The sequence below is a fragment of the Nitrospirota bacterium genome, from assembly GCA_035873375.1.
Taxonomy (GTDB): domain Bacteria; phylum Nitrospirota; class Thermodesulfovibrionia; order Thermodesulfovibrionales; family JdFR-85; genus BMS3Bbin07.
Genome location: JAYWMQ010000037.1, coordinates 1 through 45,456 on the forward strand (window position 1 = coordinate 1; position 45,456 = coordinate 45,456).

At 46.5% G+C, this 45,456-nt stretch carries 44 protein-coding genes; 13 read left to right on the forward strand and 31 right to left on the reverse strand.

All coding sequences use genetic code 11. From position 1 onward, the window contains the following. Positions 1-267 precede the first annotated feature (267 nt). From VST71_07850 to VST71_07875, 6 genes are all read right to left on the reverse strand, one after another. Positions 268-549 carry a DUF2442 domain-containing protein gene (locus tag VST71_07850; protein ID MEC4685628.1) on the reverse strand — a complete coding sequence of 94 codons (282 nt, stop codon included), beginning with the start codon at positions 547-549 and terminating at the stop codon, positions 268-270. Beyond that, positions 533-769: a DUF4160 domain-containing protein gene (locus tag VST71_07855; GenBank protein ID MEC4685629.1), complete on the reverse strand. Its 237-nt coding sequence runs from the start codon at positions 767-769 to the stop codon at positions 533-535. The genes VST71_07850 and VST71_07855 overlap by 17 nt, the downstream gene beginning before the upstream one ends. A gap of 337 nt (positions 770-1,106) precedes the next feature. Further along, a complete protein-coding gene (locus VST71_07860; protein ID MEC4685630.1) occupies positions 1,107-1,358 on the reverse strand; it encodes a DUF2442 domain-containing protein in 252 nt (83 codons plus the stop codon). Between the two features lie 11 nt (positions 1,359-1,369). Beyond that, positions 1,370-1,636, reverse strand: a complete 267-nt coding sequence (locus VST71_07865; GenBank protein ID MEC4685631.1) for a DUF4160 domain-containing protein — start codon at positions 1,634-1,636, stop codon at positions 1,370-1,372. 528 nt (positions 1,637-2,164) lie between these two features. Further along, entirely contained in the window at positions 2,165-2,872 is a 708-nt protein-coding gene (locus VST71_07870) for a gamma-glutamyl-gamma-aminobutyrate hydrolase family protein (protein MEC4685632.1), read from the reverse strand. Between the two features lie 14 nt (positions 2,873-2,886). Continuing rightward, a complete protein-coding gene (locus VST71_07875) occupies positions 2,887-4,449 on the reverse strand; it encodes a D-aminoacylase (GenBank protein ID MEC4685633.1) in 1,563 nt (520 codons plus the stop codon). Positions 4,450-4,669: 220 nt separating this feature from the next. On the opposite strand from VST71_07875, the gene VST71_07880 reads away from it, so the two are divergent. Together VST71_07880 and VST71_07885 are read left to right on the forward strand one after the other, a co-directional pair. Further along, a complete protein-coding gene (locus tag VST71_07880) occupies positions 4,670-5,470 on the forward strand; it encodes an N-acetylmuramoyl-L-alanine amidase-like domain-containing protein (GenBank protein ID MEC4685634.1) in 801 nt (266 codons plus the stop codon). A gap of 59 nt (positions 5,471-5,529) precedes the next feature. Continuing rightward, on the forward strand, positions 5,530-6,408 hold the full coding sequence (locus tag VST71_07885) for a deoxyribonuclease IV (protein MEC4685635.1): 879 nt from the start codon (positions 5,530-5,532) through the stop codon (positions 6,406-6,408). On the opposite strand, the gene VST71_07890 is transcribed toward VST71_07885, so the two are convergent. The 15 genes from VST71_07890 to VST71_07960 form a co-directional block, all read right to left on the reverse strand. Further along, on the reverse strand, positions 6,372-6,854 hold the full coding sequence (locus VST71_07890; protein ID MEC4685636.1) for a hypothetical protein: 483 nt from the start codon (positions 6,852-6,854) through the stop codon (positions 6,372-6,374). The genes VST71_07885 and VST71_07890 overlap by 37 nt on opposite strands. A 358-nt stretch (positions 6,855-7,212) precedes the next feature. Next, a complete protein-coding gene (locus VST71_07895; protein ID MEC4685637.1) occupies positions 7,213-9,246 on the reverse strand; it encodes a sodium-translocating pyrophosphatase in 2,034 nt (677 codons plus the stop codon). Between the two features lie 183 nt (positions 9,247-9,429). Continuing rightward, positions 9,430-9,870 (reverse strand): CBS domain-containing protein, encoded by a 441-nt coding sequence (locus VST71_07900; protein ID MEC4685638.1) that lies wholly within the window; start codon positions 9,868-9,870, stop codon positions 9,430-9,432. Beyond that, positions 9,867-10,985, reverse strand: a complete 1,119-nt coding sequence (qmoC, locus tag VST71_07905; GenBank protein ID MEC4685639.1) for a quinone-interacting membrane-bound oxidoreductase complex subunit QmoC — start codon at positions 10,983-10,985, stop codon at positions 9,867-9,869. Before qmoC ends, VST71_07900 begins: the two co-directional genes overlap by 4 nt. A gap of 47 nt (positions 10,986-11,032) precedes the next feature. Then, positions 11,033-13,261: an FAD-dependent oxidoreductase gene (locus VST71_07910; protein ID MEC4685640.1), complete on the reverse strand. Its 2,229-nt coding sequence runs from the start codon at positions 13,259-13,261 to the stop codon at positions 11,033-11,035. Between the two features lie 6 nt (positions 13,262-13,267). Beyond that, on the reverse strand, positions 13,268-14,521 hold the full coding sequence (locus tag VST71_07915; GenBank protein MEC4685641.1) for a CoB--CoM heterodisulfide reductase iron-sulfur subunit A family protein: 1,254 nt from the start codon (positions 14,519-14,521) through the stop codon (positions 13,268-13,270). A gap of 129 nt (positions 14,522-14,650) precedes the next feature. Then, positions 14,651-16,654, reverse strand: coding sequence for an adenylyl-sulfate reductase subunit alpha (aprA, locus tag VST71_07920; GenBank protein ID MEC4685642.1), 2,004 nt, complete (start codon positions 16,652-16,654; stop codon positions 14,651-14,653). Positions 16,655-16,671: 17 nt separating this feature from the next. Next, entirely contained in the window at positions 16,672-17,109 is a 438-nt protein-coding gene (gene aprB, locus VST71_07925; GenBank protein MEC4685643.1) for an adenylyl-sulfate reductase subunit beta, read from the reverse strand. Between the two features lie 136 nt (positions 17,110-17,245). Beyond that, positions 17,246-18,460 (reverse strand): sulfate adenylyltransferase, encoded by a 1,215-nt coding sequence (gene sat / locus VST71_07930; GenBank protein MEC4685644.1) that lies wholly within the window; start codon positions 18,458-18,460, stop codon positions 17,246-17,248. A gap of 78 nt (positions 18,461-18,538) precedes the next feature. Then, entirely contained in the window at positions 18,539-19,183 is a 645-nt protein-coding gene (locus VST71_07935) for an adenylate kinase (GenBank protein ID MEC4685645.1), read from the reverse strand. Positions 19,184-19,441: 258 nt separating this feature from the next. Further along, on the reverse strand, positions 19,442-21,718 hold the full coding sequence (locus VST71_07940; GenBank protein MEC4685646.1) for a CFI-box-CTERM domain-containing protein: 2,277 nt from the start codon (positions 21,716-21,718) through the stop codon (positions 19,442-19,444). A 56-nt stretch (positions 21,719-21,774) separates the two neighbouring features. Then, positions 21,775-23,784 carry a sigma 54-interacting transcriptional regulator gene (locus tag VST71_07945; protein MEC4685647.1) on the reverse strand — a complete coding sequence of 670 codons (2,010 nt, stop codon included), beginning with the start codon at positions 23,782-23,784 and terminating at the stop codon, positions 21,775-21,777. Between the two features lie 11 nt (positions 23,785-23,795). Then, positions 23,796-26,111: an extracellular solute-binding protein gene (locus VST71_07950; GenBank protein ID MEC4685648.1), complete on the reverse strand. Its 2,316-nt coding sequence runs from the start codon at positions 26,109-26,111 to the stop codon at positions 23,796-23,798. A 146-nt stretch (positions 26,112-26,257) separates the two neighbouring features. After that, entirely contained in the window at positions 26,258-26,647 is a 390-nt protein-coding gene (locus VST71_07955; GenBank protein ID MEC4685649.1) for a hypothetical protein, read from the reverse strand. Between the two features lie 230 nt (positions 26,648-26,877). Continuing rightward, positions 26,878-30,213, reverse strand: a complete 3,336-nt coding sequence (locus VST71_07960) for an Ig-like domain-containing protein (protein ID MEC4685650.1) — start codon at positions 30,211-30,213, stop codon at positions 26,878-26,880. Positions 30,214-30,682: 469 nt separating this feature from the next. Here VST71_07960 and VST71_07965 point away from each other — a divergent pair, with 469 nt between their 5' ends. Next, entirely contained in the window at positions 30,683-31,777 is a 1,095-nt protein-coding gene (locus VST71_07965) for a sodium:calcium antiporter (protein ID MEC4685651.1), read from the forward strand. 31 nt (positions 31,778-31,808) lie between these two features. Here the strand turns inward: VST71_07965 and pheS are convergent, their stop codons facing one another. The 5 genes from pheS to thrS form a co-directional block, all read right to left on the reverse strand. Beyond that, on the reverse strand, positions 31,809-32,873 hold the full coding sequence (gene pheS, locus VST71_07970) for a phenylalanine--tRNA ligase subunit alpha (GenBank protein MEC4685652.1): 1,065 nt from the start codon (positions 32,871-32,873) through the stop codon (positions 31,809-31,811). A 9-nt stretch (positions 32,874-32,882) separates the two neighbouring features. Then, entirely contained in the window at positions 32,883-33,242 is a 360-nt protein-coding gene (rplT, locus tag VST71_07975; protein ID MEC4685653.1) for a 50S ribosomal protein L20, read from the reverse strand. 75 nt (positions 33,243-33,317) lie between these two features. Further along, positions 33,318-33,515, reverse strand: coding sequence for a 50S ribosomal protein L35 (rpmI, locus tag VST71_07980; protein ID MEC4685654.1), 198 nt, complete (start codon positions 33,513-33,515; stop codon positions 33,318-33,320). 64 nt (positions 33,516-33,579) lie between these two features. Next, entirely contained in the window at positions 33,580-34,074 is a 495-nt protein-coding gene (gene infC, locus VST71_07985) for a translation initiation factor IF-3 (protein ID MEC4685655.1), read from the reverse strand. Between the two features lie 105 nt (positions 34,075-34,179). Continuing rightward, a complete protein-coding gene (gene thrS / locus VST71_07990; protein ID MEC4685656.1) occupies positions 34,180-35,928 on the reverse strand; it encodes a threonine--tRNA ligase in 1,749 nt (582 codons plus the stop codon). A gap of 587 nt (positions 35,929-36,515) precedes the next feature. Between thrS and VST71_07995 the strand changes: the two genes are divergently transcribed. From VST71_07995 to VST71_08030, 8 genes are all read left to right on the forward strand, one after another. Further along, positions 36,516-37,034: a transcriptional repressor gene (locus VST71_07995; GenBank protein MEC4685657.1), complete on the forward strand. Its 519-nt coding sequence runs from the start codon at positions 36,516-36,518 to the stop codon at positions 37,032-37,034. A gap of 102 nt (positions 37,035-37,136) precedes the next feature. Beyond that, on the forward strand, positions 37,137-38,138 hold the full coding sequence (locus VST71_08000) for a cytochrome-c peroxidase (GenBank protein MEC4685658.1): 1,002 nt from the start codon (positions 37,137-37,139) through the stop codon (positions 38,136-38,138). Between the two features lie 133 nt (positions 38,139-38,271). Continuing rightward, complete coding sequence (locus VST71_08005; GenBank protein MEC4685659.1) at positions 38,272-39,489, forward strand: FprA family A-type flavoprotein; 1,218 nt, start codon at positions 38,272-38,274, stop codon at positions 39,487-39,489. A 15-nt stretch (positions 39,490-39,504) separates the two neighbouring features. Next, positions 39,505-39,633, forward strand: coding sequence for a rubredoxin (locus tag VST71_08010; protein MEC4685660.1), 129 nt, complete (start codon positions 39,505-39,507; stop codon positions 39,631-39,633). A gap of 31 nt (positions 39,634-39,664) precedes the next feature. Next, positions 39,665-40,039, forward strand: a complete 375-nt coding sequence (locus VST71_08015) for a class II SORL domain-containing protein (GenBank protein MEC4685661.1) — start codon at positions 39,665-39,667, stop codon at positions 40,037-40,039. A gap of 22 nt (positions 40,040-40,061) precedes the next feature. Next, a complete protein-coding gene (locus tag VST71_08020; GenBank protein MEC4685662.1) occupies positions 40,062-40,673 on the forward strand; it encodes a peroxiredoxin in 612 nt (203 codons plus the stop codon). 35 nt (positions 40,674-40,708) lie between these two features. After that, positions 40,709-40,837: a desulfoferrodoxin FeS4 iron-binding domain-containing protein gene (locus VST71_08025; GenBank protein MEC4685663.1), complete on the forward strand. Its 129-nt coding sequence runs from the start codon at positions 40,709-40,711 to the stop codon at positions 40,835-40,837. Between the two features lie 11 nt (positions 40,838-40,848). Beyond that, on the forward strand, positions 40,849-41,418 hold the full coding sequence (locus tag VST71_08030) for a flavodoxin family protein (protein ID MEC4685664.1): 570 nt from the start codon (positions 40,849-40,851) through the stop codon (positions 41,416-41,418). A gap of 21 nt (positions 41,419-41,439) precedes the next feature. Here VST71_08030 and VST71_08035 read toward each other — a convergent pair whose 3' ends face one another. Next, complete coding sequence (locus VST71_08035; protein MEC4685665.1) at positions 41,440-42,222, reverse strand: methyltransferase; 783 nt, start codon at positions 42,220-42,222, stop codon at positions 41,440-41,442. A gap of 164 nt (positions 42,223-42,386) precedes the next feature. Further along, positions 42,387-43,370, reverse strand: a complete 984-nt coding sequence (locus tag VST71_08040; GenBank protein ID MEC4685666.1) for a transposase — start codon at positions 43,368-43,370, stop codon at positions 42,387-42,389. Positions 43,371-43,618: 248 nt separating this feature from the next. Between VST71_08040 and VST71_08045 the strand changes: the two genes are divergently transcribed. Then, positions 43,619-44,029, forward strand: coding sequence for a hypothetical protein (locus tag VST71_08045; protein ID MEC4685667.1), 411 nt, complete (start codon positions 43,619-43,621; stop codon positions 44,027-44,029). Next, the gene (locus tag VST71_08050; GenBank protein ID MEC4685668.1) at positions 44,026-44,613 is read left to right on the forward strand and encodes a zeta toxin family protein; all 588 of its coding nucleotides are present in this window, start codon (positions 44,026-44,028) and stop codon (positions 44,611-44,613) included. Before VST71_08045 ends, VST71_08050 begins: the two co-directional genes overlap by 4 nt. Positions 44,614-44,676: 63 nt before the next feature. Here VST71_08050 and VST71_08055 read toward each other — a convergent pair whose 3' ends face one another. The 3 genes from VST71_08055 to VST71_08065 all read right to left on the reverse strand — a co-directional run. Beyond that, positions 44,677-45,000 carry a type II toxin-antitoxin system PemK/MazF family toxin gene (locus tag VST71_08055; protein MEC4685669.1) on the reverse strand — a complete coding sequence of 108 codons (324 nt, stop codon included), beginning with the start codon at positions 44,998-45,000 and terminating at the stop codon, positions 44,677-44,679. Beyond that, positions 44,987-45,217, reverse strand: coding sequence for an addiction module antitoxin (locus VST71_08060; GenBank protein ID MEC4685670.1), 231 nt, complete (start codon positions 45,215-45,217; stop codon positions 44,987-44,989). The genes VST71_08055 and VST71_08060 overlap by 14 nt, the downstream gene beginning before the upstream one ends. A gap of 136 nt (positions 45,218-45,353) precedes the next feature. Then, on the reverse strand, positions 45,354-45,456 hold a 103-nt coding region (locus tag VST71_08065), incomplete at its 5' end, for a PEP-CTERM sorting domain-containing protein (GenBank protein ID MEC4685671.1).

Consider the following 45,456-nt stretch of genomic DNA (forward strand, 5'->3'; position numbering starts at 1 on the left):
CCTCCTGTTTAAGATTTTGTTTGGGTTAGCGCCTATATCTTAACAGGAGGTTTCTTTTTCTTAATAGCTATTAATTTCCTATCTCCTATACTAAAATGGGAGAGTCTAACCTGTCCCATTTTTAGTATATAACGTTGTTACTTACTATGCATAACTTATATGCATTATTAAATCCCCCTTCGATATAGAAGTCAGGGACATCCTTGCACACTATGCATAATTTATACATTAGTAAGTTCCGCCTCATTCATCACCGCTGGTTCGATTTCACTGCACTGACTTGTTAGACTTTTTTGGTCTTGGGGCAGGTGTACCGTACAACATTCCCTCAGCACTTATATCCTCATCAATATCAGGCCAACGTATCCCCTCACCATCTCCGATAATTTCATAATGTGCCCGCTGCTCAGGTGTAGCCTCTGATAATCTCCATGACCATGCAAGAGGAACGCTAATTGTTCGTCCATCAACAAGATATGCTGTAATTGAGTCGTCAGTAACGTCCACATCTTTAATTTTAATTTCCTGGAGCTTAACCACAGTGTTCATACCATGCCTCCGTTATTATGTCTCTCTTGTTATAAATAATCTCTCGAATAGCATTCAACTCCTTCGGTGAAAATCCGCTATTCTTAGATAAAGCAATCGGCTCTAACCAAAACTTACAAGTCATATTTTCTCTTTGAATATGTATATGTTTCGGTTCATTGCAATCAAAACTATAAAAGTAAAATCTATATGGGCCCTCAATATTTTTTATTGTTGGCATATAGCTAATTATCGGGGAATTGTATGAGTTTTGTCAAAATAAATCTTCTTTTTAATCAGCATACCAAAGCTGCAATCAGGCAAGTGAACCACTATCTGCTCGTATTATTCTTTAAAGCATAACCGTTATTATACTTATTATACACTTTTCCGTATAATACCAAACTCACCACAAAAAATATCAAACCATAAAAGTCAACGGGCGGTAGGGGCAACGGATTTGTCATGCTTTCTAAGCACTTACCATATTTTAGTAGTTGCATATCACCCGTTTTGTAATGATAATCAGAAAACTGGATTCTCAGCAGCGGCTATTATCCGTCCGCAGGAATGAGTTGTTATGGAGAAACTTTTTCTATCTCTTTGCTGTGTTCATATAAAAATTCAGGATCTAAATCTACATGATTGTCCCATTCTATTGCGTCAAAATTAACCCTTACCGTTTTAAATTTATTGGGGTCTTTTAACTCTGAAAACTTTCCCAAAGACAAATATGGCTTTAAATCAAATATCCTCTCTTCTTCATTTTCAAATTCTAATAGAACTTCATATCCATCTAAAGCCTTTACTGATTTAATTCCAATATACATAATTACCTCCCTTATTTAAGGGGTTCAATTTTAAAAGGTAACTCGCCTTTTGATGCCAGTTTCCAGTTTGCAATAAGCTCATCTTTATGAAGCTCTGACCATGCCAATACTAACCGCGTCTGTTTCTTTGGTAAATTGCCATCAATTAATTCACATTTTTGAATATCAAAAATAGCTTTATACTCCTGATAGTACGCGTGAAAATGTGGAGGATTATGTTCCCCTGGAGCACAATAGATTCTAATTATGATGCCGTAAAACATTGATATCGTTGGCATATATTCATTTTACCATAACAAGTTAGTAAGTAGTTTAACGTATAATACCAAAATCACTATTTAAACTTCCCCCTCCCCACTTAAGAGCTTGTTTTGCGTAAACCCTTGTTTGTCACACCAGAACTAAATTCAGGGCATTGTTTCAGGTTTGCCAAGGCAAATAGACTGCGTCTCGTAACTTATTGGTTTTAAGAGATTCTGAAATAAATTCAGAATGACATACTAATTAGAGTTTGTGTATAAATGTCTTTTTGTCGTCATGCCGGACTTGATCCGGTATCCGGAAAGCATTGAAAACACTGGATTCCGGCTTAAGAACTACCGGAATGACAGATAGAGAGACTGACTTTATACACAGACTCTAATTACATATGCAGGGATGAAATATTACAAAATATGTGATATAATATTTATGGTGAGCGGTGACTACTGGTCCAAGTAACCGGTTCGAGGTCTAAGGCCGGGGCGTCAGGACATGATCCTGATTATCAGGAGCGCCGACCTCAGTGTAGCACCGTCTCACCACCCTTATCCCCCTGCCCTTTTTATAAATGCCTCAAAAATCATCCGTGAGAGTTCACTGTCTCTATCCCGGCCACTGGTTTCATGCTTTAAAACCCTCTCCGGGTGCCATTGAACACCGACGAGGAAGGGATAGTCTTCCTTGTAAATACCCTCGATTATGCCATCCTCTGCCTCTGCAAAGGATTTCAGTCCATCCCCGAGGTTTGAGACTGCCTGGTGATGGAATGAATTGATGGTGAACTCTGAAGACCGAAGGTTTAAGACAGGGGCAAAGGAATCGATAATCTCAATAGTATGCAGACCGCTTCTGTGGTCGATGGCATTGTTAACCTGTAGTTCAATATCCTGATAAATCGTCCCTCCAAGGGCAACATTTACGAGCTGCATACCGTAGCAGATTGCAAGGACAGGCTTCCGTCTCTTTAAAATCTCCGTTAAAAGGCCAAGTTCAAAGTCCGTCCTTTCTTTTTTAACAAAATTAAACCTTTCAAGGGGCACTGATATCTCCTCTCTGAGATACTCAGGCAGCAGGTCATCTCCCCCTGACAGCAGAAGGCCGTCTATCATATTGGCAATCCGGCTGATATCATCCCTCACAGGTGCGATAATCAGGGGCAGACCTCCGGATGACGCAACGGCAGAGACATAATCCTGCCTGAGCTTAAAGGTCTCATTATCCATATCAGCAGTTATACCGATAACAGGCTTCATTTAAATAAAACACCTCATTTCAAAACCCTTCCGGAGACGGTTCCCGTCAGCTCACAATCCCTCAAAGCCAACGCACCATTGACAAATACATGGACAACGCCTTCCGGTCTTTTGTAAGGCTCTTTAAACGTGGCCCTGTCAATAATTCTATCATAATCGAATACGGCTATATCCGCATAATACCCCTCTTTTATGAGTCCCCTGTTCTTGAGTCCAAAAGTCTCGGCAGGAAGGGATGTTATCTTTTTTATTGCATCCGGCAGGCCCATAAGCCCTTCGTCCCTCACATACCTGCCGATGAACCTCGGAAATGTGCCAAAACCCCTGGGGTGTGGTTTTCCAATGCGGGTTGGCCCTGACAAAGACCTGACAGAGCTGTCTGACCCTATCATTGTATATGGAAGACAGAGGAATTGCCTGAGGTTGTCCTCATTCATGGAAAAGAATATCGCCCCTACCCTCGCCTCTTCCTCTATAACAAGATCGATCAGGACATCCACAGGCTTTTCCCCCAGCTTTAAAGAGATATCAAGGATATTTTCGCCCTCCATCCACCTGTTTTCATCTCTTGTAACTGATGAGATATAAACACCACCCCAGTAGTCATCTCCCTTTTGCCCAATCTCCGACTTTATCCTTGCCACCATTTCAGGGTCCCTCAGACACCTCAGCTCATCATCCACTCCGCCCTCATAGACCCATGAAGGCAATATTGTATCAAGGTCAGTGCCGGCTGCAACGTAGGGATAACGGTCACAGGTCAGACTGATCCCCTTACCCCTGACACTATCCATTAACTCAACAACCTGCTCTATCTTCCACCAGTTATGCCTGCCTGCTGTCTTTATGTGTGATATATGGACTTTAACCTGAGCCTCTCTTGCAATCCTGATAACCTCTTCAATGGACTCCAAAAGGGCGTCACCTTCACTCCTCATGTGGGATGTATAGATTCCGCAAGGGTTTTCAGATGATAAAACCCTTGAAAGCTCCGCAGTATCGGAATAAACGCCGGGCGGATATATAAGCCCTGTTGATAGCCCGATTGCACCGTCTCTTATGGCATCCGACAGCAGTCTTTTCATTGCGGACAGGGCGTTTTCGTCAGGGGGATTGCTCTTATAACCCATTACTGATGCCCGGATGTTTCCGTGGCCGCAGAGTGTTGCAAAGTTTATTGCAATGCCCCTGCTTTTGAGGATAGCGAAATATTCGCTGAACGAGGACCACCTCTCCTCAATGCCCAGCTCCATTAAATCCTGCTCCCTCCGCTCAGCTGCCTCACCATATAGCGGAGCTGCAGACAGGCCGCAGTTGCCGTTTATCTCAGTGGTTACCCCCTGGAAAAGCTTACCCTCCGCCCTTCCGTCAGCCAGAATTGTAAATTCCGAGTGTGCATGGCTGTCGATAAATCCCGGAGTTACTGTAAGCCCCGCTGCATCAAGCACTACCCTTGCATCAACCGCATCCCTGCCGATATAGACTATCCTGTCTCCCTCTATCCCGACATTTGTCTCTATCGGCTCCATTCCGCTGCCGTCAATAACAACGCCGTTTTTTATGAGACAATCAATCATGTTTTTATCCTTTCACAAAGAGGCATGTTATAAACCCTATTTTACACCACAGCAACAGGATTTTTGGGTTCTTTCTCGTTTTAAGGGATAAAAAAACGTGCAGGATAGGTTAAAATATTAAAATAAAGGCTTCAAAAAAATAGATTCCGGCTTAAGAACTGCCGGAATGACAGATTTGGGAACCGGAATGACAGATTTGAAAGTGGAGCATTAAAACATATTGAAGACCGTCCTGGTAATAATAATACTTCTGACATCATTGACAAGCATCCATACAACTGCTGCTGCCGGGGAGGATGAGCGTATACTCCTGGGCAGGTGGACGCAGGATGAACTGGGCCGCATTATAAGTGAAGCATCTGAAATCAGGGATGTTGGCAAACGCATAGACTTCCTTTCCGGACGGTTTCTGGGCGTGAAATATCAAGCGTCAACATTAATTGGAGATATGAACACACCGGAGGTCTTTGTTATAGATCTGCAGGGGGTCGATTGCTTTACATATCTTGATTACATTGAGGCGATGAGGCTGTCAAGGTCCTTTTCTGAATTTAAGGAAAACTTAAAAAGAGTGAGATACCGGTCGGGAAAAGTTGCATTTGAAAACAGGAACCATTTTTTTACTGACTGGAGCGTCTTTAATTCAGCCTATGTTGATGATATCACCGGAAAGATCGGTGGTCTCAGGACAAAAAGCATCCGGAAAGTGCTGAATCTCAGGAAAGACGGGACTTATTTTCTGCCCGGAATTACACCCAGAGAGCGGGAGATTCAATATATCCCCTCAGACGCTATTGATGAAACCGTTATAAAGAGGCTCAGAACAGGGGATTACGTCGGGATTTATACCAAAATACAGGGGCTGGATGTCACGCATACGGGAATTATTATAAAAAAGCAGGGCAGGGTTTATCTGAGGCATGCCTCTTCAGCAAAGACCAAAAGGAAGGTGATTGAGCAGGATTTGATTGCATATATCTCAAAAACACCGGGCCTGATCGTGCTCAGACCTAAAGAGTGAAAACCCCTGTAAATAACAATAGGGGCCTGATTCAAAAGCGCGGGATGCGCAGGCTGGGAGTGCACACGTCCATTGCCAACGGCATTCACCTGTCTTTAAAGAGGGCCAAAGCCCTGTGTTGCAGCACTGTTCAGATATTTTCACATAATCCAAGAATCTGGGCCACAAAAAAGATAAATAATGAAGAGATTGAAAATTTCAGGGAACTAAAGACAGTCCTTGATATCAGACCTGTCTTTATCCATTCATCCTACCTTATAAACCTTGCCTCTCCGGACAGGGAGGTCAGAAAAAAGTCCATAAATCTGCTATCCCATGAAATACAGACTGCGCATCTGCTGAGGGCTGACTATATTGTGCTGCATCCGGGAAAGGCAGTGGGCCGGGATATTAAGGAGGCAATAGGCAGGGCATCAGAGGCCCTCTCCTTATCATATAAAAACACCGATGGAGGGGTGGGTATTTTACTTGAAAATACAGCAGGACAAAAGGGAGATATCTCATCTACCATACCCATGATCTCTGAAATTATTGAAAACACCCCTCCGGGATGTGTGCAGGGTTTATGTTTCGATACCTGCCACGCCTATGCTGCCAGATATGATATCACTAAAATGGAAGGGCTTGAGAGGCTGAAAGGGGAAATCATAAAGTATATATCTCCACTGAAGGTTGAACTCATACACCTTAATGACTCAAAAAAGGGATTTGCCTCAGGGGTGGACAGACATGAGCATATTGGTGAGGGAACCATCGGACTCTCGGGTCTTGAGCGGTTTCTCTCCTTCCCGTTCTTCAATGCAGTGCCCCTGATACTTGAGACCCCTAAAAAGTCTGATGACGACGACTGGAAAAACCTTGAAAAAGTGAGAGAGTTGCTCGGATGGGATGAAGCCGGGTGTCAGCCAAAGGTTGATGAAATCCATATCCCCACATAATGGGTCAGAACTATAACGATTGCAGCTATAGAGAGGTGCTCGGCAATTACCTTCACGGGATTAGTCTTCTGTGTCCTGGCCATGGCGTAACTGAGAAGACACAACGCCGATAACCCCCATGCCATGCTTACAAACACTGCCACCAGGAGATCGAAGAGCAAAACAGGAATAATAAATGTCAATGAGAAGAGAAACTTGGAAAAAAAAGTGGCCACTGTTGCCAGCCATATCTCTTTCACTGTATGTCTGTTTTCAGATTCCTCGGAGATATGAATACCCAGGGCGTCTGAAAAGGCGTCCGCTATGGCAATCGTTAAAATACCCCCGATAACAACAGGCTTTGAATGTGTACCTGAATACAATCCAACCATTAAGCCAAGTGTTGTAATAATGCTGGAGGTTAATCCAAAACTGAAACCTATGTTCAATGAGTGATTTTTAATCATATCTATATTGATGTTTGGAGATTCTGAATCAAGTTCAGAATGACAGATAATCAAGTTCAGAATGACAGATAACGACATACATTGTTTTTTTCTGTTTGTGTAACAAATGTTTAATCAGCTAAAACTCTGTATTTATTTGCCGGTTTACTAATATGGCTGTTTTTCAGTTAGAGATTGCTTCGCTCCGCTCGCAACGACAAAAATGGCCATTTTCAGACTTTTTATGGCTTCATCAAAGATACCTGCTTATTTAATTGTAACAGGTTACAGCACTGGATTGAAAATGGTTTGAACCTGAATTAAAAAAAGGGAGAAGCACGGGGCTTCTCCCTTTTTAGAATTACGATTCAAAACAGGACTATACAAGAAGTGGAGCAATAACAAGAGACACTATGGACATCAACTTGATAAGTATGTTCATTGAAGGACCTGAGGTATCCTTAAACGGATCACCCACTGTATCACCTACAACAGCGGCCATATGAACATCCGATCCCTTACCACCATAGTGGCCCTGCTCAATGTACTTCTTTGCATTATCCCATGCACCGCCGGCATTTGCCATCATCAGTGCAAGTAATACCCCTGTTACTGTTGCACCTGCCAGCATACCGCCAAGGGCCTTGGGTCCAAGAAGGAAACCAACAAGGACGGGAGCGAATATGGCAACCACCCCCGGCAGCACCATCTCCTTGAGGGCAGCTGAGGTACTTATATCAACACACCTCTTTGTATCTCCCTTAACTCCCTCTTTTCCTTCAAGAAGTCCGGGGATTTCCCTGAACTGACGCCTTATCTCTTCAACCATCTTCATGGCTGCCTTTCCCACAGAGGTCATTGTAAGGGCACCTATGAAGAAGGGGATAACGCCTCCGATGAGGAGACCTATGACCACAATAGGGTCGGTTAATACTATAATAAATTCCTTGCCGGTCTTTGCAGTTATAGACTGTGTGTATGCCGAGAAGAGGGCAAGTGCAGTGAGTGCTGCAGAACCTATCGCAAAACCCTTGCCGATTGCAGCTGTTGTGTTTCCGAGCGCATCAAGACTATCGGTAATCTTCCTTGTATCCTCACCGAGGCCTGCCATCTCCGAGATACCACCTGCATTGTCTGCAATGGGGCCGTAGGCATCAACACTCATGGTCACTCCAATCGTTCCAAGCATACCGACTGCAGCTATACCTATTCCATAGAGTCCTGCAATCTTGGAGGCTATAAAGATGATAACACATATAGCAAGAACCGGAAGTGCCGTACTCTCAAGACCTACAGCAAGACCTGTGATAATATTTGTTCCTGCACCTGTCTTGCTTGATTCAGCTATCTTTCTTATCGGAGATGCTGATGTGTAGTACTCTGTCAATAGTCCAATCGATATCCCTCCGAGTGAACCAACGAATATTGTCCAGAAGACCGCATTGCTCACTTCCATTGCCGAACAGGCAAAATAGGAGAAGACAAGGAAGAGGGCTGCAGCGATAAAGGTGGAATACCTCAGTGCCGCCGCCGGATTAAACTTCTCAAGCACCCTCATTGAGAATATGCCGATTAAGGATGCAATAAAACCCATAACAGCTATGGTGATCGGCAGGATCATCAGGGTAGAGCTGCTGCCAAGCTGTGCTATCTGGGAACCTGCCACTGCTGTAGCGCCAAGGGCTATTGTAGCAATGATTGAACCAACATAGGACTCAAAAAGGTCGGCGCCAAGGCCTGCAACGTCCCCGACATTATCACCTACATTGTCTGCAATAACACCAGGGTTGCGGGGATCATCCTCCGGAATTCCTGCCTCAATCTTTCCAACAAGGTCTGCACCAACATCAGCAGTCTTTGTATAAATACCCCCTCCAACACGCATAAAGAGGGCAATGGATGAGGCACCCATGGCAAATCCATTAATCTCATAAGCGTTTGCAGGTGTACCGTAGTTCAGATAAAAGAAGAACACACCTATGCCGATAAGGCCGATACTTGTTATGGAAAGACCCATCACGGCTCCACCGTTAAAGGCAACGGAAAGGGCCCTTGCTGCATCCGGCTTGTACCTGTTTGCTGCCTCGGCAGTCCTCACATTTGCCTTTGTTGCAGACATCATACCGAAATATCCTGCAACAACGGAACAGAGGGCCCCGCTGACATAGGCAATAGCAGTACCCGGCCCAAGGCTGGGAACAAACCAGACAAGTACGGCAATGGCTGCTACAACAAAAAAGAGGATTGAGTACTGCCTCTTCAGATAAACCATTGCCCCGGCATGTATCTCGTCGGCTATTTCAACCATCAGCCCGGAACCGGCCGGTTGACTCGCCACTCTCAGGTAAATAATCAAAGCGATTATTAAACCACCTGCGCCCAATATGGGCGCATAACTTGTAAATGCTTCCATTAAATATACCTCCTGTAAGATTTTTAATATATTCCGGCAAAATGCCTGTATTCAAAAATAATGCGTCACCCCCGCAAAAGCATGAGTCCGGAAATATGTGATATTACCGGATAGCTGCATTTGCGGAAATAACGGTTATAAAGTTATTTATGTCTTCCATTCCAGCTTAAAAACCGGTGATCACTAAACGTACTTATCTGAAATATATTCCTTGAGGAAATGTATCTCGGCATTGAGTTTCTTGACATGGGTCTTCACCACGTCCCTGATAGAGATGATTCCGGAAAGCTCACCCCTCTCCACGATCGGCATATGGCGTATGCCATTCTGTATCATTACAACCATCACATACTCCACTTCATCCTCAGGCTCTGCAACCAGAAGGTTCTCACTGTGCACCATTATATCCCTGACCTTCAGGTCTTTCATCTGGCATTCGGTACTGGCCACAATCTTGAGCACATCTCTTTCAGTAATCAGACCAACAAGTTTTGTGTCGTGCTCAACTATAAGGGCCCCGATATTTCTCTGCATCATCTTGGATGCAGCGTCGGTAATCGAAGACTCGGCTCCTACAGTAATTAATTCTCTACCCTTGTCATTTAAGATATCCTTGACTTTCATAATGTTATATCCCTCCCCGTCATCTTGGAATATGTTATTGCCAGGGTTCTATATCCCATATGAGCGAGTTTTGAATAAGGGAAATAGACAATCGTGTAAAAAACAAACAAAAGGTGAATGAAATACATGGGATATGCAAGGGAAGCAATCCCTGCCAGCCTGATAACTTCCGTCAGTATGCCGGTGATGGCAAGCAGGAGTATCATGACTACAAAGGTCCAGTCAAAGGACGAGCTCCTTGTATCAAAGCCCTTATCCTTTGTCCTGTTGAATATCAAGATCAGGACTCCGACAATAAGTGCAAGCGCACTCAGGTTGGCAAGCCATTTCATTGGATCCGTCAGTGGAATGGGAGAATGTATTTTGGGCACATAATAGTAGTAGGTTATCCATATTGTGGTTATCAGGAGGCCCAGGAATGCATAGAAGACAAGCATATGGCCGTTTTTGCGGTCTGCATTGACCTCGCACTTCTCAAATCTCTTGTGGGTCAGAATCTCTACTACTGTCTCTACAAGGGCCGGAACAAATCCCTTTGAATATGACAGGCCGTTCTGTTTGCTCATTTTTGTCCAGAAACCGTTCAGACTTATAAGGTAGCTGATACCGGTAAGGGCAACTGCAGACATAAAGATAATCTCAATGTAGCTGATCGGAAAGAATTTGGAATAGACTATCTTGTCGCCTTCCGGAATCCCGAGATGACCTGTTAATCCAAGCACGGCTAAAAAGAGTGCAAACGGAATCGCGAGTGCCACAAGTGTCTTCTTGGGATCGGTCACGACATTTCCCATGAAAGCCGGAACCGCGTTCTCCTTTATAACCTTCTGTCTCATTACACTGAGCACGTCCCCGGGCCTTGCACCCCTTGGACAGTATTTTGTACAGTCGTTACAGTTATGGCAAAGCCAGATATCGGGATCAGCTGCAAGTTCATCTTTCATTCCCCACTGGGCCATAACCATCTCCTTCCTGGGAAACGGTTTATTATCAGGAGACATGGGGCATACAACAGAACATGTTGCGCACTGATAACACTTTTTTAATGTATCACCACCGGCTTCCTTCAACTCCCTTACAAACTGAATATCCGGTGTTATTATATTGTCCGGCATATACAACCTCCCTTATTTAGTCATGGTCATTTACATATAACCTTTATTTAAAATCCTTTATATGGATTTGGTCCGAGTTCCTTCAGTCTCTCTGAGAATTTATCAAGTATCTCCGGAAGCTTATCCCATTCATTGATAGCAAGCTGCACCTGCTGAACCCGCTCTGCCTCAAGCATCAGCCTGTCAAGTGTCTCCTGGACCTTTCCCAACCTCTCATTCGCCACCTGACTTCCCTTGATAAAGTGACACTGGTAATCATCGCCATACTTGCATCCAATCAGCATAATACCGTCAATACCTTTTGAAAGAGCGTCTGCAATCCAGACAAGGTTTGTTCCGCCAAGACACCTGAGAGAAATAAACCTGAAATTAGGACTGTACTGTATCCTGTTCTGACCGGCAAGGTCGAGTGCAGGATAGGCATCATTCTCACAGATAAGCCCCAAAATGAACGGCTCCTCACTCTCGTCAGGCACATCAACCGATCTTATCATTGAAGATATCATGTCAATGCTGTAGTTCTTGAAATTAATGATCCTCTGCGGACAGGCCCCCATACAGGTACCACAGCGGCGACAGCGGTATGGATGTTCCTGAGGTGTGCCCTTTTCATCTTCGTCAAGGACACCGAATGGACATTCAACAGTACATCTGCGGCACTGAGTACACGACTCAAGCCTGAATTCAGGAAATGTCTGATCCCCCGACCTCGGATGCACGGCCTTGCCCTGAGAGGTAAGCTCGAGGCACTGTATCGCCTTAAGAGCAGCCCCGGCTGCATCAGCCGATGCCTGGAGTGCATCCATGGGATGCCTTACAGCCCCGGCAGCGTATATGCCCGTCCTCCTCGTCTCATATGGAAAACAGATAAAGTGGGAATCCGGAAAGCCGTACTTGAGATGCGGCATCTCAGGGCCCTGCCTGTAGGAAAGATTCAGCGAAATAGGAACGGGCTCAAGCTCCTCGGTCACACCGTCCGTTGTCTCCTTTTTCGTAATAGTTCCTATGTATTCAGGGGTCAGATTGTTGACCTCGTAATCCTCGGGGATCATGTTTGTCAGCATGCCGGTGGCAAGAACAACTATGTCAGCCTTTATCCTGACTGTCTTGCCAAGCAGGAGATTGTTTACCTCAACAAGCAGACTGCCGTCCGCTTCCTCTTCGATACCAAGTATCTCTCCCTTTGCAAGGAATATCCCTTCATCATCCTGGGCTGCCTTGTAGAAGTTTTCATATAATCCGGGTGTCCTCATATCCTTGTAGATAATGTAGGCACCGGCATCCGGATTAGACTCCCGTACGTACATGGCCTGCTTTAGAGAGACATTACAGCAGACACTTGAACAATAAGGCACATGGGCCTCATCCCTCTGCCCTGCACACTGCACAAAGACAACACTCTGAGCCGGCTTGCCGTCTGATGGTCTTGCTATCTTGCCATTCAGGGCTATCTCTTCCATCTCAACATTGGTAACAACATTCTTGAATTTTCCATAACCAAGATTGTCAAGCTTCGATGCATCATAAGGCTTCCAACCTATTGCATAAACAATTGCACCAATGGTGAACGTCTCTTCAGAGCCGCCCTTATCTACGGTAACATCGTACATCCCCGGCTCTCCGGCTATATTTTTAATAGTTGTAGATGTATATATCTTTATATTTTCGTTATCATTCGCTGCCGCTATCTTTGAATCAATACCGGGTTTCTCGAGTTCTGTAAAAGGTGCTTTTGTCGGAAGGACCTTGTACATCTTTTTTGACCAGCCGCCAAGTTCAGCCTCTTTTTCAACAAGCACTACCTGACTGCCTGCCTTTGCAGCCTCAATGGCAGCAGTCAAACCTGTCACACCGCCACCCACAACGAGAATGGTCCTGTTAAGGTCGGTAATCTTCGGCTCAGGCGGCGCAGACTTACTGGCCCTTGTTATCCCGAGGCTGAGATAATCCTCTGCCATTGCCTGGGTCTCCTCTGTATTCGGAGGATGAGACCATACAACGTGTTCTCTCAGATTAACCCTCTCCGTTACATATTTTAAGGGATCATAGTCAAACACATCATAATTGACCCTCTGGGAACAGGCCGCAACAACAATCTTGTTAACCCCTTCATTGTTAATGTCATCCCTGATAATCTGGGCACCTTCCTGACTGCAGAGAAATGGATGTGTCCTGCATATCTGGGCCTTTGCAATCTTCTGAAGATTCTCTATATTCAGCGATTCACCAATACCACAATCTGTACAGATATATATTCCCAACTTGCTTTCACTCATAAATCTCTACCTCCTCACCAGACTTTGTATACTCTTTAAAGCAGCCCCGGTGGCACTCTGCACCGAAGTAGTGACATCATTAGGCCTACCGGCAACTCCCGCAACATAAATACCTGCTGCCTGGCCTTCCGATATTGCAAAACTGCTCTCTTCCGTCTTTATCGTTGATACAAGGCCATTGTTTTTCAGAGCTGATTCCATCCCGGCAGCCAGCACCACCATATCCACCTTCTGGTGTACCTTGCCACCACCAACTATATCCTCTGCCGTAACGATCGCCCCTCCGTCACCATCCTCTTCAATCTTGGCAACCTTGCCCTTTATCATCTCTATATTCTCATCCGACTGTATCTTTCTCAGGAAATCCTCATACTTGCCGGGAGTCCTGAGGTCTATATAAAAGATGTATACTTTTGATTCAGGATTCTTCTCCCTGATATATGTAGCCTGTTTCATGGATGCCATGCAACATACTGCGGAACAGTAGGGGAGGTGATTTTCATCCCTTGATCCGGCACACTGTACAAAGGCGATACTCTGCACATCCTTTCCATCGGAAGGCCTCTGGATCTTGCCCTTTGTCGGCCCGTTCGGTGCAGACAGCCTTTCCATCATCATATTCGTAATGACATTCTTTATCTTGCCGAATCCAAGGTTCTCCATCTTTGTTGCATCATAGGGATTCCAGCCGGTGGCCGTGACTATACTGCCTACATTGAGCTCAACTGTCGAGGGCTTCATGTCAAGGTCTATGGCGCCGTACTTGCAAACCTTAACGCACTCGGAGCATGCCGACCCCTTACAGGCCTGTTCGTCAATCACATGCCTCATCGGAAATGCCATGTCATGCGGACGGTATATAGCCTTTGTTTTATCCATGCCGAAGTTATAGTCATTCGACCTCTCTGCAGGGCAGGCCTCAACACACTTGTCGCAAGCAGTGCACTTCTCGTTGACATACCTCGAATTGACCTTTATACTGACATTAAAATCTCCTTCGCTGCCGCTTATGCTCTCAACCTCGGAGAGGGTATAAAACTTTACTTTCGGATTCTGCTTGATACGCCTGAAGTTTATCTCCAGACCGCAATAGGGTGGACACAGTTTCGGAAAATACTTGAATAACTGGGCAACCCTTCCGCCAAGATAAGGATTCTTCTCGACAATCGTTGCGTCATATCCGGCCTCAGCAGCTTCAATAGCAGTGGTTATACCGCTTATTCCGCCACCGATTATAAGAATACTCTTTTGATCTCCCATATTTATCCTCCGTTTACTTTGAAAATTCAAGCTTTCAGACTGTTAGAGAAACAATCTGAAAACTTGAACTCTCAAAGCAGGAATTATTTGGATGGACAGGGATAAACACCCTGCCCATCCAAATATGAATTAGTCTACCAGCTGAACGTATGGGACCTTTTTGACTTCCCACTCGCCTGTATCAACATCGTACCTGGAATTCACAAAACACTTCCAGTTGTCATCGTCAATAAAATCGTGATCTCCCCTGTAATAATAACCAGGATACCTCGACTCCTCCCTGAAGAGAATATGACGTGCATGGGCTTCAACTGAAAGGATCCTGTGGTAATTCTCCCAGCATCTCATCAGCTCATGGAGGTCGGCAGCGGCCATCTTGGCAGCGTCCTCTTTAAGCACCTGGAGCTTCCTGAGACCTTCTTCAAGCATGGCCTTGGAAGTCATATACCAGGTGGAGCAACCACCAAAGTACTCGTCGGCAATCTTCTGGAGCCTTGCCTGGAGCATCTTTGGTTTGATGTAGTTGGGGTTCATTGCAGGATCGGTTGTGGCATTCTTGTACTTCTCGAATACCTCGTAAGGGAGATAGATATCAGAAGCAATCTCGTCAACGTTCTGTTTCAGAGTTGGAACGTAATCCTTGTTGTCAAGGATGAATGCAGTGGCATTCTTTGCCGCAATCCTTCCCTCTGCATGGGAGCCTGAGGAGAACTTGTGACCTGATGCGCCACAGATGTCACCCATCATAAAGAGTCCGTCAACGGTTGACATCCTGTTGTATCCCCAGTTCCACTCGGCAGGTGCGCCCAAATCATCCGGGCCGCTTACCCAGAAACCTGCACAACCGGCATGAGAGCCGAGGAGATATGGCTCAGTAGGCATAATCTCGGAAGGGGTCTTGTCCGGCTCGACATTCTCACAAGCCCAGAGTCCGGCCTGACCGATACACATGTCAAGGAAGTCCTCCCATGCCTCAGCCTCAAGATGTTTGATCTTCTTCTTGGCCTCTTTTTCACCAAGTTTCTCAACAAATTCCTTGTTGATGGCCTGCATTGCTTCATGGGTCCTCATGATGATCGGCCCTTTGCCCAGTTTCATATCTCTCATCATCAGATGGTTCCTGATGGCGGTACCCATCTTGTCGACATAGCTACCGTACTTGGTCCTTGCCTCTGCAAGGGCCTCTTCATTTGCACAGTAGTCTTCACCAAGGCTATTGGTTGCCTTTGCCTTGAAGAAGAGGAACCATGCGCCGACAGGACCATAGCCGTCCTTGAATCGTGCAGGGACAAACCTGTTCTCCATCATCGTCAGCTCAGCGCCAACCTGCATGCCGAGGGCATAACCTGAACCGGCGTTCCATACAGGATACCATGCCCTGCCCTTACCTTCTTCAGATGACCTTGGCTTGAAGACGTTAACCGCTCCACCGGCACCAAGGCACATTGCTTTAGCCTTAAAGAGATAGATCTTGTTTTCTCTCACGCTGAAACCGGCTGCTGCTGCAACCCTGTTCTCAACATTGGCATCCTTAAAGAGCTTGACTATAAATACCCTTTCAAAATGGTTCTCTTCCATTCCGGTTGCCTTCCTGTTAATCTCAAGGGCCTTCTTTGCAGCCTCTGCAACGATAACCTTGTAGGACTCACCGTTGATCATGATCTGCCATCTTCCGGACCTGACAGGTGTTCCACCGTCCTTCAGCATCGCCTTGCCGGCATCCTTTGCCTGAAAACCGTCAAGAGAAAAACCGTCATCACCCTTCTTCCAGATTGGGAGTCCCCACTCCTCAAAAAGGTGGACTGAATCGTCAACATGCCTTCCAAGGTCATAAACCAGGTCTTCCCTGATTATGCCCATAAGGTCGCTCCTGACATACCTGACATAGTCTGCAGGGTCATTCTCGCCCATATAGGTGTTGATAGCTGAGAGACCCATGGCAACAGCGCCGCTTCTGTCGGTTGCAGCCTTGTCGATCATGGTTATCCTGATCCCCTGAGGAGTTGCCCAGCGTGCAGCCTCATAAACAGCACCACAAGCGGACATACCACCACCGATAACGAGGAGATCGGTCTCAATCTCGACAACCTCAGGCTTCTCGCAATATGAAAATGTACATGTTTCTTTTTCCATGTTTAAGCCTCCTTAAATTACTTTATTGTGGGCAATGTTACGCCCGCACCCTGCTGGGTAAAATGTCCGGGCTCCTTGATTTTTGAAAGATCAGCCTCAGGTTTCCCTGCATAAGGATCAACGGAACCCTCCGCAGTTGTCCTGATTGGGAACTTGAATCTCTTCAGTGTACCGTTTCTGAACTTGACCGTCCACATAATAGCATCGGTACCCCTGAGAGGAATAACATTTCCACCAAGGGGATTGAAATCCTGATACCCCCTGATCTCGATGCCCTGCTGAGGACAGATCTTAACACAGTTGTAACACTCCCAGCACTGATCAGGCTCCTGATTCCATGCCTTCATCCTGTCACGATCAAGCTTCATCAGGTCATTGGGACAGATGTACATACATGCTGTCCTTTCCTGCCCTTTGCAGCCGTCGCACTTCTCAGTAATCACATAACTTGGCATACTGAATACCTCCTCACATTAGATTTAGGTTTTACTGCAAACAACAAAAAAATCGAGGTCCTCAACACCTCCCTTCACTTAATATTGGTGATTGACGAGTATAATTTTTCAATTGTCAATCGTAAATCATCAATCCTTATGCTCCCTCTGCGTACTTGTGCATCTTTATCTCAACCTTCTCTGAAAGCCCCTGATAGTACTCGCTCAGTATTTTCAGGACCACCGGACGGCTGAACTTGTCTGAAACCTCTTCACCCTCTGAAAGCATCTTCCTCAGCTTTGTACCGCTCAGTATCAGCCTGTCTTCCTTGCTGTGGGGGCATGTCTTCATTGAGGCCATGCCGTCACACTTGTAACAATAGAATGTCCAGTCGATCTTGAGGGGCTTTGTCTCAAGGGCATCCTCGGGTATCTCATCGAATATCTTCTGTGCATCAAAAGGCCCGTAGTAGTCACCCACACCGGCATGGTCACGGCCGACTATCAGGTGGCTGCAGCCGAAGTTCTGCCTGAAGAGTGCATGAAGAAGCGCTTCTCTCGGTCCTGCATATCTCATATCCAGAGGATAACCGCCGACTGTTATCGTGTCCTTGACATAGTAATTTTCAATAAGGGCATCTATTGCGCTCTGCCTGACATCTGCAGGGATATCCCCGGCCTTTAGCTTTCCGAGAAGCATATGGATATAGACACCGTCACATATCTCTATGGCGATCTTTGTCAGGTACTCATGGGAGCGGTGCATCGGGTTGCGGGTCTGGAAGGCTGCAACAGTTGACCATCCCTTATCCTCAAAATTCTTCCTGGACTCCTCGGGCCTCATGTAAACACCCTTGTATTCTTCAGGGAATCTTCCCTCACTCAGCACCTTGACCGGTCCGGCAAGGTTTACCTCTCCCTGTGCCATAACCTTGGCAACACCCGGATGCTCGATATCATCAGTTCCAAATACCTTTTTGCACTCATGCACCTTGTCTATGGTGTATTTCTCCTTTACCGTCATTGTGGCCATCATCTCACCGGACTCTTCATCTACCAGGGCAACATCCTCTCCAATCTTGATACTGTCTGCATTGCCCTTTGTGGTGGAAAGCGTGATAGGGATTGGCCAGAAGGTTCCGTCCGTCATCTTGTATTCATCACATATGCCCTTCCAGTCTTCATATCCCATAAAGCCTTCAATAGGGGTAAAACCGCCTATCCCCATCATTATTAGATCGCCCGTCTCCCTTGAGGTCATCCTCACATCGGTAAGGGTCTTGGCTCTTTCTTTCTCTTCTTTCAGCTCATCACCCTCAAGCAGCAGGGGCTTAAGCTTTTTCTCTTTACCATGTGGATTTACCAGTGCCATAAAATCCTCCTTAGTTATTTAGTCATTGTCATACAAATACGGAAACCATTCAACAGTCTCCGCACTTACACTTTTCCCCTATTCACCAAGGATAGAGCAGATATTGGCAAAGATTTCGTCAATATCTCCTGTACCCTCAACTGTCTTCAAGATACCTTTATTCTTATAGTATTCAATAAGGGGAGCTGTCTGGGCCTCGTAAACTTCAAGTCTCCTGCGGATGGTCTCCTCCTTATCATCATCCCTCTGATAGAGTTCTCCACCACATTTATCGCATACACCTTCTTTCTGTGGGGGTGAAAAATAGATATTGTACATCTGACCACACTGCCTGCAGGTTCTCCTTCCGGTGAGTCTCTTCATCAGGATATCCATGTCAACATCTACACAGAGGGCAACCTGAAGGGGAATGTTTGTCTCTTCCAGAACCTTGTCAAGCACTTCCGCCTGAGCAGTATTGCGCGGGAACCCGTCAAGGATAAAACCCTTTTTGCAGTCATCCCGGGTAAGTCTTTCCTTGACAAGACCGATTACTACCGAGTCAGGAACAAGCTCTCCCTTGTCCATATAGGCTTTTGCTTCTTTTCCGAGGGGGGTGCCGTCTGCAACGGCCTTTCTGAGGATATCTCCTGTGGAGATCTGGGGGATGCCGTACTTCTCAACAAGCTTCTTGGCCTGCGTCCCCTTCCCTGCTCCAGGTGCACCAAGCAGTACTATTCTCATTAAAATACCTCCTATTGTATAGATTTTTGGTTTATGTATTAGCTCAGGAAACGCACTATAGTACATAAAGAAAAAGTTTTATTTCAAGAAAAAAATTACAATCACAACATAAGATTTTCTTATATTTTTGATGGGGTTTTTCCAATTAAGACCAAATCATGCCATAGGGATAAGGTTATGGCGGGTGCAGGGGATTGCCGGAATTGACGGAAGAGAGCATCAGGAAAGAGTCAGTCCTTCTATAACCCCGGCAGAGACCTACCTGTCGGAGGAGATAGCTTCAAAACCTCTTGTCATTCTGCTCTTCACTCTTTTACGCCTAAAAACAAATATAATAAAAATACCACTACCCACTAAAAGGTACAGGGCATTGTTTATAACGTAAAGCACGAGGGCAAGGCCCAGCCTGATGACCGTCCTGAGAGTTTTGTGATTACCAATCTGTCCGGCAATGGCGGGAGACACCCTGTAATAAAACCTGGTCAATACCCTTCCGGGAGGATTTGTGAGGAGATAATCGTCCCTGAAGTCTCTGAGCACCTTGAGCTCGGAATAGAGGGGACTGCCGGAGGCGGCAGCGGTTATTAAGCAGCCGCCCTTCCTTTTGCCGTCTCTGCCGTCACTTTCAATGGGCGTCACTCCTGTCCGGCGGCCCCAGTAGGGATTGTATCCCTCTTCAGCAAAGATGTACCAGGCAGTAGCCCCGACATGCACCCTGCTGAGATATTTCCACTCAAACCCTGTGGTGACCCCGTCATGACAGGCTGAAACAATACCTTTGCCGTTGTTATTGGTGGCGGATGTCATGGCCTTGCGGAGTTCAGAAACATAAATGCCTGATTTGCCGGTCTCACCGGTTATCTGATAGGCAACCGCCATCTGGGCCGTTCCTTCAAACCAGACACCGTCCCTGTCATTATTGAAGTCAAACCCTTTAAAACCGTGATGTTCAATATAGGCATTGCCTTCTGCCCAGTTGAGGGCAGGATAGTAACCGTCCATTGCCATTACAGCCCATGCCTGTATATCAACGGGGATGTTGGGACTGCCGAGTTTGTTCGGATTTTTATTTATGGTGCAGCCATCATCCAGGGTCCCTGTCCAGAAGTGTTCACCTTCATCATTCCACATGGATTCAACAAACCCCCTGGCACGAAGTGCCCTCTCCTTCCACCTGCCGTCTCCGGTCTCCTCATAGAGGAGCATAAAAGCGACATATATATCGATGTTATGTTCCGTAGCCTTGTAGAGGAGTTTCTCCTGTCCCCCGGGGTTGGAGGCTGACTTCTCCCAGCCGGCAAAGCCGCCTGTATATCCACCGGCACACCTGTCATCCCTTGCCTCATTCTCTGTCCACTCACCCAGGGTCAATACCGCCTCAAGGTATTGACTACCCCCCGTCTTCCTGTAATAATCAAGCAGGGCGATCATCGGCCAGACTACATTCCCCGTATGAGTGCTCACCATAAATTCGTCCTCATACCAAGTGTAATCTTCCGCATTCCACCATCCCGGCATCCGGACCGTTGCGGTTTTGCCCCTAGGATTCCAGCCCGGGAAGAGGGCCAGATCACCTCCCTGATATCCGTTTCTGAGGCGGCCGTCGGTAAAATAGCGATCGTTATTGACAGCATAGACAAAGGCATCCGCCAGAAGACCGGCCCTTTTGAGATCTTCCGGTTCCCCCCTTGAGAGAAAGGCAATCAGGGCAAGGGCATTGTCATAGCCAAAGGCTACGTTCTTCGTTAAGGTATCGAAATCCGACGATGAAGGAATCGTTTCATAGCTGACAAGGAAACGTGGCTCATCAAGCCTGCTCCTGTTGTAACTGATATCATCGAGGTAGAAGGTTATATCCCGGCCGTCATTCTTATCCGAATTTGTCACCCACGCAAAACCCCCGATAACGTAACTCAGGTCTGCACCTCCAAGGTCTATCGAATACTCCTGCCATCCGTCTGAAAGGGTTATATATCCGGAAGAGACTTTTGGGGAGGAATCAGGATATGTAGTGATGGGAAGCCCTGTTAGCGAATCCCTGCCGACTCCAAGGGCAAAGAACTCCACTCTTTCCCCGCCCTGCTCACCTCTTGCATGAAAGGTGAGTTTCGTGGCCCCTGATAAATCAAACCCTGCGTCAGGGTAGTCACCCCAGTTCTGCAGCGGCACGGTCTCTTCTCCCTCAAGAACGCCATTCATAAAGTACCACCCGCCCCAGTTATTCCCACCTGAATAAAACCTGTTCCTGATACAGGTGGCCCCTGAGAGACAATCGCCTCTAAACCCGGGGGCGATTTCAACCTTGTCAGCATCCCCTGTACTTGAAATCCTGCCGAGGGTGACAAAGTGGTTGCCTGCAGCGGAAAGGTCTGTGTATACGTAAAAGGCACTGTGGTATCTATCCATCACATCGTAAAGATGCTGAAAGGCAAGGTTCAGCCCCGCCTTTTCAGCATCAGCCACTGCTCCGGCGAACAAGAAGATTGCGGAGAACAGGAACAATATACCGCTCCATTTCTTCAAGACAACCTTCACAATCCATCCTCCCTGTTGCAGGTCATTCTCACCATCTCCCGTCCGGAATTATTACCTCAGGCCTCGCTTAACCCTCCCGAATCCCTCGACGCATATGCTCCAAGGTCAACATCCCCGTTGAATCTGCGGTTGATCCTGTCGAGAATGAACAACCTTAAGGCCTTGTGGGTATCGACTGAGAGCAATTTCAACACTTCACTCTCTGAAGCATGCCCCTTTTTCTCCCTGATAATCCTGAAGGCAATCGTTATCCCGTTATCGATATTAATGTAAAAGGTACCGTCATTTTTTATGTCAAGCCTCTTCTTGACCTCTTGCCTTTCACGCTCTCCCACCTTGATGGAGTCGAACTCCAGGAGTACTTCCTTAAGGTGCTCTATACAGGCAACAGCCTTGGCCCAGTGTTCAACGTCTTTGATGGTAAAACCCTTGTGGAAACCCATCACGTAAGAATCCTTCTCCTCTTCACAGGAACTTATGGAAGGTATCTCCTCCAGAAGATCATCCACTCCTATAACCTCCTTGTTCACGGGAATGGAGGCTATGACCTTCTCTATAAAATTTCTGAGCCCCCTGACGTTGCCTTCGGACCAGGACTGCTCCTGAGCAACCCCCAGGGCCTCCTCTTTGATACCTATAACCCCTTTTCCGTACTTGGCAGAGAAGTCAGAGATAAAGTAATAGATAAGTCTTGGAATGTCCGACTTTCTGTCCCTTAGAGACGGCAACTGGACGGAGAAGACATTCAGTCTCTGGTAGAGGTCATTCCTGAAACAGCCTTCTCTGACAAGGGCTGACAGGTCTCTGTTAGTAGCTGTAATAACCTTCACATCCACGCCAATCTCTTCACTGCCGCCGATTCTCCTTATACTCCTCGTCTCAAGCACCCTGAGAAGCTTGGTCTGCAACTGTAGCGGCAGTTCGGCTATCTCGTCAAGAAAGAGGGTCCCGTTGTCAGCCACTTCAAATAGCCCCTTCTTCGAAACAACCGCAGAAGTGAAGGCACCTCTTTCATGTCCAAAGAGTTCACTCTCAAGCAGGTTTTCCGGAATGGCGGCACAGTTGATAGCCACAAACTCTCCCTTTCTGCCCGAATGACCGTGAATCCCCCTGGCGATCAGCTCCTTTCCCGTACCACTTTCACCGATGACCATCACCGGGGAATCACCCTCTGCTGCGATCTCCGCCACCCCAATGGCCCTCACCAGGGCAGGATGGTTCCCGATAAGCTCTGAAAACTTCCCGAGCTTCCCCTTTCTCAGGTCCACGGCACGATTGAGCGCCTCCTCAATATAATCGTCATTGTCAAGCAGCCTTGCCCCTGACACCGCCCCCTCTTTCATGGCTTCCTTCAGCGCCTCAAAACCGTCTACATCCGCCATTGTCGTAACCGCTACAAGCGGTATGTCTTTTCTGTGTTTGAGGAATCTCCTTATAAAGGTATATCCCGCCCTGTTGTCAACACCCACAACTCCGGCACAGACAGGACTCCTCTCACAAGCCACGATCGCTTCCTCAAGGCTAAGGGGCATCACAAAGTCATAATTAAACTTGTTCCTGAAATACCTTGTCATCCCCTCGTCAATATTAAAGAGAACGATACGATCTGAAATCTCCCTTACAAGGAATTTCTCAGCCTTGACAAAGAGATTTGCAAGGTAAAGGATCTTCTCTGTCAGTGTTCCTATCCACGGAGTCCTGCTCTCTTTAAGGACAAAGTCGTTCACACCCTTAAGGAAATCCTCGTTCAGATACTTGTCCTGAACGCACCGGTTCGTCTCTCCGGTAATCATGATGATCTTTGTCCTCGTCGAGACCCCTCTTATGACGTCTATCAACTCCCTTCCGAGCCCGTCAATAACCATGCCTCCCTCTGTCTGGGGCAGGTTCAGGTCTATAACCGTCAGGTCCGGCAGACTGTCTTTAATAAACTTTTCTGCATCCCTGAACGTGAGACAGTGGTGAACCTCCAGTATCCCCTCACCAACCGCACCCTTCAAACTTTTCCTGAGACTCTCCACAACGCCAATCTCGTCATCCACAATCAACAACCTGGGTCTCATCATCCCTCCCCTCACTAAAATTTCCTGATCTTCAACGTCATAACCGTCCCCTTGACATCATCTCCTTCAGTAGTTCCGAGCTCACCGCCCCACCTGCCCAGACTCCTCTCCACATCGCCAAGCCCGTGCCCCCTCCCCCGGAAACCTGACCGGAAACCTCTTCCATTGTCTGTAACCGCGATACATATAAATTCCTCTGAAACGGAAAGACTCACCCTGATCTGAGGATCATCTATCTCACTGACCACGTCCTGGGCGTTCTGAAGGAGATTTCCAAGACAACTCCTCAAATCCTCAGGACTTACCACCATGGTGTCGCTCTTTTTCATGCCCGCCGGGAAGTCGTACTCAAAATCATGGCTTTTCCTCAACTCCATGATTATAGCCTCCAGCCTTTCGCAGTCAACGTAATACTTATCCTTCAACTCCTTCGACATTTCGTCAATAAAGGGACGAATTTTATTTTCAAAGTAATCGATGAGGACCGCCTCGTATTCCTCACGCGTGGGGGATTCACTTCCGACCCTCTCCTGATATCCCGTTATTACGGCCTTGCCTGAATCCAATATCCTCGTCATCTCATCAGGCCCGGCGGTCTTCAATCTCCTGGATTCCTCCAGTGCGGTTTCGAGATGACCTGAGAGGAGCCCCCTGAACCTTGCAACCTCTTCATCATCCTTAATACCCCCCTTGCAGACCTTTGCCCTGTGCAGCACATCCTTTATCCTGTGGAACTTTCTTACAGCATCAACCACTTCCATGCGGGAAGATCTCCTCTTCAGGAATAGCCACGCAAGAAAAAACAGGGTGCCACCGATAAACACGACTATTGCAATAACACCCCACTGAGGCAGCTTCTCTCTTCCCAGACTCCGTACAATCTCTTGCCGTGCCGCTCCGAACTCAGATGTTATTACATCTCTGCGGCCTTCACCTTCTCCAACCCTCTGAAAAACATTTGCAATACGCCTGACCATTATCCCCTCAACCTCTCCCCACTCCGGAATGCTCGGATAGGAGCGGAACTCCTGCCTGATCAGGGTGAGGGGATAGGTGCAAAGTTTCGGGTCCTTGAGCAGGGCTTCAAAATTCCCTATCCTCGGAGAGAGCCCTGCGCCGGGATTACCCCTGAACGAAAGGAATTTCATGAGTTCCTTTGACGCCTCTTCTTCCATGGGACTGCGTGGGGAGTTTATCAAGGCAAGTTGACTGCCACCGGTAAAGATATTTCCAGAAGATACGGCAGGTCCTGACATGGAACCCGCGTTTACAAACCGATCAGGTCTTTCAGCCCCTGCCACTGCGTCCAGGATCCAGGGACCTATGAATATCATTGCGTATTTACCCTTCAGGAAATCAGTCTCGATATCAACAAGACGGAGTGCCTTACCATCTTCGCCTTTCAGTGGGGCACACCCCTTTACCGCAAGGCCGGCATACCTGCTCATCCCCTCTATCGCCTGCTCATCCCCTATCCCCGGGACACCGTTGCCATTGACAATGTTTCCACCCCACCCCCAGATCCAGGTCATGGCACTATGCAGGGTGCTGTAATCATCCCCGGAAGTCGGTATTCCTACAAACCAGACACCCTTCTCTTTCACATTTGCCTTAAATTTCTCACAGGCCCTTTCCAGGTCATCCAGGGTCCTGAGGGATTCAGCCTTTATCCCTGCCTCCTCGAAAAGATCCCTGTTGTAAAACCAGGTCCTGATGTCAAGGACCCAGGGGATTGCATAGTAGCCCCCTTCGCCCGATATCCTGGAACTCTGAAGTGCAGAGTTTATGTATTCTCTCTCAACCGGCTTTACAACGTCGCTAATCTCTTTCAGCACCCCCTTCTGCGCAAGAGCTGCAGTCCAGGTAGAACCTATCTGGACAACATCAGCCCCCTCCTTCACGGCATCATCCAGTATCCTGTGGAGGGGGTTTTTGTGCCAGCCGATAAACATGACCCTTATTATCAGGTCTCCGCCCCTGAAATCAAGCCCCTTCTCCCTCAGGAATCCCTGCCTGAACTTCTCGATACTCCGCAGAATCCCCCTGTTCTCCATCAAAACAAGCATAGACCTCTTCTCATCCTGTCCTATATCTATGCCTGCATACGGATATCTTGCGGCAAAATCTGTGAAATCTTCCGCTGAATAGGCCCTCTCGGGCAGGCATTCACCAGCCATAAGCCAGAGGGTTATTTCAGCACTCAGGGCAAGGGAAGGAGTCAACAGCAACAAAAAAACAGATAAAACTGTAAGTATCCGCATGAACCTCATACCTCTTTCCTGAAGCACACTGAAGTATCTCCCTGAATGGAAATCCGCTCTCATTTCCATGAAAACGTTTTATGGTCTCATTCACGCAATTTTCGGCAATATTCCCTTTCCCCTACATATTACTACAAGGTGGATACCTTATGTTTCTGTTTTTTTATTCTTTGAGCTGTATTTCCTGCAAGAATTCCTGACAAGGTAAGCTATGTTCAGAAAAACCCCTCCGTTACATCTATGGTATAGGTTTCACCATCTGAAACAGAAAAGTTTCTTGTTTTAGTTGTACCGAAATTCGAGCTGCACCCTGAATTATCAGAGATGGAACACTGTGTCAATTCTACGGTGTGAGATCCTGTAGCTACACCGAATATGGTGCACTCACCGGGTTTCATGTCCGCGCCAAAGGCATACTCCTGCATAACCCATGACAATCCCGAGTCAAGGTTATTGATCACCTTCAGGAAAGCAGGCCCGTTCGCGTTCGCCACCACATCGCAACTGGTCTCTCCATCATCACTGCTGCTCCCGCACGAAGTCATGAATACAGCAAGAAGTATTACCAAAAACACCCTTGTCAAGACTTTGAATGTAGTCCTCATAACGTCCTCCTCTTTTTGTTTTTGTACTCTCCTGGCAGCCAGATTCTCCACCTCGCGATCCTCCGTAATTTACAAGTCGTATTGGCCAGCAACGCCAACATTGAACGAGGGCACTGACTAATGAAGTAGAACCAGCCACACAGACAAACACGAACTTTTCCCTGCGGGTAGGAGATAGCCGGCCACAATGGCCGGCTATCTGTGTCACTTGGTCTTATTTCTTCAATGCTTTACGGCGTATAGAAAGTTATTGATACATCATCAAAGAACCATCCCGGCCCCACATAGGTTTTGTAAAAGTAAGGGCCACTATTGCCCTGTTTAAGAGCAAAGCCGATGCGAACTTTTTCCCCGGCATAGGCCGACAGGTCTACAAGCGGATAAGACCAGACATCTCCCGAATTCCCGCTGTAAGTTGTAAGTATAGTCCAGCCGCTCCAGACGCCGGGGGCCGTCTCCTTGGATACCTGAATGCTCGCGTTATCATAGGCTCCGATAGAGAACCACTGCCAGAAACGCAAATGAATCTCCTCACCGGTTGCGATGGCGGGAAGCTCTATGGAGGGGCTTACAAGTGCACCGTTTACATTATCCGGATAATTTCCATCAAGTACCGTACCGGTAAGGTTACTACCCGAATAGGCTTCACTTGGTCCGGCAGTCGGTGACCCAGCCTGCCACATGCCGTTGGATGCCCACCAGCCATCAAGACATCCGGTAAAGTCATAGAGATACGTATCGCCTGAATCTAAAACAATAGTTTGGCCAACGGTTATTGATACGTCATCAAAGAACCATCCCGGCCCCACATAGGTTTTGTAAAAGTAAGGGCCACTATTGCCCTGTTTAAGAGCAAAACCGATGCGAACTTTTTCCCCGGCATAGGCCGACAGGTCTACAAACGGATAAGACCAGACACCTCCCGAATTCCCGCTGTAAGTTGTAAGTGTAGTCCAGCCGCTCCAGACGCCGGGAGCCGTCTCCTCGGATACTTGAATGCTCGCATTATCATAGCCTCCGATAGAGAACCACTGCCAGAAACGCAAATGAATCTCCTCGCCGGTTGCGATGGCAGGAAGCTCTATTGAGGGACTTACAAGTGCACTGTTTACATTATCAGGATAATTTCCATCCAGTACCGTACCGGCAAGGGTACTATTCGAATGGGCTTCACCTGGTCCGGAAGTCGGAACTCCTACTTCCCAGATACCGTTTGATGCCCACCATAAGCCTATGCCATCCTCGAAATCATCGAAGAAGACATATTTTTCAGCAGCTATCTTCCTGATGGCATCGCTCGCCACACCCGACACATTACCCGATTCATCCTTGAACCATGCATATACGAAAACCCTGTCTCCATCCGAGTAGGTGTTCGCGAAAGTGTAGGCGATATCAGCATTATAGTCAGTGGTTGGTGTAACAGCACTCCAGCCACTCGCATCAGGGTCTGGAGCAGCCGGTATGATACCCGTACCATTGTCAGTAATGTAGTAGGCGGCAACACCCACGTCATCCGTAGCTGAAATGCTAAGCGTTACACTGTCCGACGTGGTAGCCACTGCTCCGATATTGATGAATTCGCAACCACTGATTTTCTTCACCGATGTTGTGTTAACCGGCGGATCGACCACTGCAAAGCTCCAGGAATAAACAGCCGCAAGTGCATTGTGCGCCAAATCAGTCACACCTGTGGTCGTTTTTGCAGTATAGGCATGTCCTATGACGAGGTCGTCAACCGGGTCAAAAAGGGCGGCCTTTGAAGTCACATCATACGTTACAGTCCCGGTAACCGAGGCAGAGGCAGTATCATCATAGAGCTTGAACGTGGAAGCCGTGATGGTGGAAGGATCCATCTTTTCCGAGAACGTGGCAATGATTGTAACATCAAGAGCAACGTCAACGGCACTGCTAACAGGATAGGTGGAAACAACAGCAGGCACCGTGCTGTCAGGCAGACAGGCCACTGTCACATCCGTAACATCTGCACCTGAGATAGAACCCGTACCCTTTGTTACACTGCATGTCTGACCGTCGGGATGAGTCAGCACAGTAACGTTGTAGGAAGCCCCGTCGGCAATGGCAGTTGCAAAGGTAAAGGCTCCATCCCCTGTGACAACAAGGTCGTCACCGCCGTTATTCTGCAGAGTCAGCGTTCCTGTAAGGCCGCTGACCGTGCCGCCCACTGCATAGGTATCAGCAGAGCAGAAGACGAGTATACCTGTCACGTCCGCACCCGGAATCGTGCCGCTTCCGTTTATTACTGTGCAGGTCTGGCTGGAGGGCTGTATTGCAACAGTAACACTGTAACTTACACCACTGCTGAGCCTTGTTGCAAAGGCAAAGGAACCGTCCGCTGTTATATCAAGTTCTTCGCCACCGTTAAGCTGCAGGGTCAGAGCACCTGAAAGGCCGCTGACCGTGCCACCCACTGTATAGGTGAAAACCGCACTGCCGTCACCAGTACCGTTACAGACATAGGCGGTATCGTCCACCTCATCAGGGTCGAGTATACCGTCAAGATCATCGTCAAGCCCCGTGTCAATCTTGATCCCGCCATTTTCACAGTTCGCCCCTGGAGATTCACTGCTCACGGAGACGAGGGATTTCAGGCCGTCTGCACCGTCCACTCCGTTGCATACATACGCAGTGTCGTCCACCTCATCCGGGGCGAGTACGCCATCCCGGTTATCGTCAAGCCCTGTATCAATCCTGATTCCTCCATTGGTACAGTTCGCCCCTGAAGGTTCGCTGCTTACGGAAACAAGGGAATTCAGACCGTTTGTGCCATCACCTGTGCCTGTGCCTGTACAGAGATAGGTTGTACTGTCCACTTCTGCCGTGTCGAGTACACCGTCAAGGTTGTCGTCAAGCCCGGTATCGATCTTGATCCCGCCATTGGTACAGTTCGCGCCCGGCGGTTCGTCACTTACGGAAATGAGGGAACTCAGGCTGTCCGTACCGTCCACTCCGTTGCATACAAACGCAGTGTCGTCCACTTCTTCGGTACTGAGTATCCCGTCACTGTTATCGTCAAGTCCTGCCTCTATCTTTATGCCGCCATTAGTACAATTGTCTCCCTCCGGCTCCTGGCTTACGGATATAAGAGTACTCAACCCATCCGAACCAGACCCTCCATCAGAGCCGTTTGTACCGTCTGTACCGTCACAGACATACCTTGTTTCATCAACCTCTTCGGAATCGAGAATAGCATTGTTGTTCTCGTCAAGCCCGGCCTCAATCTTTACGCCTCCATCGGTGCAGTTGTCACCGGAAGGCTCATCACTTATGGATATCAGGGAGAGCAGACCATCTGAGCCGTCTGTACCATTACAGACAATCTGCGTATTATCCACCTCTGAAGAATCGAGTATCCCGTTGCCGTTTTCGTCTATTCCCGTATCAATCGCAATCCCCCCATTTGAACACTCATCTCCAGGAGCAACCCCCGAGGTTTTTACTACCACAGACCGGTCAGTGACGGTTGTGTCATTACCCGACCCCCCACACCCGGCAAACATAAAGATCAACAATACAACAATGACATATAAAAAACTCCTCTTCATTCCCTTCCTCCTTTTTTTGTGTTTTTATCTATTTCCGAGGTGTCAAGTTCTCTCCCTGCATGCACAAATTGAGTCCAAACGCTTCAGCCCCAATGAACAGCAGATGCAAGCCTTTACACCCCCTCCCGAAGGAGGACATATCAAGTTCCGTACCAGTCACGGAAAATCATTAACACTCTATTTTCAAAGGCTTTGTTTCTTTAAGTGTTCCTATGTGTCCGGTCTCCTTTCGGAAAGATCGAAAAACAGTTCCGATAAAATGAAATAACGATAAAGTGAAGGAAAGGGTTAGTTGACTCATTTTCTATCTGCATTTCCGGATCAAAAACCGCGACTGAGGAGAAAAAAGGCTTTATGTTAATATATAGACCGGTCTTGTCAGCAAGTATTGAAAACCCATGGATTTATATAGCATCAAGCCAGGGCCAGGAATGGATATGAATATGGATAATCAGAAGGCGTCAAGGCAATGAGATACATCACTCTGACCTCTGTACTCACACTCATTACCGCAACAGCGTGGTTTCTGACCGGCAAGGCCGGTGCCAGTGCAGACCCTTCGTATACGTTAATAATAACCGGGCTTGTTGGGGGAATAATCATCATACTCGGCGGATGTGAGCTCTTTGCCAACGGCGTGGAGTGTTTTGGCGACAGGTTCGATATGTCCCATGCCACTGTGGGAAGCCTCCTTGCCGCAGTGGGAACCGCCCTGCCTGAAACCATAGTGCCTGTTCTTGCACTGATTTTTGCGAAAGGCGGACATGGAGAGGGAATTGCAGTAGGGGCCATACTCGGCGCACCTTTCATGCTGAGCACCCTGGCAATGTTTCTGCTTGGTGTAACGGTGATAATTCTCTGGATGAGCAAAAGGCGCCCCAGGCCAAGCATGAAGGTTAACGTTAAGGCCCTCAAGTTTGAACTGAAGTATTTCATCTCCGTTATGTTGATAGTCCTCATTGTGTCACTCGTAAAAAACGAGACCCTCAATCACGCAACGGCCGCAGTCCTGCTGCTCATCTACGCAGTCTTTTTCTACTACTCCCTGAAACACGAGGCCGAGGAAGGAGAACAATACACCGACAACTTCCACCTCGGTATCTTTCTCGGCTGTCCGAGGACGTTGAGGTGGATTTTGATACAGATAGCTGTGGGCCTCTTCTTTATAATCATAGGGGCCTACCTCTTTGTGGATTATCTGACTGTAGCTTCCGTTAAATCAGGTATCTCTCCGCTCGTATTGTCCCTGTTAATAACACCGGTGGCAACAGAGCTGCCTGAAAAATTCAATTCCATCACCTGGACCCTGAAGAACAAGGACACCATTGGCATTGCCAACATAACAGGCGCCATGGTCTTTCAGTCAACAATACCTGTATCAATCGGATTGCTCTTTACCGACTGGTCTCTTGGAAGTACGGAGATGCTGAATATCATCTTTGCCATCATAATGGCTGGAATAATCATGGGGTATGTCTCAATCAAAAAGGAACTGCCTGGCTGGCTGTTACTTACGGGAGGATTATTTTATCTATTGTATATCGCAAGGGTTTTTCTTTATTAGCAGGTTGCTGAAGGTTATTTGTGAGACGAGATCAGAACTGTCTTAAAAACCTGAGATCATTTTCATAGAAAAGCCTGATGTCATCAATCCCGTACTTCAGCATGGTTAATCTCTCAACACCCATACCGAATGCAAAACCTGTATACTTTTCCGTATTATAGCCCACGCCTTCAAAGACTTTCGGATGAACCATTCCGGCTCCAAGCACCTCAAGCCAGCCGGTCCCTTTACAGACCCTGCATCCTGCGCCCTTGCACAGAATACATCCGATATCAATCTCTGCAGAGGGTTCGGTAAATGGAAAATAACTCGGCCTGAACCTCACAGGGGTATCAACGCTGAAAAGGCTGTGAACAAAGAGTTTAAGGACACTCTTAACATGGGAAAAGGTAATATTATCTCCAACCATAAGCCCTTCAACCTGATGAAACATAGGGGTATGAGATACATCTGCATCACATCTGTATACCTTGCCGGGGGCGATAAACCTCAATGGGGGGTTCTGGTTTTCCATAACTCTTATCTGAACCGGCGAGGTGTGAGTTCTCAGGACCACGTCGCTTTCCGCTCCCCTTTTATCCACTTCATCTTTAATCTGCCTTTCGCCATCTGTCTCTACATAAAATGTATCCTGCATATCCCTGGCAGGGTGGTCCCTGGGAATATTGAGGGCCTCAAAATTATAATAATCCAGCTCCACCTCAGGCCCCTCTTCCACAGTAAACCCCATGAAAAGAAAGATATCAATAATCTCATCAAGAACCCTGTTTATGGGATGCCTGCTTCCTACAGGGATATATTTACCGGGAATGGTTATATCAATAGACTCGGTTGCAACCTTCTTTCTTGACTCAATGGAAGATAAATCTCTTTCCAGCCTCTTTATCTCCGCCTCCACATATCTCTTCAGGATATTTATCTCCTTACCCGCAGCAGGCCTTTCAGCAGGCGGCAACGCAGAAAGGGCCTTTAACCTCTGGGTTAAAAGCCCTTTTTTACCAAGATATTTTATCCTTAAATCATTAAGTTGCTTCAGGGAAGTAATCCCTTCACACTCCCTGACAAACTCTTCCCTGAGCTTATTAATGTCCTCCATCTTTATTGTTTACGCTGCCAATCCCTGCCTTGCCTTGTCAGCAAGTGCACCAAACGCACTGGGATCATGATAGGCAATATCAGCCAGAACCTTACGGTCAAGCCCTATTCCAGCCTTTTTAAGGCCGGAAATAAACTGACCATATGTCAGGCCCGTGCCCCTGGCAGCAGCATTTATCCTGATAATCCAGAGACTCCTGAATTCACGCTTCTTAACCCTTCTGTCCCTGTAAGCATAACTGAGGGCATGCTCCACAGCCTGCTTTGCTACTTTATAACACCTGCTTCTTGCCCCGTAATAGCCCTTGGCCCTTTCAAGGACCTTTTTTCTCCTTCTCCTTGTCTTGTAGCCACCTTTTGCCCTTGGCATATCTCTAAACCTCCGATTAGTTGATTTTTATACTAAATGCTTATTCATTCAAATAACGCACATCCGGTAGCGAATTCAGCTATAGGGCAATAATGACTTTATCGTCTTCTCCTGTGTCTTGTCCACAAGTGTGCCCGTCCTCAAATTCCTCATCCTTTTTCCGGGTTTACCGGTCAGGAGATGGCTTTTATTGGCCTTCCATCTTTTGACCTTCCCCGTACCTGTAACCTTAAACCTCTTGGCTGCCCCTCTGTGAGTCTTTATCTTTGGCATATACTTCCTCCTGTCTCAAATTTTGAGCTGCATGTTCACGTAATATAACTTTAATGAAAAAAGTCTACTTCGGTGCCACTATCATTGTAATACTTTTACCCTCAAGCCTCGGCTTGGTCTCTATATTATACTTATCATCAAGCTGCGCTATAATCTTGTGAAAAACCTTCATGCCAAGCTCAGGTCTGACTATCTCCCTTCCCCTGAAAAACATTGTCACCTTGGCCTTGTTTCCGGCTTCAAGAAACCGGACGATATGTTTTATCTTTAACTCGAGGTCATGTTTATCTATCTGCGGCCTTACCTTTACCTCTTTGACTTCTATGGTCTTGCGATGGGTATGTTTTTTACTCTGCTGATACTTAAACTTCCCGTAGTCCATTATCCTGCAGACAGGGGGTTTTGCATTTGACGCTACTTCCACGAGATCCAGACCCCTCTCCTCTGCAATCTTCAGGGCTTCCCGCAGGGGAACAATGCCAAGCTGTGCGCCGTCAGCATCTATCAGCCTTACCTCTCTTGCCCGGATCCTCTTGTTTACTCTGTATTCCTGTGCTATAACTACACCTCCTGGTTTTAAGGCTGCGTGTTGCAAGTCTTGTGTTTTGGGTTATAGTTTTCAGATTATATGCTTTAAAACATTATATAACCTGATTCATTGAATCTACAATCTTGATGTCAGACTCCTTGACTCTATCTCCTCTCTTATCCACGTAATCAGATCCCCGAGCACATAGGGGCCGACGTTTTCGCCTCCGCGTTTTCTGACTGTCAGTTTGTCGGACTCGGCCTCTCGGTCACCTATTATAACCAAATAAGGCACCTTTCTGACAGTGGCTTGACGCACCTTATACCCGACTTTCTCATTCTCAAAAAGGGCCTCACACCGCAGACCTGCATTTTTCAGACCCTTCAGAACGTCTTCGGCATAGCTGATATGCCTTTCTGCTACGGTTATTATACCAATCTGCACAGGAGAAAGCCAGAGAGGAAAGGCACCGGCATAATGCTCGATGAGAATACCGAAAAACCTTTCAAGTGAGCCCATCAAAGCCCTGTGAATCATTATCGGCTGATGCCCTCTGCCATCAACCCCCCTGTAGGAGATATCAAACCTCTCTGGTATATTAAAATCAACCTGTATGGTACTGCACTGCCAGGGCCTGCCAAGGGAATCCTTGACCTTTATATCGATTTTCGGCCCGTAAAAAACACCTTCGCCGGGGTCTATCTCATAATCAAGCCCCTTATGTTCAAGGGCAAGCTTCAGTGCATTGGTGGAACGTTCCCAGTTATCCGGAGTACCGACAAACTTTTCAGGCCTTGTCGACAGGTAGATATCGTAGGTCTCAAAACCAAAGGTCTTCAGTATAAAGAGGGTGAAATCGAGCACCCGCTTAATCTCCTCTTCCATCTGATCTTCCATACAGAAGATATGCGCATCATCCTGGGTAAAACCCCTTACCCTGAAAAGTCCGTGAAGGACCCCGGAGCGTTCATACCTGTAGACCGTGCCAAGCTCTGCATACCTGAGAGGAAGCTCCCTGTAACTCCTGAGGGCACTCTTGTATATAGCGATATGGAAAGGACAATTCATGGGTTTTATCTCATAATCAGCCCCTTCCACCTCCATCGGAGAATACATGTTTTCACGGTAGAAATCCCAGTGTCCGCTCTTCTCCCAAAGATTCAGCTTTGCCATGTGCGGGGTATAAAGGAGTTTATAATCATCCTTCAGGTGCTCTTCCCGCCAGAAATCCTCAATAGTCTTCCTTATAATTGCACCATTCGGATGCCAGAGGATAAGACCGGGGCCTATCTCTTCATTTATACTGAAGAGGTCCAGCTCCCTGCCAAGCCTGCGGTGGTCACGCTTTTTAACCTCTTCAAGAAAGTTCAGGTATTCCTTCAGCTTCTTCCTGTCTTCAAAGGCAGTCCCGTAAATCCGCTGAAGCATCTTGTTCTTCTCGTCACCCCTCCAGTAAGCGCCTGCAATGCTCAGGAGTTTAAAGGCCCTGATATATCTTGTTGACGGGAGATGCGGCCCCTTGCAGAGGTCTGTAAACCCGCCCTCTTCATAAATGGAGACCTCGTTGTCCTCTATCTCCCGAAGGATTTCAACCTTGTACGGCTCACCCATCTTCTTAAAAAGTTCAATAGCCTCATCCCTCGGAAGCACCTTTCTGACAAAAGGGTTGTCCCTGTCAATGATCTCCTTCATCTTCTCCTCAATCCTCTGCAGGTCTTCAGGAGTAAATGGTCTCTCTATATCAAAATCATAATAAAACCCCTCCTCCGTAGAAGGGCCAATAGCTACCTTTGCCTCCGGAAAAAGCTCCTTCACAGCATGGGCCATCACATGTGATGTGCTGTGTCTGAGTATAGCAATACCATCCCCGGAACCAGGGGTCACAGGCTCAATCGTAACATCGTCTGACAAGGATTCAGCCTCGCTGACATCCAGAACAGAGGAATCATATCTTATGGCAATGGCTCCAAGTTCCTTTAACACACCCGTTACCTTATCCCTTGAAACCTCTTTAACCTCTTTATTAGTCCTTATCCTGATAACAACCTCCGAAATATTTGAATCCCTCAACAGTCCCCCCGTTTCTGCCGGAAACTGCGGGATTAGCTTAACCCGTCTTCTATCGATAGGAATTATACAGGATTTCCCGCTATGTTTGCAATTTATCGTCCTGACTTTCCCAAATTGCCGACAGAATACGGTCAAGTTATAGAAAGGGACGAGGGTATGGAGTTTGAACGGGTTTAATCATCACTTATGTCTCACCTGGATGGTGAGGCGTGATGATTACCTCGGGGTCCCGACCGGATGTCGGGACGAGAATGAGTGAAAATTCCATGCCCTCGTCCCTTTCTATCCTTATTATTTTTGGGTCATGTCTACCACAACTCCTGCATCTTCACTTTCCACTTGACAACAATAATTCTTATCTGATATCATCTCTTTAGTAAGAATGATTCTAAAGAGGAGGATTGCAGATAGACAGGCACAGAGAGATAGGGTTTAAACTAACTCCACAGAGGCTGGCCATACTTGAATATCTCGAAGGTAACACGAGCCATCCCGCTGCAGAGGACATCTACCGGGAGGTAAAAAAGAGGTTTCCTACTATGTCCCTTGCAACTGTTTACAATACCCTTGAGGCACTGAAGAGGCGTGGAGGGGTTCTTGAACTCACAATTGACCCTGAAAGAAAGCATTATGACCCAAATACTGAGCCACATCACCATCTTATCTGTCTGAAGTGTAAAAAGATCGTTGATGTGCATAAAGATTTTAAGATAAATATCCCCCCGGATCAGAAACAGGGATTCAAGGTAACAGGAAATCATATAGAGTTTTACGGTATATGTCCTGAATGCATAAAAAAAGGAGGTGTTAATATGGCAGTCTTTAAGTGTGAAAGCTGCGGGGCCACAAAAGAAGGCAGGTGCAAACCAAAAAAGTGCCCGAAGTGCGGAGACACAGGCACAATGAAAAAGGAAGGATAGTAGGGGCGGGGTCTCCACGCCCTCTCTAAAAATCAAAAAAAAGAGGAGAAGGGGGATTAAGAAATGAAGCGTAAAAGTTTGGGAGCATTCATCTTTTTTCTGATGTTCTTTGTAGTTTCACAGGCATATGCCGCAGATGTCCGGGAAAGGGCAAGCAAGACATTTAAGCCGATTCCCGAATCAGCCCCGGCCATTAAGGGAAATCCGGCAACCGGAATTAAGGTAGAGCTTGGCAAGATGCTCTATTTTGACCCCAGGCTATCATCCAGTGCACTCATTAGTTGTAACACCTGCCATAACGTCGGCATGGGGGGCATGGACTATCAGGAGACATCCACAGGTCATGGCTGGCAGAAGGGGCCACGGAACGCACCCACAGTGCTGAACTCCGTCTTTAACATAGCCCAGTTCTGGGATGGCCGGGCAAAAGACCTCATGGAGCAGGCCAAAGGCCCTGTGCAGGCATCTGTTGAGATGAACAGCACTCCGGAAAGGGTTATAAAAACCCTCAAAAGCATGCCTGAATATATCCGGATATTTAAAGAGGCTTTTCCTGCCGGGAAGGAGCCTGTAACATTTGATAACATGGCAAAGGCAATCGAGGTATTTGAGGCTACACTACTTACACCTGACTCACGTTTTGACAAATATCTTAAAGGTGATAAAAACGCTCTCAGCAAGACAGAGACAGAGGGGCTGGGACTCTTTATGGATAAAGGCTGTTCCATCTGTCACGGTGGTGTCAACATGGGTGGACAGGGTTATTACCCCTTTGGCGTGGTTGAAAGACCCGGGGCAGAGATTCTCCAGGGCGACAAGGGCCGGTTCAAGGTAACACAGGTAAAATCAGATGAATATGTCTTCAAGGCTCCCTCTTTAAGGAATATAGAGATAACGCCGCCCTATTTTCACTCAGGAAAGGTCTGGAACCTGAAGGATGCAATAACCATCATGGGTTCTGCCCAGTTAGGCATACAACTCACAGAGGCAGAGGCAGACAGAATCGTCTCTTTTTTAAAGACAACGACCGGGGTTCAGCCAAAAGTTGAATACCCTATACTGCCTGCTCCCACAGCAGACACGCCAAGACCAAAACTGGATTAATCTGAAACAGAGTCTGCACGGAAAAATAACAATAAAAAAACGATATCCAGCAGATAGAAATATTTAATTGAAGGTTAAAGACTTCTATGCTACAATGGGCTTATCAAAAATCTGAAACGGAGGAGTTTATAAAATGAAGGCTGTTGAGATTAAACCGGACATCTACTGGGTCGGAGCTATTGACTGGGCAGTAAGGGACTTTCATGGTTATGTAACACCAAACGGGACAACCTACAATAACTATCTGATTCTTGACTCTGAAGTTACCCTGGTCGACACTGTAAAACATGACTTTGCCGATATCGGAATAGGAAATATCAGGGAACTGACGGAACCGTCAAAAATCAGGAACATTGTAATCAACCATATAGAGAACGACCATTTAACTGCGCTTGGCAGGGTGATGGAGCTGGCCCCTGAAGCCACCATCTATATAACAGAGCGCGGCAAAAAGGGGATGGACAGGTTCTTTGACACCTCAAAATGGAATATAAAAATTGTGAAGACCGGCGATGAGCTCAGGACCGGAAAGTACACACTCCAGTTCATTGAAACGCCGATGCTGCACTGGCCGGACTCCATGATGACCTATGTAAAAGAGGCAAAGCTCCTTATCTCGCAGGATGCCTTTGGTCAGCACCTCGCATCAACTGCAAGGTTTGATGATGATTTTGTGGATTGCGCCTCTCACACAGAGCTTGAGACCTCGGTAATCGATTACTATGCAAACATCCTGATGCCCTTTGGCACCCTTATAAAGTCAAAGATTGCACAGATTCAGAAGCTTGGGCTGGAGATTGACATGATAGCCCCTGACCACGGGATTATCTGGAGAAAGGACCCCCAAAAGGTTCTGAGGATGTATCTCGAAATGGCTGATGGCAAGGCAGACCTCAAGGTGGCAATAATTTACGACACCATGTGGCACAGCACAGAGCAGATGACGCTGCCCATAACGCAGGGTATTATGGACGAGGGAGTTGATTGCAAGGTTATCAAGTTGAGGGCCACACCGATGAGTGTTGCCATAAAGGAATTCTGGATGTCGAGAGGCTGTCTTGTAGGTTCCCCCACCTTGAACAATGAGGCATTCCCGTCTGTTGCAGAGTTTATCTATCATCTCAGGGGATTGAGACCAAAAAACAGGATTACAGGTGCCTTCGGAAGTTATGGCTGGGGCGGTGGTGCGGTAAAGTGGATTTACAACGAATTTCAGAACATGAAACTTGAAACCATGGGGCCGGGGGAAGAGGTACTTTACAGACCTTCAAAAGAGGATGAAGAAAAATGCTACGAGTTTGGCCGTGAATTTGCCCGAAGGGTAAAGGAATACCACAAAAACTACGAATAGAGGAGGTAAATCCATATGTACAAATGCAGTGTATGCGGTTATATTTACGACGATGCAAAAGAGGAAGTACCATTTTCAGAGCTGCCCGATGACTGGGCATGCCCTGTATGCAATGCACCCAAGGAGGCCTTTGAGCCGGTCTAAAAAGAGTATTTATACAAGGAGGTACAGCGATATGTCAGAAAAAAGCTTTTTTTGCGGAATAAACAGGCCCCAGGATCCTGCTAACATGACAGACCTGGAAAAGAAGCATACCCCGGTGATCGATTGTCCTGATACGGTAAAGTCAGGTGAACCCTTCCGGGTTAGCATCAAGGTTGGCGAGATGCCCCACGTGATGGATGAAGGACATCACATTCAGTGGATCGATCTGTATTCCGGTGAGAATTTTAACGCAAGGGTCGAACTGACCCCAGTATTCACAAGGCCGGAGGTAACCGTGACACTCCACAAGAGTGGTAAACACAGAACATCCACGTTAAGGGTTATTGAAAGGTGCAATCTTCATGGAGAGTGGGAGGCAACAAAGGAGATAACCATTACCGAATAAAAAAACACAGGGGGGACAGAACATGGAAGAGGTTTGCTGTTGTTTAAGGGTTGGACATGATGTGCCGGACTTCACCATTGAAACCTATGAGCCGTCAAAAGGGGATTTTGGAGAGATAAGCCTCGAAACACAAAAGGCTGACAGGAAGTGGACAATCCTCTTCTTTTATCCGGCGGACTTTACCTTTGTCTGAGCTACGGAGTTTGCTGCTCTGGCAGAGCAGTACGAAAGATTCAGCAAGATGGGGGCTGAGGTAATTACTGTCAGCACCGACACAAAGTTTGTGCATCTTGCATGGCAAAGGGAAGAAAAGATGCTGGAGAATGTCAGGTATCCGATGGGCTCGGACCCAACAGGAAACCTTTCACGTCTCTTCGGTATATATGACGAAGAGACCGGACTTGCATTGAGGGGGACTTTTATAATCAGTCCTGAGGGAAAGCTCCTTAATTCCGAGGTAAACTTCTATAACCTGGGAAGGAATATCGACGAGTTGATGCGGAAGTTCAAGGCGAACCTTCACCTTGCCAAACATACAAAAGAAGGTTGTCCATCGAAATGGAAGGACGAAGGGGACAAGACACTTACACCATCAGCGAAGTTAGTGGGTAAGGTCTACGAGGCATTGAAATAATTAACGGTTGTTGAAAGCAAAAGGAGGGATTAAGTATGGCTGTCAGAAATACGGGAGAAAAGTACAGGTGCAATGTCTGCGGCAATGAGGTTGTGGTTACAAAGGTCGGGGGCGGAGAACTGGTCTGCTGCGGCCAGCCCATGGAATTGATGCCGGAAGAATAGAGCGGATTAAATTGAGAGTCATTACATTTCTTGGAAGTCCGAGGACAGAAGGAAACACAGAACTCCTGCTGAGAGAGAGCATTCGGGCAATTGAAGAAGAGGGTCACTCGGTGACCCTCTTCAGGCCCTCACAAATGGAGCTCTCACCCTGCCTTAGCTGTGGTGCCTGTGAAGAAACCGGGGAGTGTGTAATAAGTGACGATATGGATGAGGTCTACAGCGCAATCCGTGAAGGAGACCGTTTTATTCTTGCCTCGCCTATATTCTTCTTTGGCCTTACTGCACAGATCAAGGCCCTTATTGACAGATGCCAGTCCTTCTGGTGCGAAAAATACCTGCTTAAAAGACCAATCCCTGAAAAACCAAATGGCAGAAAAGGATTACTTCTGATGGTTGGAGGCATGAAAAAAGAGGCCGGGTTCAGGTGCGGTGACGCCACAACAACCGCCTTTTTCAGGAGTATCAGTGTCCCTGAGCACGAAACCCTCTTTTATCCCGGCATCGACGCCAAAGGAGCCATCAGGGAACACCCCACGGCCCTGAAAGAGGCTTATGAGGCAGCAAAGAGGTTGGTTTACTGAGGTCCGATCTTAAAGCTGGCTTCAGCAGCTTGTCAGGTCATATTTCTCCAGGAAACCATCAGGAATATCAGAATGTTTTCTTCCTGACAGACCAAAATAGTACAAAGGCTTACCATCCATCGACATTCTGTGACGGTAGCGTTCCAAATGGTAAATATCCAGATACTTTGAAAATACCAGTTCACGAATCATTCGTGAAAATCCCGATGTGTCCGTGTGATCTAAAAAAGTCTCCTTGATATTAAAAGCAATCCATCCTTTACTCTGGATAAGGTTGAAAGCTGTAATAAAAGCCTTGGGCGGAATATCACCAAAACCAAGAGCTGCAACCGTCGTTAAGCAGTCCGGCATCCATGATGCTATTTCATCATGGAGATCCTGATTAAGATTACAAAAATCCGCAACATAATACGCGTCATAAACCCCTAATCTATCCCTTTCCGCTGCCTGCTGGGCTTCATCAATGATATCCACACCAATTAACCTTGAAACACCATGCTTCTTTAATGCTTCTCCCATCATTCCATTGCCTGCACCAAGATCCAAAACCCGCAATTCGCTAAGATTGTATTCAGATTGACTAAGGCTGTGCTTCAGAATTTCCGATATCTTTGCAGGAGATTGACACTTCAATCGCTCATAGAATAATTGCTCATACAAGTCCGGCTTATTATAGATGACGTCATAATCATGAAAACGGACCTTCTTCTTTCCTGCAGGCTCAATTAAATAAAAAAATGCTTCATCCTGTTCAAGTTCTTCTGTTCCTCTTTTGGGAAACTGAATTCTGTATCGTTTTTTCATTATTTTCCTTTTCTTATCTTTATTTTAGCCCAACAAGTTATTATATAGAGTCTGAACTTACACAAAGTATATAAGTGTACCAGACTGAAAGGGTAATTGACAAGCAGAGAGTGGGATGAATTTTAGTGCGAACTTCAGGGACGTTGTTGTGTGATATGCAAAACCTATGCATTATAAAGTTCCTCTCCCCGCGCAATTGCACGTGTGGCTGTAGACGTAGCCACACCTAAGTGTCTCGCTATTTCAGCCGTGGACAAGCCCAGTTCCTCTATACTCCTGTAGGCTATTAATGCACGGGTTTGGCTCACTTTATTCCGGCGGCTGCCCCCCTGCAATTCTTTGATACTTACCTGCCTCTTTTTACATTCTTCCTTGATTATATCTGTAATTGTCTTGCCTGAAAGACGTAATTTTAACTGTCGGATATCTTTCTCTTCTGCTTCCCTCAGTATATTTTGTACAAAATCACCTTCTCCAAGAATCCTTTCGTCAAATTCTTCCTCCTGATCCCTTCTCCTCATGGATAATACCTGAGACCATCCACCAAGGCTACGAACTAACCCGCCTCCTGTAAATTCTGAACCATACTTTATATTTAATCCTTTTTCCATAAATCTGCTGTATGCCTTTGTCGCAGCTTTTTCCCTGGTTCCAAACTGGGCAAGGACATATTCTGTATCCATCCATTTGCATTTACTCTTTCCCATAACCGCACTGTGGCCGCTCCAGGGATAACTATTTAATGCTTCAATATCTTTTACAATACCAGACCTTATGGGGTTAAGGTGTATGTATCTTATCAATGCCAGCAAGTATCTGTCTTCTTCACATAATATCGATTTGTAACGGTTCTCAAATAAATGCCCGCTCCGGTTATGTCTCCGATTGAAATATATTGCATACCAGGTTAATAGTTTCCTCATAACCGTTGATATCCCTTTTTTTCCACTCTTGAATAATATATGCACATGGTTACTCATTAACACCCACGCGTATACTGAACTCTTTGTTTCCGTTATATTTTCCCCTAACCTTTGCAGGAAATTCACCCTGTCCTGGTCATCCATGAAAATATCTGTTTTATTTATCCCTCTCACCATTATATGGTGCAAGGCTCCGGGTATGTCTAATCTTGGCTGGCGTGGCATGATTAAATTTTATAACTTTATTCCCTTTTCTGTCAATAGTTTTGCATAGTAGGTAACAACGTCCCTGAGGTTGACGTCCCTGAAGTTGCTGTGTATAAACTACAGTCATTTGTCATTCCCGTAAGTGAAGCGAGTCGGGAATCCCTCTTAAAAAACGATTATCCGAAAGCTTTATTGAGTGCTACATTGACAATTATGTAGCAATTTGCTACAATTATAGCATAATAAACATAGATGGAGGGCAAGTCATGAAAAGTTCTACTGTTGGTCCCGTTAGATTAGACCCTAAATTAATTGCACTTGCAAAAAAAGAAGGTTCAATAAAGAAAAGGTCAGTCCCTAAACAAATTGAATACTGGGCAGAACTGGGCAAAGCCATAGAGTCTGCAATAGACCTAAAAGACGTTTATGCAATAATCCAGGGCTTTTGTAAGCTTAACGTTGAATCATTGGAGTCAAACGCTGTGGACCCAAATAAAGTTTTTGATTCCCTCGAGAAAAAACGCAAAAGCGGAGAACTATCAAAAAAAGTGACAACTTCTTCAATATATTTTGAAGCAAGCCAAACAAAGCCTGGTCTTCTTGACAGGGTAGATATTACTACCGGCAAAAGACAAACAGGAAGATTTCACAATGGAAAGTTCGAGATATGTGAATGACCGACTTAAAGCAACTCTGGGTATTGGCTGGTGGAAACGGAGCCGGGAAAACAACATTTTACGATAATTTCCTGGCCTCAAAAGGTATCAAACTTTTAAATGCTGACTTGATAGCCAAGGCAATCGATCCGGAGAACCCGGAAAATGTTGGCTATGAATCTGCGGAGTTAGCCAGGCAAATACGAGAAGATCTTATTGAGCAAGGAACAGCATTTTGTTTTGAAACAGTTTTTTCTCATGTGTCAAAGGTAGACTTCCTCGCTAAAGCAAAAGCTATGGGTTACGAAATTATTCTCGTCTACATACACCTGGTAACCCCGGAGCTAAATGAAGCCAGGGTTAATCAACGTATAAACAGTGGTGGGCACAGCGTTCCGGTTAACAAGATACATAGCCGCATACCACGCACTATGAAAAATATTGCATTGGCATTGCCCTTGACTGACGAAACCCGTTTTTTAGATAATTCCTCCCGGGACAATCCATTTCAACAAGTTGTAATTGTAAGGAAAGGCAGATGTATATGGAAAGTAAATCCACGGCCTCAGTGGGCAGTAGATATTATAAATGGCACTGAGGAGTAACGAGTGACCGAAATCAGCGGTCTCGTTTCACGCCTACCGCTGGATTTGATTGTTAGCCCTCTTTCAGTAAATATCTAATTGTATTTTGATCGCCTCATTGATTTTCAGCATATCTTTTTCTGAAATGCTGCCGGCATGTTTGAATAGTCTCATCTTACTTACAGTAGCCAATTGATCGGCCATGGCCTTACTTTCTTTACCATCAAATATAACATGTGCCTCACTGGGATACAAACGATCCGTTTTGGTGGTAAGAGGGACAACCTGAACTCGATTGAGAAACTTATTTGATGCATCATTGCTAACTATTACGGCAGGACGTTTTTTCCTGATCTCCCCGGCAACTGAGGGATCAAAGTTAACCCACCAGACCTCACCTCTTTTCATTCGCTATGTCCTTAAAAGTTGTTTCTGCCCAATCCAGGGCTTCTGCTTCTCTCTTCTTGTCTTTTGACATTTGGGAGTATGCTAATTCCAAATTTGGCCGGACTACGTGCGGGCGAACTAAATCCTCTATAAATTTGCTGATCTTGCGGGGGCCGATGGTCTTACGAAGACCTTCATAAACTTCCTCGTCTATAGTTATGGTCAACTTTTTTTGCATTAAAATCCTCCCTTCCGTATACGTGTAGTATACGTATTAAGGGCAGGCATGTCAATAGCCGACTAAGCGACCAGAATATGGCTTATTTTATGAAGCCGGCAGTGGGAGAATCCAACCTGCTCCCTCCATTAAAAAATCATTCTTTTAAATATTGTTTTTTTCGATATAATACTAATCCAGCTATACCAAACCCGAGAAGTAACATCGTACTTGGTTCAGGGACAGGTGCAGGGACACTA

Bases quoted from the DNA above. Each gene is read 5' to 3' on its own strand.
- VST71_07850 (MEC4685628.1), bottom strand. From the start codon at position 549: ATGAACACTGTGGTTAAGCTCCAGGAAATTAAAATTAAAGATGTGGAC.
- VST71_07855 (MEC4685629.1), bottom strand. From the start codon at position 769: ATGCCAACAATAAAAAATATTGAGGGCCCATATAGATTTTACTTTTAT.
- VST71_07860 (MEC4685630.1), bottom strand. From the start codon at position 1,358: ATGTATATTGGAATTAAATCAGTAAAGGCTTTAGATGGATATGAAGTT.
- VST71_07865 (MEC4685631.1), bottom strand. From the start codon at position 1,636: ATGCCAACGATATCAATGTTTTACGGCATCATAATTAGAATCTATTGT.
- VST71_07870 (MEC4685632.1), bottom strand. From the start codon at position 2,872: ATGAAGCCTGTTATCGGTATAACTGCTGATATGGATAATGAGACCTTT.
- VST71_07875 (MEC4685633.1), bottom strand. From the start codon at position 4,449: ATGATTGATTGTCTCATAAAAAACGGCGTTGTTATTGACGGCAGCGGA.
- VST71_07890 (MEC4685636.1), bottom strand. From the start codon at position 6,854: ATGATTAAAAATCACTCATTGAACATAGGTTTCAGTTTTGGATTAACC.
- VST71_07895 (MEC4685637.1), bottom strand. From the start codon at position 9,246: ATGGAAGCATTTACAAGTTATGCGCCCATATTGGGCGCAGGTGGTTTA.
- VST71_07900 (MEC4685638.1), bottom strand. From the start codon at position 9,870: ATGAAAGTCAAGGATATCTTAAATGACAAGGGTAGAGAATTAATTACT.
- qmoC (MEC4685639.1), bottom strand. From the start codon at position 10,985: ATGCCGGACAATATAATAACACCGGATATTCAGTTTGTAAGGGAGTTG.
- VST71_07910 (MEC4685640.1), bottom strand. From the start codon at position 13,261: ATGAGTGAAAGCAAGTTGGGAATATATATCTGTACAGATTGTGGTATT.
- VST71_07915 (MEC4685641.1), bottom strand. From the start codon at position 14,521: ATGGGAGATCAAAAGAGTATTCTTATAATCGGTGGCGGAATAAGCGGT.
- aprA (MEC4685642.1), bottom strand. From the start codon at position 16,654: ATGGAAAAAGAAACATGTACATTTTCATATTGCGAGAAGCCTGAGGTT.
- aprB (MEC4685643.1), bottom strand. From the start codon at position 17,109: ATGCCAAGTTATGTGATTACTGAGAAGTGCGACGGCTGCAAAGGGCAG.
- sat (MEC4685644.1), bottom strand. From the start codon at position 18,460: ATGGCACTGGTAAATCCACATGGTAAAGAGAAAAAGCTTAAGCCCCTG.
- VST71_07935 (MEC4685645.1), bottom strand. From the start codon at position 19,183: ATGAGAATAGTACTGCTTGGTGCACCTGGAGCAGGGAAGGGGACGCAG.
- VST71_07945 (MEC4685647.1), bottom strand. From the start codon at position 23,784: ATGATGAGACCCAGGTTGTTGATTGTGGATGACGAGATTGGCGTTGTG.
- VST71_07950 (MEC4685648.1), bottom strand. From the start codon at position 26,111: ATGGAAATGAGAGCGGATTTCCATTCAGGGAGATACTTCAGTGTGCTT.
- VST71_07955 (MEC4685649.1), bottom strand. From the start codon at position 26,647: ATGAGGACTACATTCAAAGTCTTGACAAGGGTGTTTTTGGTAATACTT.
- VST71_07960 (MEC4685650.1), bottom strand. From the start codon at position 30,213: ATGAAGAGGAGTTTTTTATATGTCATTGTTGTATTGTTGATCTTTATG.
- VST71_07965 (MEC4685651.1), top strand. From the start codon at position 30,683: ATGAGATACATCACTCTGACCTCTGTACTCACACTCATTACCGCAACA.
- pheS (MEC4685652.1), bottom strand. From the start codon at position 32,873: ATGGAGGACATTAATAAGCTCAGGGAAGAGTTTGTCAGGGAGTGTGAA.
- rplT (MEC4685653.1), bottom strand. From the start codon at position 33,242: ATGCCAAGGGCAAAAGGTGGCTACAAGACAAGGAGAAGGAGAAAAAAG.
- rpmI (MEC4685654.1), bottom strand. From the start codon at position 33,515: ATGCCAAAGATAAAGACTCACAGAGGGGCAGCCAAGAGGTTTAAGGTT.
- VST71_08000 (MEC4685658.1), top strand. From the start codon at position 37,137: ATGTTCTTTGTAGTTTCACAGGCATATGCCGCAGATGTCCGGGAAAGG.
- VST71_08005 (MEC4685659.1), top strand. From the start codon at position 38,272: ATGAAGGCTGTTGAGATTAAACCGGACATCTACTGGGTCGGAGCTATT.
- VST71_08010 (MEC4685660.1), top strand. From the start codon at position 39,505: ATGTACAAATGCAGTGTATGCGGTTATATTTACGACGATGCAAAAGAG.
- VST71_08015 (MEC4685661.1), top strand. From the start codon at position 39,665: ATGTCAGAAAAAAGCTTTTTTTGCGGAATAAACAGGCCCCAGGATCCT.
- VST71_08025 (MEC4685663.1), top strand. From the start codon at position 40,709: ATGGCTGTCAGAAATACGGGAGAAAAGTACAGGTGCAATGTCTGCGGC.
- VST71_08035 (MEC4685665.1), bottom strand. From the start codon at position 42,222: ATGAAAAAACGATACAGAATTCAGTTTCCCAAAAGAGGAACAGAAGAA.
- VST71_08040 (MEC4685666.1), bottom strand. From the start codon at position 43,370: ATGCCACGCCAGCCAAGATTAGACATACCCGGAGCCTTGCACCATATA.
- VST71_08045 (MEC4685667.1), top strand. From the start codon at position 43,619: ATGAAAAGTTCTACTGTTGGTCCCGTTAGATTAGACCCTAAATTAATT.
- VST71_08050 (MEC4685668.1), top strand. From the start codon at position 44,026: ATGACCGACTTAAAGCAACTCTGGGTATTGGCTGGTGGAAACGGAGCC.
- VST71_08055 (MEC4685669.1), bottom strand. From the start codon at position 45,000: ATGAAAAGAGGTGAGGTCTGGTGGGTTAACTTTGATCCCTCAGTTGCC.
- VST71_08060 (MEC4685670.1), bottom strand. From the start codon at position 45,217: ATGCAAAAAAAGTTGACCATAACTATAGACGAGGAAGTTTATGAAGGT.